The sequence below is a fragment of the Rhodococcus opacus B4 genome, assembly GCF_000010805.1.
In the GTDB taxonomy this organism is placed as follows: Bacteria; Actinomycetota; Actinomycetes; order Mycobacteriales; family Mycobacteriaceae; genus Rhodococcus_F; species Rhodococcus_F opacus_C.
The window spans coordinates 3,148,326-3,205,996 of the sequence record NC_012522.1 but is presented as its reverse complement, the minus strand read 5'-3'; the positions used below and the strand labels follow the sequence as shown (position 1 = coordinate 3,205,996).

General features: G+C 67.0%; 49 protein-coding genes and 3 pseudogenes (2 of these 52 cut by a window edge). 33 read left to right on the top strand and 19 right to left on the bottom strand.

All coding sequences use genetic code 11. From position 1 onward, the window contains the following. Together ROP_RS14755 and ROP_RS14750 are read left to right on the top strand one after the other, a co-directional pair. Window positions 1-347 carry the end of a PEP-utilizing enzyme gene (locus tag ROP_RS14755; protein WP_012690182.1) on the top strand. 1,276 nt of this gene lie to the left of the window's left edge, so 347 of the gene's 1,623 nt are visible here — the last part of the coding sequence; its start codon lies off the left edge, out of view; its stop codon occupies window positions 345-347. Between the two features lie 22 nt (window positions 348-369). Next, window positions 370-1,515 carry a hypothetical protein gene (locus ROP_RS14750; RefSeq protein WP_231868918.1) on the top strand — a complete coding sequence of 382 codons (1,146 nt, stop codon included), beginning with the start codon at window positions 370-372 and terminating at the stop codon, window positions 1,513-1,515. A 68-nt stretch (window positions 1,516-1,583) separates the two neighbouring features. Here the strand turns inward: ROP_RS14750 and ROP_RS14745 are convergent, their stop codons facing one another. Further along, window positions 1,584-2,417 (bottom strand): helix-turn-helix transcriptional regulator, encoded by an 834-nt coding sequence (locus tag ROP_RS14745; RefSeq protein WP_012690180.1) that lies wholly within the window; start codon window positions 2,415-2,417, stop codon window positions 1,584-1,586. Window positions 2,418-2,535: 118 nt separating this feature from the next. On the opposite strand from ROP_RS14745, the gene ROP_RS14740 reads away from it, so the two are divergent. Genes ROP_RS14740 through ROP_RS14690 form a run of 11 tightly spaced genes read left to right on the top strand, consistent with a single transcriptional unit; the run spans window position 2,536 to window position 14,379 of the window. After that, entirely contained in the window at window positions 2,536-3,252 is a 717-nt protein-coding gene (locus ROP_RS14740; protein WP_043824771.1) for a PEP-utilizing enzyme, read from the top strand. 4 nt (window positions 3,253-3,256) lie between these two features. Next, on the top strand, window positions 3,257-4,816 hold the full coding sequence (locus ROP_RS14735; RefSeq protein ID WP_012690178.1) for a hypothetical protein: 1,560 nt from the start codon (window positions 3,257-3,259) through the stop codon (window positions 4,814-4,816). Further along, window positions 4,813-6,288 carry an AMP-binding protein gene (locus ROP_RS14730; protein ID WP_012690177.1) on the top strand — a complete coding sequence of 492 codons (1,476 nt, stop codon included), beginning with the start codon at window positions 4,813-4,815 and terminating at the stop codon, window positions 6,286-6,288. Before ROP_RS14735 ends, ROP_RS14730 begins: the two co-directional genes overlap by 4 nt. Before the next feature lie 23 nt (window positions 6,289-6,311). Beyond that, window positions 6,312-6,920: a hypothetical protein gene (locus ROP_RS14725; RefSeq protein ID WP_012690176.1), complete on the top strand. Its 609-nt coding sequence runs from the start codon at window positions 6,312-6,314 to the stop codon at window positions 6,918-6,920. Next, window positions 6,917-8,656, top strand: coding sequence for a pyruvate, phosphate dikinase (locus ROP_RS14720; protein ID WP_012690175.1), 1,740 nt, complete (start codon window positions 6,917-6,919; stop codon window positions 8,654-8,656). Before ROP_RS14725 ends, ROP_RS14720 begins: the two co-directional genes overlap by 4 nt. Further along, on the top strand, window positions 8,653-9,186 hold the full coding sequence (locus ROP_RS14715) for an acetyl-CoA carboxylase biotin carboxyl carrier protein (RefSeq protein ID WP_012690174.1): 534 nt from the start codon (window positions 8,653-8,655) through the stop codon (window positions 9,184-9,186). The genes ROP_RS14720 and ROP_RS14715 overlap by 4 nt, the downstream gene beginning before the upstream one ends. Continuing rightward, window positions 9,179-10,588: an acetyl-CoA carboxylase biotin carboxylase subunit gene (locus tag ROP_RS14710; RefSeq protein ID WP_012690173.1), complete on the top strand. Its 1,410-nt coding sequence runs from the start codon at window positions 9,179-9,181 to the stop codon at window positions 10,586-10,588. Before ROP_RS14715 ends, ROP_RS14710 begins: the two co-directional genes overlap by 8 nt. Further along, on the top strand, window positions 10,585-12,084 hold the full coding sequence (locus ROP_RS14705) for a carboxyl transferase (RefSeq protein WP_012690172.1): 1,500 nt from the start codon (window positions 10,585-10,587) through the stop codon (window positions 12,082-12,084). Before ROP_RS14710 ends, ROP_RS14705 begins: the two co-directional genes overlap by 4 nt. After that, window positions 12,084-12,497, top strand: a complete 414-nt coding sequence (locus ROP_RS14700; protein WP_012690171.1) for a Zn-ribbon domain-containing OB-fold protein — start codon at window positions 12,084-12,086, stop codon at window positions 12,495-12,497. The genes ROP_RS14705 and ROP_RS14700 overlap by 1 nt, the downstream gene beginning before the upstream one ends. After that, entirely contained in the window at window positions 12,494-13,633 is a 1,140-nt protein-coding gene (locus ROP_RS14695; RefSeq protein ID WP_012690170.1) for a thiolase family protein, read from the top strand. The genes ROP_RS14700 and ROP_RS14695 overlap by 4 nt, the downstream gene beginning before the upstream one ends. Further along, a complete protein-coding gene (locus ROP_RS14690) occupies window positions 13,630-14,379 on the top strand; it encodes a tyrosine-protein phosphatase (protein ID WP_012690169.1) in 750 nt (249 codons plus the stop codon). Before ROP_RS14695 ends, ROP_RS14690 begins: the two co-directional genes overlap by 4 nt. Window positions 14,380-14,759: 380 nt before the next feature. On the opposite strand, the gene ROP_RS14685 is transcribed toward ROP_RS14690, so the two are convergent. From ROP_RS14685 to ROP_RS14665, 5 genes are read right to left on the bottom strand one after another with little or no spacing between them, the layout of a single operon-like run. After that, the gene (locus tag ROP_RS14685; protein WP_012690168.1) at window positions 14,760-15,797 is read right to left on the bottom strand and encodes an asparaginase; all 1,038 of its coding nucleotides are present in this window, start codon (window positions 15,795-15,797) and stop codon (window positions 14,760-14,762) included. Continuing rightward, entirely contained in the window at window positions 15,797-17,131 is a 1,335-nt protein-coding gene (locus tag ROP_RS14680) for a lyase family protein (RefSeq protein ID WP_231868917.1), read from the bottom strand. Before ROP_RS14680 ends, ROP_RS14685 begins: the two co-directional genes overlap by 1 nt. A gap of 13 nt (window positions 17,132-17,144) precedes the next feature. Further along, window positions 17,145-18,146: an ester cyclase gene (locus ROP_RS14675; protein WP_012690166.1), complete on the bottom strand. Its 1,002-nt coding sequence runs from the start codon at window positions 18,144-18,146 to the stop codon at window positions 17,145-17,147. Between the two features lie 53 nt (window positions 18,147-18,199). Further along, window positions 18,200-19,060 carry a class II fructose-bisphosphate aldolase gene (locus ROP_RS14670; RefSeq protein ID WP_012690165.1) on the bottom strand — a complete coding sequence of 287 codons (861 nt, stop codon included), beginning with the start codon at window positions 19,058-19,060 and terminating at the stop codon, window positions 18,200-18,202. A gap of 38 nt (window positions 19,061-19,098) precedes the next feature. Then, a complete protein-coding gene (locus ROP_RS14665) occupies window positions 19,099-20,457 on the bottom strand; it encodes a four-carbon acid sugar kinase family protein (RefSeq protein ID WP_231868916.1) in 1,359 nt (452 codons plus the stop codon). A gap of 184 nt (window positions 20,458-20,641) precedes the next feature. On the opposite strand from ROP_RS14665, the gene ROP_RS14660 reads away from it, so the two are divergent. The 8 genes from ROP_RS14660 to ROP_RS14625 all read left to right on the top strand — a co-directional run bounded on the left by ROP_RS14660 (window position 20,642) and on the right by ROP_RS14625 (window position 28,772). After that, window positions 20,642-21,664, top strand: coding sequence for an ester cyclase (locus tag ROP_RS14660; protein WP_043824769.1), 1,023 nt, complete (start codon window positions 20,642-20,644; stop codon window positions 21,662-21,664). A 117-nt stretch (window positions 21,665-21,781) separates the two neighbouring features. Beyond that, window positions 21,782-22,573 carry an HpcH/HpaI aldolase family protein gene (locus ROP_RS14655; RefSeq protein WP_012690162.1) on the top strand — a complete coding sequence of 264 codons (792 nt, stop codon included), beginning with the start codon at window positions 21,782-21,784 and terminating at the stop codon, window positions 22,571-22,573. 62 nt (window positions 22,574-22,635) lie between these two features. Continuing rightward, complete coding sequence (locus ROP_RS14650) at window positions 22,636-24,021, top strand: MFS transporter (protein WP_012690161.1); 1,386 nt, start codon at window positions 22,636-22,638, stop codon at window positions 24,019-24,021. Between the two features lie 123 nt (window positions 24,022-24,144). Next, the gene (locus tag ROP_RS14645) at window positions 24,145-24,864 is read left to right on the top strand and encodes a FadR/GntR family transcriptional regulator (protein WP_012690160.1); all 720 of its coding nucleotides are present in this window, start codon (window positions 24,145-24,147) and stop codon (window positions 24,862-24,864) included. Window positions 24,865-24,953: 89 nt separating this feature from the next. After that, the gene (locus ROP_RS14640; protein ID WP_012690159.1) at window positions 24,954-25,871 is read left to right on the top strand and encodes an NAD(P)-dependent oxidoreductase; all 918 of its coding nucleotides are present in this window, start codon (window positions 24,954-24,956) and stop codon (window positions 25,869-25,871) included. Then, entirely contained in the window at window positions 25,868-26,851 is a 984-nt protein-coding gene (locus ROP_RS14635) for an aldo/keto reductase (protein WP_012690158.1), read from the top strand. The genes ROP_RS14640 and ROP_RS14635 overlap by 4 nt, the downstream gene beginning before the upstream one ends. Before the next feature lie 27 nt (window positions 26,852-26,878). Further along, complete coding sequence (locus tag ROP_RS14630) at window positions 26,879-28,012, top strand: cupin domain-containing protein (RefSeq protein WP_012690157.1); 1,134 nt, start codon at window positions 26,879-26,881, stop codon at window positions 28,010-28,012. Continuing rightward, window positions 28,005-28,772 carry an alpha/beta fold hydrolase gene (locus ROP_RS14625; protein ID WP_012690156.1) on the top strand — a complete coding sequence of 256 codons (768 nt, stop codon included), beginning with the start codon at window positions 28,005-28,007 and terminating at the stop codon, window positions 28,770-28,772. The genes ROP_RS14630 and ROP_RS14625 overlap by 8 nt, the downstream gene beginning before the upstream one ends. Before the next feature lie 62 nt (window positions 28,773-28,834). Here the strand turns inward: ROP_RS14625 and ROP_RS14620 are convergent, their stop codons facing one another. The 3 genes from ROP_RS14620 to pruA form a co-directional block, all read right to left on the bottom strand. Beyond that, the gene (locus ROP_RS14620; RefSeq protein WP_012690155.1) at window positions 28,835-29,083 is read right to left on the bottom strand and encodes a DUF3263 domain-containing protein; all 249 of its coding nucleotides are present in this window, start codon (window positions 29,081-29,083) and stop codon (window positions 28,835-28,837) included. A gap of 88 nt (window positions 29,084-29,171) precedes the next feature. Continuing rightward, window positions 29,172-30,143, bottom strand: coding sequence for a proline dehydrogenase family protein (locus tag ROP_RS14615; RefSeq protein ID WP_012690154.1), 972 nt, complete (start codon window positions 30,141-30,143; stop codon window positions 29,172-29,174). After that, entirely contained in the window at window positions 30,143-31,798 is a 1,656-nt protein-coding gene (gene pruA, locus ROP_RS14610; RefSeq protein ID WP_012690153.1) for an L-glutamate gamma-semialdehyde dehydrogenase, read from the bottom strand. Before pruA ends, ROP_RS14615 begins: the two co-directional genes overlap by 1 nt. A 165-nt stretch (window positions 31,799-31,963) precedes the next feature. Between pruA and ROP_RS14605 the strand changes: the two genes are divergently transcribed. The 3 genes and pseudogenes from ROP_RS14605 to ROP_RS42555 all read left to right on the top strand — a co-directional run bounded on the left by ROP_RS14605 (window position 31,964) and on the right by ROP_RS42555 (window position 38,798). Then, window positions 31,964-33,673 (top strand): PucR family transcriptional regulator, encoded by a 1,710-nt coding sequence (locus ROP_RS14605; protein ID WP_012690152.1) that lies wholly within the window; start codon window positions 31,964-31,966, stop codon window positions 33,671-33,673. 152 nt (window positions 33,674-33,825) lie between these two features. Then, window positions 33,826-38,577: pseudogene (locus ROP_RS14600) on the top strand (NAD-glutamate dehydrogenase). Beyond that, the gene (locus ROP_RS42555) at window positions 38,574-38,798 is read left to right on the top strand and encodes a hypothetical protein (protein WP_148222470.1); all 225 of its coding nucleotides are present in this window, start codon (window positions 38,574-38,576) and stop codon (window positions 38,796-38,798) included. Before ROP_RS14600 ends, ROP_RS42555 begins: the two are co-directional and overlap by 4 nt. On the opposite strand, the pseudogene ROP_RS14595 reads toward ROP_RS42555, so the two are convergent. The 3 genes and pseudogenes from ROP_RS14595 to ROP_RS14585 all read right to left on the bottom strand — a co-directional run. Then, window positions 38,782-40,158: pseudogene (locus tag ROP_RS14595) on the bottom strand (amino acid permease); the annotation flags it as partial. The gene ROP_RS42555 and the pseudogene ROP_RS14595 sit on opposite strands and share 17 nt — an antisense overlap. 615 nt (window positions 40,159-40,773) lie before the next feature. Next, the gene (locus tag ROP_RS14590) at window positions 40,774-41,814 is read right to left on the bottom strand and encodes an NAD(P)-dependent alcohol dehydrogenase (RefSeq protein ID WP_012690148.1); all 1,041 of its coding nucleotides are present in this window, start codon (window positions 41,812-41,814) and stop codon (window positions 40,774-40,776) included. 110 nt (window positions 41,815-41,924) lie between these two features. Beyond that, a complete protein-coding gene (locus tag ROP_RS14585) occupies window positions 41,925-42,386 on the bottom strand; it encodes a MerR family transcriptional regulator (RefSeq protein WP_012690147.1) in 462 nt (153 codons plus the stop codon). Between the two features lie 190 nt (window positions 42,387-42,576). On the opposite strand from ROP_RS14585, the gene ROP_RS14580 reads away from it, so the two are divergent. Further along, window positions 42,577-42,870 (top strand): type II toxin-antitoxin system Phd/YefM family antitoxin, encoded by a 294-nt coding sequence (locus tag ROP_RS14580; RefSeq protein ID WP_197535754.1) that lies wholly within the window; start codon window positions 42,577-42,579, stop codon window positions 42,868-42,870. Further along, window positions 42,867-43,154 (top strand): type II toxin-antitoxin system RelE family toxin, encoded by a 288-nt coding sequence (locus tag ROP_RS14575; RefSeq protein WP_012690145.1) that lies wholly within the window; start codon window positions 42,867-42,869, stop codon window positions 43,152-43,154. The genes ROP_RS14580 and ROP_RS14575 overlap by 4 nt, the downstream gene beginning before the upstream one ends. Before the next feature lie 146 nt (window positions 43,155-43,300). On the opposite strand, the pseudogene ROP_RS14570 reads toward ROP_RS14575, so the two are convergent. After that, window positions 43,301-43,762, bottom strand: a pseudogene (locus ROP_RS14570) (acyl-CoA dehydrogenase family protein); the annotation flags it as partial. A gap of 990 nt (window positions 43,763-44,752) precedes the next feature. On the opposite strand from ROP_RS14570, the gene ROP_RS14565 reads away from it, so the two are divergent. Beyond that, window positions 44,753-46,240, top strand: a complete 1,488-nt coding sequence (locus ROP_RS14565) for an Lsr2 family DNA-binding protein (RefSeq protein ID WP_231868915.1) — start codon at window positions 44,753-44,755, stop codon at window positions 46,238-46,240. A gap of 215 nt (window positions 46,241-46,455) precedes the next feature. Here the strand turns inward: ROP_RS14565 and ROP_RS44100 are convergent, their stop codons facing one another. The 4 genes from ROP_RS44100 to ROP_RS14535 all read right to left on the bottom strand — a co-directional run bounded on the left by ROP_RS44100 (window position 46,456) and on the right by ROP_RS14535 (window position 50,661). Beyond that, on the bottom strand, window positions 46,456-46,848 hold the full coding sequence (locus ROP_RS44100; protein ID WP_012690142.1) for a hypothetical protein: 393 nt from the start codon (window positions 46,846-46,848) through the stop codon (window positions 46,456-46,458). Between the two features lie 1,536 nt (window positions 46,849-48,384). Continuing rightward, on the bottom strand, window positions 48,385-48,912 hold the full coding sequence (locus tag ROP_RS14545) for a pyridoxamine 5'-phosphate oxidase family protein (RefSeq protein WP_012690141.1): 528 nt from the start codon (window positions 48,910-48,912) through the stop codon (window positions 48,385-48,387). A 67-nt stretch (window positions 48,913-48,979) separates the two neighbouring features. Continuing rightward, the gene (locus ROP_RS14540) at window positions 48,980-49,981 is read right to left on the bottom strand and encodes a HEAT repeat domain-containing protein (RefSeq protein ID WP_012690140.1); all 1,002 of its coding nucleotides are present in this window, start codon (window positions 49,979-49,981) and stop codon (window positions 48,980-48,982) included. Window positions 49,982-49,995: 14 nt separating this feature from the next. Further along, on the bottom strand, window positions 49,996-50,661 hold the full coding sequence (locus tag ROP_RS14535; RefSeq protein ID WP_012690139.1) for a HEAT repeat domain-containing protein: 666 nt from the start codon (window positions 50,659-50,661) through the stop codon (window positions 49,996-49,998). Window positions 50,662-50,751: 90 nt separating this feature from the next. On the opposite strand from ROP_RS14535, the gene ROP_RS14530 reads away from it, so the two are divergent. Beyond that, window positions 50,752-51,267, top strand: coding sequence for a putative immunity protein (locus ROP_RS14530; protein WP_043826559.1), 516 nt, complete (start codon window positions 50,752-50,754; stop codon window positions 51,265-51,267). 16 nt (window positions 51,268-51,283) lie between these two features. Here ROP_RS14530 and ROP_RS14525 read toward each other — a convergent pair whose 3' ends face one another. Continuing rightward, window positions 51,284-52,195 (bottom strand): alpha/beta hydrolase, encoded by a 912-nt coding sequence (locus ROP_RS14525; protein ID WP_012690137.1) that lies wholly within the window; start codon window positions 52,193-52,195, stop codon window positions 51,284-51,286. A 50-nt stretch (window positions 52,196-52,245) separates the two neighbouring features. Here ROP_RS14525 and pip point away from each other — a divergent pair, with 50 nt between their 5' ends. The 3 genes from pip to ROP_RS14510 are packed head-to-tail and all read left to right on the top strand — an operon-like array spanning window position 52,246 to window position 54,866. Beyond that, window positions 52,246-53,205, top strand: coding sequence for a prolyl aminopeptidase (gene pip, locus ROP_RS14520; RefSeq protein ID WP_012690136.1), 960 nt, complete (start codon window positions 52,246-52,248; stop codon window positions 53,203-53,205). A 52-nt stretch (window positions 53,206-53,257) separates the two neighbouring features. Beyond that, window positions 53,258-54,169 carry an amidohydrolase family protein gene (locus ROP_RS14515; RefSeq protein ID WP_012690135.1) on the top strand — a complete coding sequence of 304 codons (912 nt, stop codon included), beginning with the start codon at window positions 53,258-53,260 and terminating at the stop codon, window positions 54,167-54,169. 34 nt (window positions 54,170-54,203) lie between these two features. Beyond that, on the top strand, window positions 54,204-54,866 hold the full coding sequence (locus tag ROP_RS14510; RefSeq protein WP_043824763.1) for a hypothetical protein: 663 nt from the start codon (window positions 54,204-54,206) through the stop codon (window positions 54,864-54,866). Between the two features lie 14 nt (window positions 54,867-54,880). Here the strand turns inward: ROP_RS14510 and ROP_RS14505 are convergent, their stop codons facing one another. After that, window positions 54,881-56,050 carry a serine hydrolase domain-containing protein gene (locus ROP_RS14505; RefSeq protein ID WP_012690133.1) on the bottom strand — a complete coding sequence of 390 codons (1,170 nt, stop codon included), beginning with the start codon at window positions 56,048-56,050 and terminating at the stop codon, window positions 54,881-54,883. Window positions 56,051-56,195: 145 nt separating this feature from the next. On the opposite strand from ROP_RS14505, the gene ROP_RS14500 reads away from it, so the two are divergent. Then, window positions 56,196-56,531, top strand: a complete 336-nt coding sequence (locus ROP_RS14500; protein ID WP_012690132.1) for a YciI family protein — start codon at window positions 56,196-56,198, stop codon at window positions 56,529-56,531. Next, a protein-coding gene (locus ROP_RS14495; RefSeq protein ID WP_012690131.1) for an RNA polymerase sigma factor crosses the window boundary here: on the top strand, window positions 56,528-57,671 show its 5' portion. Its footprint extends 77 nt past the window's final position; only the first 1,144 of its 1,221 coding nucleotides appear in the window; it begins with the start codon at window positions 56,528-56,530; its stop codon lies off the right edge, out of view. Before ROP_RS14500 ends, ROP_RS14495 begins: the two co-directional genes overlap by 4 nt.

Genomic DNA, 57,671 nt, shown 5'->3' with positions numbered 1-57,671 from the left:
AGGCCGCCGTGTACGGTCACCGTGCCGACGGCACCCGGGAGTTGCTCGCACCCGAATCCTGGGCGGAGGTGGCGACGGATCTCAGTAAGTGGCACATGATGCTCTATCAACGGTTCGCCGGGATGAGCCGCGAAGAGCGAATTCTTGCTGCCACCACCATGTACACCTCGGGCCTGCGCCCCTTCGCCGCAGTGGCGGGGGTGACCGGCGAGATCGACTGGACGATGTCGCCGGACACGCTGGCCCTGTATCCCGACCCACTGGACGACGACGACCGTGCCGCCGAGATCTTCGGGAGCGCGCTCGTGGCCAATGGACTGCCGGGATCGTTCTCACCCATCCGATAGACAACGAGAAAGGAGGCCCGACGTGCGCCAATCGATGCAGAAGATCGTCTCGGCAGACGAGATGCTGTGCCACCAGACGCCCGAGACGTTCGCCACGATCAGCCAGGCCGACAACACGTGGACCGAGAAGCTGTGGTCGTCGCTCTTCTCGCGCGACGGATCGATACAGGTAGATGTGGGAATCGGGAAGTACCACAACCGGAACGTCATGGATATGTTCGCGGGGATCTCCCGCGGCAAGGAGCAGCTCACCGTCCGTGCGAGCCGGCAACTCGACCTCGACGCGGAACGGGTGGGGGTCGGTCCCCTGGATTACGAGGTCCTCGAGCCGCTCCGCAAGGTTCGGTGGACGCTGCAGGAGAACGACGTCATTCCGGTTCGCTTCGACCTCACCGTCACCGGAGTGCTGCCACCGTTCCTGGAACAGAAGGACGCGCAGCGCGAGACCCAGGGCTTCCGTGTGCAGTCGGATCTCCTGCGCTACCACCAGGCGTCGACGATCAGTGGCGAAATCTGGATCGACGGTGAGCGCATCGAGGTCCGTGACGAGGAGTGGTTCGGATTCCGCGATCACTCCTGGGGCGTGCGGATGGACGTCGGGGAACCTGCCCCGGATATTTACAAGCCCCAGCGGCTGGACAGCGACTTCCTCCTCACCTGGAGCCCGATGTGGTTGCAGCGCCCGGACGGTTCCAGCTACGAGATCCATCACTATCTCCAGTGGGTCGACGGAGTGACGACCTACTTCTCCGGATTCGAGAACCGCCCCGACGGAACCCAGATTCCGTTGCACGGATTGCAGGACGACCTGAAGTACGACCCGGTCAACCGCCGGTTGCTCGGGGGGAAGCTGACTTTCGACGCCGGCTGGGGCGAGACCCGCACCATCGAGATCGAACCGGTCAGCGACACCGGCTTCCACCTCGGCACGGGACTGTATTTCGGATTCAAGGGCCACCGGCACGGTCAATGGCACGGTCCGTCGCATCTCGACGGCGAACGGTACGCCGATGTCTCCGAGGCCGACACGGCGCGGGAGGTACATCAGTTGCGGGACTGCGTGATCCGTTGCCGTGAGGGCGATGCCGTCGGGTACGGAATCTTCGAATCGATGGTGATCGGCGAACATCCCCGCTACGGGCTGACGAAGGAGAACTCCTTCCTCTGACCGGAGCGGAAGAAGGGGCCGCGGACGAATTGTCCGCGGCCCCTTCTGCCGTGTCCGCCGAGGCCGAACTATGTTCGCTGAGCGCGGGCGAGCAGCGCGAGCTCAATCCGTGACTGGCATCCGGTGGACGTGAGAATCCGGGTGACGTACTTCTTCACGCTGTCCTCGGCGAGGGAGAGGATTTCGGCGATCTGCGCATTCGACAACCCGTCCGCGACGAGCTGGACCACCTGCCGCTGTCGCTCGGACAGCTTCGCGAGCGCGCCCTGCGGTCGCGACGCCGGCAGCCCGCGCGCCATCGCCGACATCTGCTTGCTGAGCAGTCGCAGCGTGGCCGCCTCGGCGGCGCCGATCTTGCCCGGCTCCGGGTCGAACATCCCGAGGAGTGCGGTATGCCCCGAGCTCAGCTCCAGGCGCAGCGCCGCGGCGGTCTGCATCCGCCACGTGGACGACAGGAAATATCTGACGTACGCGTCCGCCGCGGCCGGCAACTGTCCCATCGATTGCAGCTCGTCCAGCGTGGACAGCCCGCTGTGGACGAGTTGGCGCATCGCCACGGGGGTGCCGAAGATGTCGTACCGGGCCCACCGGTCCTGGTATTCGGGCAGCATCTTGGCGGTCTTGCCGGCCGTCAGGGGTGCGGAGTCCTCGAACACGGTGTGGAAGGTCGGGCCGGCGAAGAAGGAGACGTGTCGGAGCGCGAAGTGCTCGCTGATCGCGTCGACGGCGCGCTCTTTGAAGTCGGGCAGGCAGGCTGCGTCGGCGCACTGTTCGAGGACGTCGAAGGCGCGTTCGTAGTCGGCCTTGTGCAGCTGGGCGCGGAGGGGGGAGTGGGTTCCGGACGTGGACCGTGTGGTTTTCGGAGATGTCTCGGAACTGTCCCCCAACGTGGACTGGGTCACACTGCCGATAGTAACTAGTTTTTCCTCACAAGGAAAAGATCCCGGAGAGAAAGGGCCAGGTAGAGGCCCCCTTTTCGGTCGGTGGCGCTATGGCTGCCGCTCAAATGAGTGAGGTGACATGTCCGACTCCGCGGTTACTGCCCCGAAATGGGGATCGACCGAAATGCTGCCGTTGCCCGGCCGCTTCAACACCGCAGTGCGGTCGTTGGTGGCGCAACGGCGGGCGGCCACCGATTGTCAGTGGAAGGACGTCGTATTCGAACGTCAATTCGATCTCTTCTCCGTGGACGACGCCCGGGCCGTCGAGCAGGAGGCCCTGGATTCCGGGTACCGGTTCGAGTACTCGGCGACGGTCTCGCTCGATTCCGAGCCGGACAAGTACAAGCGCGTCGACCGTGAGGCGCGGACGTTCGCGGAGGGTCTGGATTCGGACGGGCGCCGGCAGGTGGGCGTCGGCGACAACGTCATCAAGAAGTCTCGGACGGTCACCGGACCGGTCGCCCTGGTCTCCACAATCGAGCAGGTCATGGAATTCCTCACGGACGGCATCCCGCCGGGCACCATCGCCGTGATCGGCGATTCGGGCGGCACCCTGACCGCTCCGATCATCGAGGGGTTCGCCGGAGTCATCTGCCTCGGCGGCACCGTGCGCTCCCACCTGGGCATCCTCGCCCGGGAGTACGACGTTCCCACGCTGATGAACTGCAAGATCAACGACCTGAAGAACGGCGACGTGGTGGAACTCGAAGTGACCGCGGCACCTCCGGCGTCGGACGCATACGAGTTGGGTGACACCGGGCATGCCCGGATCTGGCTGATCGAGAACGAGGGCTGAGACCATGGCGAACCTGAACTACCGGACTCTGCTGGAAACCAACAACTACCTGCGGAGCCTGTCGGACACCACCTACTGGCTGTGCATCACGCGCACCGTGCAGGAGTCGAAGCTGTTCCCGATGAACCCGTACATGCTGGTGAGCTATCTCAACAGCTTCTACCGGTTGCCCACCCTGCTGCGTGAGATCGACTCGGCGACGCCGGCCGAGGAACTCGGCGACCGGGCCCGCGAGGTCAGCCTGAAGGTGGACACGGTCAACGCGGCGTGGGGTATGCCCGCGTTCTACCTCATCGGCCGCGAAATGCTGATGAACTGGGGACTGATCCGGCCCACCGACGCCGTCGACGACGTCGTCGACGTGCTCGACTTCTCCCGGCGCTTCAATCTGGCGTATCACCGCAACGACGGGCACCTGACGAACAAGGAGTTCGGCGACCGCAGCCAATTTCTGCCCGAACGCACCCTGCAGGTGTTCGAGTCGGACCTCCACGGCGTCGTTCCCGGCGACCGGCTGCACACCGCCGCCACCAAACTCGTTGCCCAGCTGTCCCAGTACGCGTTCCTCGCCCACTGCGAGTGCCGTATCGGTCTGCACAACAGCGGCCCCTACAACTTCGGCGACAACCGGCAGATGATCATGCGGGACTTCTTCGACCTCACCGAGGGCGACTACCCGTGGCTCGACGGCATCGCCTCTCAGCTGCCGTTCAACAATCTCACCATTCCGATCGTGTTCAAGGGCACCAACTTCCACCTCATGGACGACTGGGCGTCGTTCGAGGCCGAACCGGGATACAACGCCGCGAACATCGAGGCGGTCGGCATGTACACCTCGGACGCGTTGACCGACGGCTACATTCCGGTCGGCATGGACAACGCCGACACCCTGGCCGACACCATGGAGCAGTACCGCGAGATCCTCAACGAGGCGACCACCGACCTGTGGAAGCGGATCGCCAACTGGTCACGTGAGCAGATGATCGACGCCGGCGCCATGGTCTACTCCTCGGTCGGCAAGGACTTCGCGCATCTCGCCGGAACCTACCGGCAGGACTACTGGTTCCAGATCGACGAGCGGGTGCAGCGGTTCAAGCCGTTGCTCAACGACGAATACGGTCGCGACAACCTCGGGGAGATGGTCGGTCTGCTGGGGTTACCCCACCAGACGAGCAACGAGTACACCATGGCCCGCTACTCCGACCTGAACCGCAACATGCTCACCGGAATCCCCTTCTCGGTGCTCACCGACGACGACTATGCGCCGACCGCCGGCGATCAGTTCACCGGTTCGTCCAGCCTGCCCGAGAAGACCGGTCTGTGGACCACCAGCGCCGGACGGGTCGACATCGACGACTACAACCAGCGCGCACGGGGATTCACGCCCGCCGTACTGGACGGGCGCAACCGCTTCCTCGACGAGGAGTGGGTGAAGTGGAACCACGGGACCCCGCAGGCGGACGAGCTGTACCGCCTCACCCAGCGAGGCTCCCGGAACCTCGAGGGCCGCGGATCCGGATTGCGTCGCGCAGACCTCCCCGCCGCGAGGGAGGCGAAGGAATGACGATGCAGATCGGTGACCTGATCCGCCGCGCCGGGCGGCAATTCGGTTCCGCTCCCGCGCTGATCGACGGCGACCGGGTGGTGAGCTTCGCCGAATTCGACGAGCTCACCGACCGGCTCGGCCACGCGCTGCTGGCCCGCGGCCTCGAATCCGGCGACCGCGTCGCGGTCCTGATGCCCAACGGCATCGACGGCGTCGTCGTCTACTACGCCCTCGCGAAGGCCGGCCTGGTCCGGGTCCCGCTGAACGTCCGCGAGACCGCCCACGAGCACGCCTACAAGGTCGAGGACTCGCAGGCACGAGCGCTGGTCCACGCCGGGGAGCCGCCCGCGAAGGTCGAGGTGATGATCACCGCCGACGAGCTGCCCGGCCTCATCGCCGGCGCCGCCGACGGTCCCTGCGACGTGCGGCGCGACCAGGACGAACCACTGCGCCTGGCCTACACCGGCGGCACCACCGGCAAGCCGAAGGCGGTGGTGCTGACCACGCGCAGCGAGCTCGCCGAAGTGGCCAACTTCCTGGTCGACCTGCTGCCCAACCTGCGACCGGATTCGGTGATGCTGCACGCCGCACCCATCACCCACGGCAGCGGCGCGTTCTTCCTGCCGCACCTGGTCAAGGGTGCCCCGAACGTCATCGTGTCGAAGTTCTCGCCCGCCGCGTTCCTCGAGGCCGCGCAGAAGTACAGGGCCACTTCGACGTTCATGGTTCCGACGATGATCGCGATGTTGCTCGAGAACCCTGCCGCGGCAACGGCGGACCTCGCTCTCGAGCGGTTGTGCTACGGAGGTGCCCCGATCGCTACCAGCGTGCTCCAACGCGGAATCGTCATCCTCGGACCGGTTTTCGCGCAACTCTACGGCCAGGCGGAGGCGCCGCTGGCGATCACCTGCCTGCAGCCGTGGGAGCACACACCCGAACGACTCACCTCCGCCGGCAAGCCCTACACCTTCGTCGAGGTGCAGGTCCGTTCCACCGACGGCACCGTGCTCGGGCCCGGCGAGGTCGGGGAGGTCCTGACCCGGGGCCCGCACACGATGAGCCGGTACTGGCGGCGTCCCGACGCCACCGCCGAGACGATCGAACCGGACGGCTGGCTGCACACCGGCGACATCGGTCGCTGGGACGAAGACGGCTACCTGCACCTGCTCGACCGCAGGCACGACGTCATCATCTCGGGCGGTTTCAACGTCTACCCGCGTGAGGTCGAAGACGCCCTGCTGACGCACCCCGCCGTCGTCGAGGCCGCCGTCGTGGGCCTGCCCGACGAGAAGTGGGGCGAACGTGTCGCGGCCGCGGTCGTCACCCGATCCGCCGCCGCACCCGACGAGATCCTCGAGTTCTGCTCCGATCGGCTGGCGGGTTTCAAACGCCCTCGCTCCCTGGAGATCTGGCCGAACATCCCCACCAGCCCGGTCGGGAAGTCCCTGCGCCGCGAAGTCCGTGACCGCATGGTCGCCGCGCGGGCGTGACCCTGACACCGAAAGGACCCCTCATGCTCGACTTCTACGAACTCACCGTGCACACCCTGACGTTGCGTCAGCTCGGATCCGCCGAGCAACTCGCCGAGATCAACGCACTCCCCGTCGCCGACGTCGAGGCGGCGCTGGAGAAGGCCGTCGCCGACGGCGCGGTGATGGCCGCCCGCGGCAACTTCATGATCACCCCCGCCGGCCGCGAATTCCTCGACGGCGTGTACCCGCGGGCCTTCGCGGGGATTCGGTCCGACGACGCCGTGACAGCCGCGATGGACGACTTCGAGACCGGGGTGAACAAGCAGGTACTCGCCCTCACCACCGACTGGCAGACCGTCGAGGTCGACGGCGCCCGCGTGAGCAACGACCACGCCGACGCCGACTACGACGCCAAGATCATCGAGAAACTCGGCCGTGTGCAGGAGAAGACGCAGAAAATCCTTGCCCCGCTGATCGAGGCGGATCCCCTGGTGGAGCGTTTCCTCGACCGGATCGGTGCGGCCCTGACCCGCGCCGAGGGCGGCGAGACCGACTACGTCAGCGGTGTCCGCGTCGACTCCGCACACACCGTGTGGTTCCAGATGCATGAGCACATCCTCCGCCTGACCGGACGGGAGCGCCCCGAATGAGCACCGCAACGAGTTTCCGCTGGCTGGTCGTCCCCGACGAGACCGCCGCCGAGCCGAGCCGGGACCTGGTCGGTGGGAAGGCCTGGAGCCTGTGGCGCATGCAGTCGCTGGGACTGAAGGTGCCGCCGGCGTTCGTCGTCACCACCGACGCCTGCGCGGCCTACTTCGCCGACGGCGGCCTGCCCGACGGGCTGGCCGACGAACTGGTCACCGGAATCCGGTTGCTGGAGAGCCGACTCGGCCGCACCTTCGGCGGCAGCGAACGCCCGCTGCTGGTGTCGGTGCGATCGGGTGCCGCGATCAGCATGCCGGGCATGATGGACACCATCCTCGACCTCGGCTGCAACGACGAGGTGGAGGCCGCCCTGGCCGCCGAGAGCGGGGACCCCGACTTCGCGGCCGAGGTGCGCCGCCGTTTCACCGGTTTCTACGGCCGCCTCGTCCTCGGCTGCACCGAAGACCTCGAGGACCTGCCCGACACGGCGTCGGTGCGGGCCGCGATCTCCGCCGACGTCGACGACACGGTGCCGGCCGACCCGTGGGAACAACTGCGCGCCGCCGTCGCCTCGGTCTTCCAGTCGAGTCGGTCCCGGCGTGCCCTCGCCTACCGCAAGCACTACGGCATCCCGGACGACCTCGGAACCGCGGTCACCGTGCAGGCGATGGTGTTCGGGAACCTCGACGACGACTCCGGCACCGGGGTGCTGTTCACCCGCAACCCGGTCGACGGCACCCGCGAGCCCTACGGCGAGTATCTGCAGCGGGGGCAGGGGGAGGACGTCGTGTCCGGCCGGGTCACCCCGAAACCCCTGTCCGATCTGGAAGAGCGCTGGCCGACCGTGCACGGGGAACTCCTCGAGGCTGCCGAGCGCCTCGACCGTGAGGGCCGCGACGCCCAGGACATCGAATTCACCGTGCAGAGCGGAGAGTTGTTCCTGCTGCAGTCCCGGCCGGCGAAGCGCACCGCCCGCGCCGCGGTCCGGATCGCCGTCGAACTCGTCGACGAGGGCGTCCTCGACCCCGCGGAGGCGCTGACCCGCGTCACCGCGGACCAGATCCGCAGCCTCCTGCGGCCGGAAATCGCCGCCGGCGCCGCCGACAACGCGGAGGTGCTCGTGGCCGGAGTGGCCGCCAGCCCGGGTGTCGCCACCGGCGTGGTGGTGGATACTCCCGAAGCGGCACAGGCGAATCCGGGATGCATCCTGGTTCGCAAGTCGACCAGTCCGGACGACGTGCACGGCATGATCGCGGCCGCCGCGGTCGTCACCGAGCAGGGCGGCGCGACCTCACACGCGGCCGTCGTCAGCCGGGCCCTCGACACCCCCTGCGTCGTCGGCTGCGGCGCCGACACCGTCGAGAGTCTGGTCGGCCGGACCGTCACCGTCGACGCCACCACCGGCAGGGTCTACGCCGGCGAATTGCCGACCTCGGCGGTCGACGAGAGCGAGGACGAGGACCTGCGCCGGCTCACCGAGTGGGCCGAGAGTGCCACGCCGCTGCGGGTGGGCACCGACGTCGCCGTCGAACCGGTCTTCGATGCGGACACCCTCCCTGCCGAAGACCTCGGTGAGCAATTGCCCGCCATCCCGGCCGGGACCAAAACCCTACGCGGCGCGGTGTTCTGCGCCCCCGACGGCGTGCGCGCCGCACTCGACGCGGGTGTCGACGCGATCGTCACCAACCACCGGCTGCCGGTGCTGCTCGCCGCCATCGCACACCAGAGGAGGACGTCATGACCACGTCGGAACGCGTGACCCACCGCGAGGTGCAGGAGATCCTGCGCACCTTCCAGGAGTCCGGATGGGCCTCCATGACCCTCGAACTCGACGGTATCCGCATCACCGTCGGCAAGGACGGCCCCCCGGCGGCCGCGGGCACGGCCCCGGCACCGACGGCTGCCCCGGTGGCCGCTCCCGTCGCCGCGCCGCCGGCACCGCAGGCTTCCGTCGCGCCGGCCCCCGCCCCGGTTGCGAGCGCCCCCGCACCGTCGGCACCGGCCGCCGCGGTCGACACCGCCGGCTGCATCGAGGTCCGATCGCAGACGGTCGGCGCGTTCTGGACGGCGCCGAGCCCGGGTGATCCGCCGTTCGTGCAGGTCGGGCAGACCGTGGAGGCCGGGCAGCAGATCGCGATCGTCGAGGTCATGAAGTTGATGAACCCCGTGCTCACCCCGCAGGGCGGCGAGATCGTGCAGATCTGCGCCACCAACGCGGACCTGGTCGAGTTCGACCAGGTGCTGTTCCTGATCAGGCCGACCGATGGCTAGCCCGTCGACCCTGACCACCGAGCCGCCGCGCCGCACCCCACTGCGGCGGGTCCTGGTCGCCAACCGCGGCGAGATCGCGGTACGGGTGATCACGGCCTGCCGCACCCACGGCATCGAAACGGTCGCGGTGACCTCGACGGTGGACCGCGACGGGCTCGCCGCCCGGTTGGCCGATCGCGCCGTCTGCATCGGTCCCGCCCCGGCCGGGCAGAGCTATTTGTCGATCCCCGCGGTGCTCAGCGCCGCCCTCGGCGCCGGCTGCGATGCCGTGCACCCCGGCTACGGGTTCCTGTCCGAAAACCCGGAATTCGCCGCCGCCTGCGTCGCCGAGGGCCTCACGTTCGTCGGACCGCGGCCGGCGGCGGTCGCCGAGGCCGGGGACAAGGCCCGGGCCCGCGAACTCGCACGCTCGGCGAACATTCCCGTGTTGTCGGGATCTCCGGTACTCGACTCGGCCGAGGCCGCGGTCGCCGCCGCGGCCGAACTCGGTTACCCGGTTCTGGTCAAGGCCGCTGCCGGCGGCGGCGGCCGCGGCATGTCGGTGGTGGAGAACGAATCCGAGTTGCGGGCCCGCTGGTCGCCCGCCGGGGCCGAGGCGCAGTCGGCGTTCGGCGACGGACGGCTCTACGTCGAACGGTTCATCCGTAATGCCCGGCACATCGAGGTCCAGGTGCTCGGGGACAAGCACGGCTCCGTCATCCATCTCGGGGAACGCGACTGCACCCTGCAACGGCGCCACCAAAAGGTGGTGGAGGAGTCGCCGGCACCCAACCTGCCGGAGGAGATCCGGCAGCACATCCACCGCAGCGGCGTCGCGTTCGCCGAGGCGCTCGAACTCGACAGCGCCGGGACCGTCGAATTCATCTACGACGCAGACCGTTCCGAATTTGCCTTCCTCGAGTTCAACGCGCGAATCCAGGTGGAACACCCGGTCACGGAGATGGTCACGGGTGTCGATCTCGTCGCCGAGCAGTTGCGCTCGGCGGCCGGTGAGCCGCTGCGGTTCACCCAGGACGACATCGACCTGACCGGACACGCCATCGAGGTCCGCATCACCACCGAAGACCCGGCCCGGGGTTTCATCCCCAACCCCGGAACGGTGCAGACCTGGGATCCCCCGGAGGGCACGGGAATCCGCGTCGACAGCCACTGCGAACCCGGCTACGTCGTCACGCCGTACTACGACTCGCTGCTGGCGAAGATCGTGGCGCACGGACCCGACCGTGACGTCGCTGCGGATCGGATGGTTGCCGCCCTCGGGAGGCTCGGGGTGACCGGAGTTCCCACCACCGCCGATTTCGCCCGTGTGGCACTGGACCATCCGGACTTCCGGGCCGGCACCGTCACGACCGAGTGGATCGCCTCTCGCGGCCTCCCCGACTATCTGGAGAAGATCTCATGAGTTACCTCGACATCGCTCCGCGCAACGACGACGGCACCCGGCGCAAGATCGACATCGTCGACCAGACTCTGCGCGACGGCCCGCAGAGCTGGTGGGGCATGCGGCTGCGCAAGGACATGGGCCTGCCCATGGCCGCCGAGCTCGACCGCACCGGCTTCCACACCATTGACCTCGCCGGCAGTTCGATCTTCGAGGTGCTGGTGCGGCACTGCAAGGAAGATCCGTGGGAGCAGCTGATCTCGCTGTCGAAGTCCATGCCGGAGACGACGGTCCGAGCCGGCACCCGAAGCAACGGCATCGTCACCTTCGGACTCACCGCGGACAGCGTGATGGACCTGTGGGTGCAGCGGCTGATCGCGCACGGCATCGGCAGCTTCTGGATCTACGACGGCCTGTTCAACATCGACAAGATCGGCCGCCTGGTCAAGACCGTCCAGGCCGAGGGTGGTCAGGCGCTGCCCTGCATCCTCTACGCCGACACCCCGTACCACACCGACGAGTACTACGCCGCCCGCACGCGGGAGCTGGTCGCGACCGGCGCCGACGGTATCGAACTCGAGGACGCGGCCGGACTGCTCACCCCCGAGCGCACCCGCTCCCTCGTCGCGGCGATCAAGGGCGCGGCCGGCAACCTGCCGGTGGAGGTCCACTTCCACAGCAACAACGCGCTCGCGCCGCTGAACTACCTCGAGGCCGTCCTCGCCGGTGCCGACCGCGTGCACACCGCGAGCCGCCCGCTGGCCGCCGGAGTGTCGCTGCCCTCCACCGAGAACACGGTGGCGAATCTGCGCTACGCGGGTTTCGACGTCGACCTCGACGAGTCCCGCTTCGCCGCGGTCGAGCAGCACCTGCTGCGCGTCGCGGAGTACGAGGACCTGCCGGTCGGTCAGCCGGCCGAGTACTCCCTGTTCCAGTACCGTCACCAGCTTCCCGGCGGGATGGCGGGCACGTTCAAGGCGCAGCTGCGGGACCGTGGCATGGAGGACCGTTTCGAAGAGGTGCTCGACGAGATGTCCCGGGTGCGAGAAGAACTCGGCTATCCGGTCATGGCTACCCCGTTCTCACAGCTGGTCGGCACCCAGGCGGTGCTGAACGTGGTGACGGGATCGCGGTATTCGGTGGTGCCGGACGAGGTGATGATCTACGCGCACGGCTTCTACGGCACACCGGCCGCGCCGATGGACCCGAACGTGCTCGACACCATCATGAGCTCCCCCAAGGCGAAGAGCTACCAGAACTGGGAGCCTCCGCAGCCGAGCCTGGACGAACTGCGCAAGAAGTTCGGCGAGTCGATCAGCGACGACGAACTGCTCCTGCGACTGCTCGTTCCCGAGAACGACATCGACATCATGCGCGCGACCCCGCAACGCAACCGCGACTTCGCCCCCACCAGCACGCAGATGAAGTACATCAGGGACCTGGTCGAGACGTCCGTCGGCGCGTACCTGCACATCGAGGCCGAGGACTTCTCGCTGACGCTGGAAGGCGACCACTGATGAGCGAACTCGGGGTGGGACGCCCGACGAAGCGGCGGGCCGGCTCCGCCGTCGGGGGACTGCATGTCGCGGACTCGCGGCCGGTCCTCGCCGGGGACGCCGTGCTCGGCTCGCGGTGCACGGCGTGCCGGTACCCGACCGCGCAGCAGCATCTGCCGTGGTGCCCGGTGTGCTACAGCACAACCGAGCCGGCCCGCTTCGCCCGCACGGGCACGACCTGGTCGTCGACGGTGGTCGCCATCCCGGTCGGCACGCACCGGCCGCCGTTCGGGCTGGCGTACATCGACCTCGACGACGGCCCCCGGGTCCTCGTCCACCTCGCCGAACCGGCCGTGCTCGCACTCGGCACCCGGGTCGAGATCACCGGAACAGACGACGGCGACCTCTTCGCCACTGCGGAGGGACAGCGATGAACCAGGCCATGTTGTGGGGCGTCGGAACGTCGTCGTACGGCCGGTTCCCGGACCAGCGGGTCGAATCGCTGGCCTGGACCGCGGTCGCCGAGGCGGTGCAGGACGCCGGCATCCGGCCCGACGCGATCGACGCCATCATCGTCGGGTCGGTGTTCGGCCCGCCCGGGGTGGCGACGCGTATCCAACGCGGACTCGGCATTCCGTCCGTGCCGATGTGGACCGTCGAAAACGCGTGCGCCAGCGGCACCGCCGCCTACCACGAGGCGGTCGAAGCGGTACGGCACGGCCGATTCCGGTGCGTTCTGGTGCTCGGCGTCGATCAGATGTCGACGCTGTTCTCCGGGGCGATCGTTCCCGAGGCGACCGACCCGGAAGGTGCTGCGTCGCTGCCGTTGCCGGGGCTGTACGCCCTGCAGGCACAGCGGTATGTCGGTGAATTCGGGGTCACCCCGGAACAACTCGCCGCCATCGCGGTGAAGAACAAGAGCAACGGGATGGACAATCCGCGCGCCCAGTTGCGGGGGACGGTGCCGACCATTCAGGAGGTGCTCGACTCCCGGTTGATCGCCGAACCCCTCACGTTCCTGCAGTGCTGCCCGACCAGCGACGGAGCCGGCGCCGCGATCGTCGGCGGTGACCGCGGCAACCGCAACGATCTGCGGATCGAGGCGTCCGCGATGGTCTCCGGAGCCCTGTGGGACCAGCGCAGCGAGGACGTCTGGGGATACGCCAGCGTGGCCCGCGCCGCCGAAAAGGCCTTCGCGCAGGCCGATCGCACCCCACAGGAAATCGACGTGCTCGAGGTGCACGACGCCTTCACCATCGGGGAGATCATCACCCTCGAAGCGCTCGGTATCGCACCCCGCGGCAAGGGCGCCGAACTCGCCCCCTCCGGGCACACCACCCGCGACGGGGCGCAACCGGTCAATCCGAGCGGCGGGTTGCTCTCGCGCGGTCATCCGCTCGGCGCGACAGGAATGGCGCAGCTCGCGGAAATCGCCTGGCAGCTCCGGGGTAGGGCAGGCGCGCGGCAAGTCGACCGGCACCGTGTCGGGCTGGTGGAGACGATGGGCGGGGGAGCGGCGGGAATGGACGGCAACGCCTGCGTCGTCACCATCCTGTCCACGCAGTCGTGACCACCGCGTACGCCGGGCTGCTCGGGTTCCGGGACGTCGGTGGACTCCGGACCCGGGACGGCGGCCGCGTTCGGAGCGGAATCCTCTTCCGGAGCGGCACACCGCAGTTCCTCGACGAGGAGTCTGCGCGGGCGCTGATCGCCGACACCGGGATCCGGGCGACCATCGACCTGCGGCTGCCCCACGAGGTCGCCGTCGAAGGACGTGGGCCGCTCGACGAGTTGCGCATCGGCCACTTCTCGCACCCGTTCAGCATCGGCGACCGCGTGGCGGAGGATTCGGCGGTCGCACCGATGGACGGTGACGACCCACTGGTCACCCGCTACCTGAAATACCTCGCCGAGGACGCCAACGGGGTCGTGTCCCTGTGCGCCCGGCTTCTCGAACCGGATGTCCTCCCGGTTCTGGTGCACTGCACCGTCGGTAAGGACCGTACGGGGGTGGCGATCGCACTGCTCCTCGACGCCATCGGGGTGCTCCGTGCGGAGATCGCCGCCGACTACGGGGCCGCCCCCGACGACGTCGTCGCATCGATGCGCCGCCTGCGCCGGATGGGCTCCTACGGCGCAGCAGCCGACCTCTACCCGCCGGAGGCATGGACGGCGCCGGCGGACGTGGTGGAGCGTTTCCTCGACCACGTCGACCAGCGGTACGGCGGCGTCCACGCTCTGCTGCGGGACAACGGGATAGGCGCCGACGACGTCCGTCGACTGACTGAATTGCTCACAGGCGCTCCGCGCCCGTGAGCCTTTTTGGTTGTTGGCGCTACCAGAAAGGCGCACGGGCGCGAAGCGCCTACGCCGCTCCAGACATCGGGAGGCCCGAGGAACTCGGACGCCTTCTCGACGATTACTCCACCGATCCCCGAGAGCGACAGGGCACCGAAAGGCGAGAGCATCTTTGCGAATTGATTCTCGGTTGCGCGGATCTTTGCCACGTAGGGCTTGGTCTGATTTTCGTAGTCCGGATGGCCGGACGGCATGCCACGTGACTGCAACACCGCCCCGAGTCCGGCGTTGTATCCAGCGGGGCGTGGCCAAGATCAGGCAGTAGAACGCCGAGGGCCATCCAGTCACGGCTGCGCGGCGCTGTCCCCGTGACGACAGCGCGCATGGTGAACGACGGATCAGATGGCATCCAGGGCTTGCGCGGAGGCGTTGCACGTCGACGTCGTGTAGCCCTCCAACGCGTGCCGGATTTCCTTCTCGTCGGCGCCTGCGGCGAGGAGGACTGTCAGGAGGACTCGTGCTTTGAGGCCGTCGAGTGTTCCGGCGGGGATCAGGCCCCGGTTCTGTAGGTCGATCTCGGCGCCGGTTCCTCCATAGGTGGATCGCAGGGCGGGCCCGGCTCCGGTCCGTGTGGCATACAGGACCGGAATTTCCCGGGCCAGCTTTCCCAGCGGTGTCGCCCACGCCGGCGGGACTGATCCGCCGCCCGCTGCTTCGACGACCAGCCCCCGATAGCCGAGGGCGACCAGGGGTTCGAGGATGCGGCCGTCGTCCGCCAGAGCGGTCTTGAGCACTGCGACCGGGGGGAACTCCGCGTCGAATGGGACGGTGATCGAAGGCCTCCGGGCTGGTGGCGAATAGATGTGGACGAGATTCTCGCAGACCTCCCCGACGGGTCCGGAGTGTACGGACGTGAATGCGTCTGCGTTCGAGGTGTGCCGTTTCTGCAGCTGCCAGGGTGAGTGGATGCGATCGTTCATCACCACGAGGCACCCCAGTTCGGTCAACGAGGGTTCGGAGGCAATGCGCAGCGCGGCAGTGAGGTTCGCCGGTCCGTCCGCGCTCGGGAGCCCGGGATGGCGCATTGCTCCGGTCGCGACCAGCGGGATCGGCCTCGACCACTGAACGTCCAGTGCGAACGCGAATTCCTCGAGCATGTCCGTGCCGCAGGTGACGACGATCCCCGCCGCGCCTCGCTCGGCTTCCTGCTCTGCGTGGGTGAGAACTTCGCGAATGGTGCCGAAATCCACCGCAGCCGACGCGACTTGTCCGAATCGGCGTTCGGAGACTTCGACGCCGGCATCGGACAGGACGGTAGCGGTTCCCAGTGATGGGGAGATCTCTCCCGGCACCACCCCGGCACCCGAGGTCGGGTGTGGTTGGGCCGCGATCGTTCCCCCGAGAGTGCACAACGCAATTCGACGATGATGGTCCACTATTTCGACGCTTCCGGTGACTCGAGCGCACCGACCGATGATCGTTGTTCATCGTTCGTCGTGGAAATCGGCGACGCGTGAGCGGGACGGTTCCGATACTGGGCCGTGGTGGCCTCGTATCCGGCGGTCGCGGAGAGGGTGACCCAGGAGTCGAAGGCACCGGCGAGGTTTTCCTCGCGGCGTGGACCGTGCCAGGTGATTCCGTTGACGCAGCGCCGCGCGAATGAGATTGCCGCGGCCGTCAGGTCGTCGAAGATGGTGACGAGGGCGTCGACGATGACGGGCTCCATCACGTTGAGCTCGAGTTCTCCTGCACTGACGGCGAATTCGATCGTGTGGGCGGCCCCGCGGATACGGTAGCTCAACTGCATCACATACTCGGGGATGGCGGGGTTGACCTTCGCCGGCATGATCGAAGATCCCGCCTGGACGGCGGGGATGGTCAGGTCGCCGAATCCACCCGTCGGCCCGGAGGACAGGAGTCGGATGTCGGCGGCCACCTTGGCCATGGTCATGCCGGTGCGGGCGCCGGCAGCGGCGATGTCCGCGTACGGGTCGAGATGCGCGAGGGCGTCGAACAGATCCGGTGCCGGGCGGAGATCCAGGCCGGACGCGGCGGCCAACTCGGTGATCGCGAGCTCGCGGTAGCCGTCCGGGGCACCGAGTCCGGTGCCGACCGCTGTCGCACCCAGGGGCACCGACCGCATGGCGCCGACCGCGACGCGCAGCCCGTCGGCGGTCCGCCGGATCGCGGCGGCCTGGGCGCGATGCGACTGCCCCGCGCTGAGACTGACCGCGTCGCGAAGACACGTGCGCCCGAGATGCCGGGTGTCGTCGAATTCGGTGGCCTTGTTCTCGAGAGCGGTCACCAACTCGTCCAGCGCTTCCAGTGGGGGTTCGGCCAGCTCCAGCACCGTCAGCGCCATCGCGGTCGGGTAGCTGTCGTTCGTCGACTGTGACGCGTTGACGTGGTCGTTCGGGTGCACGGTCACACCGGCCAGCAGGGTGGCCCGTGCCGCGATGACTTCGTTGACATTCATGTTTGTCGTTGTGCCACCCCCGCCGAGGAGCAATGCCGATGGGAACTGTGTGGGGTGGTCACCGGATGCGATCTCCCGGCACGCGGTGACGATGGCGTCGCGGCGTATGGAATCGAGAACGCCGAGAGCGTGATTGGCCTGCGCGGCGGCGAGCTTGACCCGCGCATAATTTCGGACGAACGCGGGAACGTCACCGAAGGTGCGTCCCGGGCCGGGGAAGTTGTTCAACGACAGTGTGGTTTGTTCCCCGTAGAGGGGCTGAGTCGTCTCCGGGGTGAGCTGCGTATGGACCACGTGATCCGACCTTTCAGTGCGGTGTGGGAACGTCGCCACGGGCCTTGGCGATCTGCGCCATGACGGCGATCTCGTCGTAGACCCGCCATTCGCGGATGATCCGGCCACCACGCAGCAGGAATTGAGACGATCCCATGATTTCGACGGGTGAGTGGGTGACCGGGCCGTAGAGGGGCGCACCCGAGTAGGTTCCGGTCAGCCTCCACAGGACTCCGATTCGCGTGCCCTGTTCGGGGGCGGTGCTGACCGCGATGTCACGCGTCTCGATCACGGCGTCCGGGAACGGTGCGAGCATCTGGGTCAAGTCGATCTGATAGTTGACTGCCCGGGTGCGGATGCGAGCGCGAGTGGTCTCCAGGAACAGGTCGCGCTGGGTGAACTCGGGTGCTCGTTCGAGTCGGCGGTTGTTCCACACGTCGGCGACGAATTCGCGGATGAACTCCGCCTCGACGCGATGAGAGTCGGGGCGTGGGCCGGATTCGCCGGTCAGTACCACGTCGGTGGGGGCCGTGGTACCGAACAGGCCGGCAGTCTCGTCGGTGAATGCGACCTGACGGGCGACGGCCTCGGGATCCAGGCCCAGCGTGGTGACCACGCGGTATTCGTCGCGGACCACCCACTCCTCGACCACCAGACCGTCCCGAACCAGGCAGATTGCCATGTTCCGTGACTCCGAGTTGTTCAGTGTGGCAGGGCCGTACACGCCGAGGCCGGCCTGTGGTCCGGAATGGAACACCCGGTGGTGGCTGATGAAGGCCCGGTCGCCGCGGGGTTCGCAGATGACGTCCTCCGCGGTCCCGATGCGGGTAGGGAAGGCGCTCTTCTTGACGAGGGAGCCGGCGATCACGTCGTCGACTCCGCGGATCGGACCGTACGCACCGTGGACGACCACGTCCTTCGCGTAGTGCACGGGCAGGCGGCCGAGGCCGAAGTCGTCCCAGATCAGGTCGGTCCAGCTCAGGATATAGTCCTCGGGGCTCTCGAACGGGGCGTAGACATCCGTTGTGAGTGGCATTGCGGGGTGTGGCCTTTCATTCGGGTGCGCCCACCGGTGCTCCGGTGGGTTTCTCAGATCGCCGCTGCTGCCGGCTGAGGCAGGCAGCGGCGAAGGTGTGTGTCGGTGACAGCCCGGGTCGCCTCGATCAGCCGGTCGGCGGGGGTGAGCAGGTTCCAGCCACGGACCTCGTCGGGCGTGATGTCTCGGGCGGCGCGCAGATACGCCTGGCGCAGTTCGGTGTTGACGTTGACCTTCCGGATGCCGTGCGCGATGGCGCGGCGGACCTGGTCGTCGGGAACCCCCGAGGTGCCGTGGAGTGTCAGGGGCACCGGCACGGCGGCATGCAGTTTCGAGAGCAGACCCATGTCGAGGTCGGGTGGGCTCGCGTAGGTTCCGTGGACATTGCCGATCGCGACGGCCAGCAGATCGGTCCCGGTATCGCGGACGAACTGGACCGCCTGCACCACGTCTGTGACAGCGTGCACGTCGACGGCGCCGGCGGAGTCCTCGTCGCCGGGAACGTGCGCGAGTTCGGCCTCGATCGATGCCCCGCAGGGCTGGGCGAGGGCGCGGGCGCGGACGACGAGGTCGACATTCGCGGTGTAGGGGAGCGCGGAACCGTCCGCCATGATCGCGGTGACACCGAGGTCGAGTGCGCGCGCCATCATCTCCAGGTCCTGGGTGTGATCGAATTGCACGGCAACTGGAACCGAAGCGTCGTCCGCCGCGGCGACCAGCAGGCGAGCCAACAGTGGTCCGCTGTCGCGACGCAGGGCCCCCTCTGCCAGGAGCAGACACACCGACTGCCGGGCGCTTTCCGCGGCGAGCATCACGCCGGTGACCTGTTCGAGGTTGTAGCAGGTGAAGGCGCCGACACTTTCGCCGTTTCGGGATGCGTGGGTGACGAGGTCGGTCAGGGGAGCACGGGGCATTGCGGATTCCTCTTCGGGTCAGGTGGCGGGTGGAGCGATCAGTTCAGTTCTCGTAGAACCGTGACGACGTCACGCAAAGATTCCGGGCCGCCGACGTTTCCGGGGAACACCACGCACAAGGGGCCCGAGGCGGATTCGGCTACCCAGACGGGGACGATGCCGTCGAGGATCGGGCCGAGTACCTTGGCCCGCCGCAGGCGGAGGACCTTGGTAATCACGTCGGCGGAGGTGATGCCGCCCTTCGCGACGACCCACCGAGGCGGCGCCGCCGCGACAACGGCGGACGCGGCCGTGCTCAGTGCGTGCGCCACGGCCGCGGCGATGGACAGGCTGTCATCTTCGTCGACTCCGACGACCACGTCCCGGCTGGTGCGAAGCACCACATCCGACACGGCGAGCGCCGAAACGCATTCCGTCACGGCCCGGTCGATCGCGGCGTCGCGGGTGGCAGCATCGACGACGTCGGCTGTCGAGAGTTCGACGGTGGACACGCGGTCCAGGTCGCCCAGGTGCCTGAGCTGGGCGGTCGTGAGCTCGACATGGGACCCCGCGACGACGAGACCGTGCGGACCGGTGGTCGGATCGAGAGCGGCCCTCAGACGCTCCGGTGAGACCCGACTACTGTGGGGCAGTCCGCCCCGCGCGCGGGCAAGTGACGGACCGCATCGCACAACGGTCCGAATTCCCTCTTCCTCGCACCGCTCGAGGGCTGCGGCGACGACGTCGAGGTCGGCCTCGGTCTCGGCGTCCACACAAACCGGTCCGGGGTCGAACCCCGATGCGGTGGCGCCGATCAACCGACTGACGTGGTCGGGGCCGCGACGGATGTCGGTCACCGAGACGACGGTGACATCGGAGGCAGCCCACCGGCCGTGCGAGCGCTCCTGTACCCAGTCGGGCAGCGTCGAGGCAGAGAAGCCGAACGTCGCGTCGCGCGCGTAGGCGGTCTCCCCGACAGGCACCCACCCGGATCCGGATCGGACGAGATGCCGGCCGTGGCGGGTGATGCGACCGGCTGCGGGATAGGCGGGGCACAGAACGAGTACGCGTGGTGTGCCTGCGGCGCCGACCTCGGTGAGCACCTCCACATCGACGGGGAAGTGGCCGCGCAGCGTCGAGTCCGAGCGGCTGACGATGGACAGCTGCAGTCGGAGCCGGTCGGCCACGGTCGTTGCCGTCTGCGCGATCGACCGGGTGAGCTCGCGCGTGGTGTTCTCGTCCAGAGCCCGCGCATTGGTCAGCACGAATGCCGTCGGTGCGGCCTCCCTCAGGGCCCATTCCATCGATTCGGGCGAGAAGTCTGTGGCGATCGGGACCCCGGCCGCGGTCTGTGACCCGGTGGGGTCGTCGTCGAGAACCAGCACCCGTCGGTGGGACCGCATCAAGCGATCGGTCAACGAAAGATTTTCCGTCAGTTGATGTCCCATGTCAGCAAGCCTCCTGCACGCAGATCGGGAGTCGTGGTCTCGAACCACGGCGATGTAGAGCACCGTAACGCATTGGTCGAGCGGTTGACCAATTTGGGATCGGCGCGATACTGTGTCGGCAGTCACAAGAGCACCCTGGTTGGAACGGAGCATCATGATCGAGCTGAAACCGTCGGCGTACGCGCCCTACGACGATCCCGAGGACTACATCCTCTCGTGGACGGATCGCATCTGGGAGCCGCGCGGGATGGGCCAGATCCGCGAGCACTATCTACCCGACATCAAGGTGCACGGCGCCTACGGCACCATCGTCGGAAACGAGCCCATCATCCAGGCGTGCCTGCAGAAGAACGCCGCGTACCCGCACCGACTGTTCACCGGCGAGGACGTCATCTGGGAGGTGCGCGACGAGAACACCTGGCTGAGCTCGCACCGCATCGTCAATTGCGGTAAGCAAGAAGGCTTCTGGCAGTACGGACCGCCGACGTTCAAGCACACGTCCTCCCGCAACATCGCCGTCTGCCTGGTGCGGGATGCGATGATCGCCGAGGAATGGGTGGTCCGCGACGAGTGGGCCGTGGTCGAGCAATCCGGGCACGACGTCGATGCCATCGCCCGCCAGATCGCGTTCGCCCCGAGTGCCGGACTGCTCGGCGAGAAGGGCGGCAAGCTCCTCGGCGACGCACCCGCAAATCCCCTGGTCGAGGGCGTGTCCGGAAAGCGACCGCAGCACGGGCGCGAAGAGGATCAGCGCGTCGTCGCGATGATCGACGAGGTGTGGAATCAGCACCTGCGCAATCTGGTGCCCGCGTACTTCAGCCGCGACATCGTCGTCGAGACCACGCGGCACCGCACCCATGCCCGCGACGACGGCTACAAGACCGAACTCGATCACCTGTTCGGCCCTTTCCCGGATGCCCAGGTCGAGATCTACGACGTCGCCTTCAACGAAGACTCCTTCCACGGCACCCGGGTATCGATCCTGTGGGTGCTGGGCGGCACCTACTGCGGGGTTCCGCAGTACGGCCCGGTCACCGGAAGTCCCGTCGAGATCTTCGGGGTCTCGCACTTCCAATTCCGTGGCGACAAGATCTACAAGGAATGGCGGATCTACGACGAACTCTCCGTTCTCGCACAGATCAAGCGCGCCCGAGGCGACGAACCCACTTCCCACTGACAGCGGGGAGTCGATCCGCCGGTCGAGTGGTCCATCGAGCTCGGCCGGCATTTTGCCCTTCAGTGGTCGACCGGATGACCAATAGTATCTCTCAGGCGTCAACTACAGGAGGTCGCGATGCGCCCCAATCTACTGCGAGCCGCGATGGCAGACGGAAACGTTGCCGCCAACGCCTGGATCTCGAGCAGCGGCACCTACGCGGCCGAAGCGCTGTCCCACGCCGGATTCGACAGCGTCACCATCGACCTGCAGCACGGCATGTTCGGCATCGATACCGCCGTGGCACTGTTGCAGGCCGTGTCGTCGGGGCCCGCGGTTCCGATGGTGCGAAGTTCCGGCGCGGACCCCGCCGAGATCGGCAAGTTGCTCGACGCGGGTGCCTACGGAATCATCTGCCCGTCCATCGACGACGCGGTGACCTGCGCAGACTTCGTCTCCGCGTGCCGATATCCCGGTGTCGGTGTCCGCAGCTTCGGCCCCTCTCGCGGGCTGCTGTACGGCGGACCGGACTACGTCGCACACGCGGACACCACCGTCGTGGCATGGGCGATGATCGAATCCGCCACGGCTTTGTCCAACCTCGACGAGATCGTCGCCGTCGACGGGCTCGACGGCGTCTACATCGGACCCAACGATCTTGCGCTCTCGCTCGGTGAGCGGCCGGGCGGTTCGTTCTCCGAACCGGTGCTCGAGGCAATCGTCCGGGTGGTCGAGGCCGCCCGGCGCCGCGGAATCTACGTCGGCGCCTTCTGCGGCGGGGAGGAGACCGCCCGCCAACTCGTCGATCTCGGACTGGACCTCGTCACACCGGGAAACGACATTTCCCTGCTCCGCGACGCAGCGACGCGTCGGATCGCCGCGATTCGTGGACACCGCACACTCGCCACCGCAAACGCCGGCGGCTACTGAACTGCACTTTCCGACCCCACGACATTCTCGTTAGACTGCCCAGACCATTTTCGGAGGCCAGTATGTCCGTCCAGAGCGACGCCACCCAAGCACCAGCCACCGCCGGTTCGCAACCGCCAGGCGGGAAAAAGGTATCGCTGCGCAAGCCCATACTCGCGGGCACAGTCGGCAACTTCATCGAGCAATTCGACTACGGAATCTACGGGTTCCTGGCGCCCTACATGGCCGCGTCGTTCTTCTCCGGGGAGAACCAGACCGCGGCAATGCTCGGAGTGTATGCCGGGTTCGCGATCTCCTTCCTCGCCCGACCCTTCGGTGGAATGATCTTCGGTCGTTTCGGCGACAGGTTGGGGCGACGCAACGCCCTGGCGGTCGCAATCATCTCGATGGGTGTCCTCACCACCGTCATCGGAATCCTGCCGACCTATGCCGGTGTCGGCTTCGCTGCCACGATGTTCCTGCTGGTGATCCGGCTCCTGCAGGGACTCGTCCAGGGCGGCGAGTATGCCGGAGCTGTGGCCTTCATCGTCGAGTACGCGGACCAGAAACGGCGTGGTTTCTACACCAGCTTCCTGTCGGTCAGCGTGTTCTTCGGCCTGCTCTGCGGCGCCGGCCTGTCGGCGCTGGTGGCCAGCTTCGTCAGCGACGGGCAGATGGAGACGTGGGGATGGCGGATCCCGTTCCTGGTCGCCATGCCGCTGACCCTGTTCGGATTGTTCCTCCGCCTGCGTATCCCCGAGACACCCGAGTTCCGCCGACTCCAGGAGGAGCAGCAGCGTGCGATCGAAGAGGGGCGCCACGAGGACGTCATCACCAAGAGTCCCGTGCTCGACGCGCTCCGCACCCAGTGGAAGCCGATCCTCGTCTTCGCCGGCTTCGCCATCACCAACGCAGTCCTCTCCTACACCTGGGTGACGTTCCTGCCCGGCTACCTGCAGGGCGACCCGGTGAACATGCCCAAGGAGCAGGCCTTGGCGTCGAACTTCATCGCCCTCGGCGTGCTGATTCCCCTGCTGGTCCTGTCCGGACTGCTGGTCGACAAGATCGGGCGCAAACCGATGCTGATCGCCGCCTGTGTCTCCACCTTCGTCTGCATCCCGCTGGCGTTCAAGGTCGTGCTGGCCCACACCTTCACCGCGGCATTGATCGCCCAGTTGATCTACCTCGTCCCGATCATGCTGATCTCGGTCGCCCTGACCGTGAGCATGGCCGAGATGTTTCCGACCAAGGTGCGCTACAGCGCCAGCGCCATGGCCTACAACCTCGGCTTCGGCATCTTCGGTGGCACCGCCCCACTCGTCGCCACCTTCCTCACCTCGGCGACCGGAACCATCTGGTCCGTACCGATCTACGTCTGCGCGATCGCGCTCATCTCGCTGCTGTGCGTGACCTTGGGCTTCCGCGAGACCAAGGGCACCCGATTGGTGGACAGCAAGTACGACAGCTGAATGTGACGGCAACGCCGGTGGGCATCGAGGCATAACACCTCGATGCCCACTTTCATAGTATGGTCGACCGGTCGGACACGTGCGCAAGGGTTCGATCATTGAGGGTGAAAGGGTGGGCTGGTTATGTCCCCGCAAGTTGAATCGCTTCTGACCAAGGTGGAGCGCCGGCAGCCGGCGAGTGTGGAGCTGGCGCATCGACTGATCGAATACCTGTTGTCCGGCGAGATTCCCCCGGGCGGCAAGATCCCGTCCGAGCGTGCCCTGTCGGAGTCCCTGGACGTCGGGCGCTCTGCGGTCCGGGAGGCACTCAAGTCGCTCACCCTGCTCGGCCTGCTCGACGTGCGTCAGGGAGACGGAACCTACCTCGCCGGGTCGAGTTCGGATCTGCTGCCGCGCATCATCGAATGGGGACTCCTGCTGGGCGAGCGCCGCGTGCAGGACTTGACCGAAGCCCGCGCGGAGGTGGAGGTGATTCTCGCGGGCATGGCCGCCAAACGGCGCTCCCCCGCAGGCCTCGAGGAACTCCGCGCGATCGTCGACGAGATGAAGGCGGCCGACGCCGACCTCCCCCGCTACATCGCCGCCGACGTCCGCTTCCACCTCAAGATCGCCGAACTCAGCGGTAACACCGTGCTGGCGGGCGTGCTCTCGAGCATTCGCTCACTCCTGCAGGTCTGGACCAACCGGGTGATCACCGCGATGGGGGAGACCCGGTCCTCACTCGCGGTGCACCTGCCGATCTTCGAGGCGATCGAAGAAGGTGACGCCGAGGCCGCGCGGGCGGCCATGTTCGCCCACATGAGAAGCGCAAACCGCAACCTGGCCAACACAATCGGCGAATAGACCGCTGAGCGTCGAGCGGCGGCGCCACGCAGTAGCGAAATTGGTCGACCGGTTGACCTTGAGCCGATTTGACAGTACGGTCTCCAGATATGGACAGATCACCAGTAATCGGTTTCATCGGACTGGGGCGCATGGGCGGTCCGATGGCCGGAAACCTCGCAGCCGCCGGACACACTGTCGTCGTGTACGACATCGATCGGTCCAGGTGCGAACCGCTTGCCGCGCGAGGGGCGCAGATTGCCGACTCGCCCGCCGCGGTGGCCGCGGCCTCGGATATCAGCTTCTCCATCATCATGAACGATGCAGTGCTGCGGCAGGTCGCGCTCGGGGAGGCCGGAATCGTGCAGGGCGCCCGGCCCGGCCACCTGTACTGCGACTTGAGCACCGTGTCGCCCACCGTGTCCGCCGAGGTCGGATCGGCGCTGTCGACGGCGAACATCGCCTACCTCCGCGGGCGAGTGGCCGGGAGCATCGGGCTTGCCGAGGCGGGCGAGCTCACCATCTTCGCCTCCGGAGCCTCCGCCGATTTCGGTCGCGCCGAACCCGTCCTGGCGGCACTGGGTAAACGCATCCTCCACGTCGGCCGCGACGAGGAGGCCGCGTACCTGAAACTCGTGCACAGCACCATCGTCGGTGTGTATGCGGCACTGATGGGGGAGGCTCTGACGCTGGGCGAAAAGGGCGGTGTCGATTTTGACCAGATGCTCGACATTCTGAACGACGGTCCCCTCGGATCCGTCCAACTCGCCCTCAAGACACCGATGCTCAAGCAACGGGACTTCGACGATCCACCGTCCGACATCGATACCGCCGCCAAAGACCTCGACATCGTCCTGTCCGCCGCCCGCGAACAACGAATTCCGATGCCGCTGACATCGGCGGTGCGCCAGCTGATGACCCAACGCCAGGCACACGGTTCCGGCAAGCAGGACATCTGGTCGATGCTGGAAACCTTCGAAGACATGGCGGCGCTCACTGGGGCACCGACCGGCGGTGCGCAGCGATGACCGCCGCGGCGAGCACCCTACTGCTGCTGCCCGGCACGGATCTGCACGTGTCGCGACTGTGCCTGGGCGGCAACCGGTTCGGGTCCGCGCTCGACGAGAGCGAGTCCTTCGCCCTGCTCGATACGTTCGCCGAGCTCGGAGGAAATTTCGTCGACACCGCGTTGGTCTATGCCGACTGGGTCCCCGGAGTCGAACGCAGTTGCAGCGAGCACACGCTGGGGCGTTGGTTGACGACGCGGGACTGCCGCAAGGCGATGGTGGTGGCTACCAAGGGTGGTCACCCCGACCTGGCACACCCCGCAGGGCCGCGGCTGGACCGCGCCTCGCTGCGAGCCGACGCACACGCCAGCGCCGAGAACCTCGGCGGCGCGCCGATCGATCTGTACTACCTCCACCGCGACGACCCCTCCCGCCCGATCGGGGACATCCTCGACACCATGGAGACCCTCGTGGACGAAAGCGTCATCCGGTACTACGCGGCGAGCAACTTCTCCGCCGACCGCCTGGCAGCGGCGGCGCAGTATGCGAGCGCATCCGGAATCGGCGGATTCGTCGCCAACCAACTCGAATGGAGCCTGGCCGCACCCAAGGCGGACCGGGTGGCACCCGACCTGACCTATATGGACGCGGGTCTGCTCGAATTTCACCGCACCCACCGCCTGCCGGTCGTGCCCTACTCGGCTCAAGCCAAGGGCTACTTCGAAAAGAGCCGGAGCGCAGGTCCGATACCCCAATCGGTGGAGCGCTACGACACCGCGCGCAACGCCCGCACCGCCCAATTACTGCACCGTCTCGCCGACGAGTACGAGACCGACGCGACGGCCCTGGCGCTACGTGCGCTGATCGACTGTGAGATCGACATCGTGCCCGTGGTCGGATGCCGCACCGGCGAACAACTTCGCCGGAGCTGGTCCTGCCTCGACGTGTCGCTCAGCCCATCGGATTCCGAACTGCTTACCTCCCTGACCCTTTCGCACTGAATCGAACCCTCGAGGAGTGGACTTCCCTTGAACACCATCGTTACCCAGGACGAGTTGGACCGCAGAACCATCCGCCGGGCCGACCTCGTCAGCTGCAACCAAGCCTTCATCGACTGCAAAACCCCCGGGTCGGACAAGAAGGAGAATTACGCCCTCATCGGATCCGGGGTCTCGCAAAACTCCGACCAGGTGATCAACCTCCGCGAACCTCACGGTTTCAACGTCGGCGCCGCGGCCATGCCGCACGGCATCACCAACAACCTGCACATGCACTTCACCGCCGAAGTCTTCCTCAACTTCAGCGGCGAATGGCTGTTCCGCTGGGGCGTCGACGGCAAGGCCGGCGAATACCAGTCCACCACCGGGGACGTCGTGACCGTGCCGACCTGGATCTACCGCGGTTTCACCAACACCGGTCCCGACGACGGCTGGCTCTTCACAGTGCTGGGAATGGACAGTACCGGTGGGATCATCTGGGGCCCATCGGTACTGCGTCAAGCCGCAGACTACGGGCTCTACCTGACCCGGGACAACGAACTCGTGGAAGCTACCGACGGAGAGCCCGCCGATGTCGACCTGATCAGGCCGATGCCGCAGCAGGAGATCGACGCGCTGCGTCACTACACCCCGGCGCAGATGCGTGGCCGGGTCACCACCGAAGCGGACCGAGTGTGGTCGGACCGCGCCTTCCTCTGCAGCACCCTGCCCGGCGGTCACGCCGAACTCGCCCTCGTCATCGGCTTCGGCATGACCGAAGATCGCAACCAGGAACCGCGTGTCTACAACCCGCACGGTTTCAACCTGGCATGGCTGCGCGCTCACACCGGTGAAGGACTGCTGCAGCATCGGCACGACGCACCGCAGGCACTCATCGTCCGCAGCGGCCGATGGAAGATCACCCTCAACAGCGGCGCCGACGAACGGACCGTCGTCCTCGACCCCCGCGACACCCTCTCCATCCCGGCGGGCGCGTGGCGCCGATTCGAACAACTCGACGACGGCGACGGCGAAATGGTTGTCGTCAACGGCGGCGACGGACGAGTCCGGATCCATTGGGATCCGGAAGTGATCGAACGCGCCCGCGACAAGGACGTGGCCTTCGACGCCAACGGGTACGTCGCACCCTGGTCGGTGGTGTCCCGGAGCACCGACGATGACTGACCATGTCGTCCTCATCCCGGGGATGATGTGCAGCGAGCAACTGTGGGCCGACGTCGAGGACCCGATACGCCGCCACGCGCGTATCCATCACGCCGTCCTGGAACGGAATTCGATTGCCTCGATCGCACACAATATCCTGGCCAGCGCCCCGCCGAACTTCACCGCCATAGGCCTGTCCCTGGGCGGAATCGTCGCGATGCACCTGGCCGTCATCGCCCCCCACCGCATCACCGGCGTGGCTCTGCTCTCGACGAACGCCCGCGCCCCACGCCCGGGTCAGCTCCACGATTGGCGTGAGGCCGCGGCTCGACTCGATCGCGGGGGATCGGCAGTCTCCGAACAACGGCGACTGCTACCGGACCTGGTCTCGAAGAATTCCCGGACAGCCGACCCGACCTTGAACGCACGGGTACTCGCGATGGCCGAACACATCGGCAGGGAGGGACTTCGCGCCCAGCTGGCGGCGCAGGCATCGCGTATCGACTACCTCGACGCCCTCCGCGAGATCACGTGCCCGAGCCTGGTGCTGGCCGGCGAGGACGACACACTGTGCGCGGCCCCGGCAATGCGCGAAATCGCCGCGCATCTTCCCGACTCGACGTTTCAAATCATCCCCGGCGGCGGGCACCTGACACCGATGGAACGGCCGACCGACGTCGGACGAACCCTCTCGGCGTGGCTCGCCAGTATCGACCGGCCGGGAAATGCCGAACCGGCAGGAACACCGCTTCCGCGTGCGCTGGCGCCGGCCACGCCGTGAACCGTCCCGGAACCGCTGGTGAGTCCGATCAGGACACTGGTGCACCCCGCATGAGGTATGAATCACTGCGAATATTGTTGCGGCGTCTGACGCAGTAGGCGAGCACTACAGATCGACCGCAATTCGTGACGGAGGTCGGGAGGAAGATCCGATGCTGCGCCGACACGTTCGTCGAGGATCATCTGCAATTGACGAAAGTACTCGGCCTGCGAGAGCCCAAATTCGACGAGGATGTCCTCACCGGATCCTCCGCCCCGGTGCCGCCACTTCTTCGCGAAGGTGATCATGTAATTGAAGTTGGTCTCGTTCATCCCTGTGCGCTTCGTTGTGAGCTGGGGCGGTGCGGGTCTGGCTCGCCTCGGAGGCGAGCCAGACCCGTTGTCCTGCAGAACGGAATGCTTAGTTGTGTGACATCAACGACCGGAGGAAGAAGGTCAGGTTGGCGGGGCGTTCGGCGAGTCGGCGCATGAAGTAGCCGTACCACTGCTCGCCGTAGGGGAGGTACACCCGCAGATGCTTGTCCTCACCGATGAGGCGGAGTTGTTCGGCGTCGCGGATGCCGTAGAGCATCTGGATTTCGAACTCGTCGGCGGTGCGGCCCTTGGCCTTCGCCTGCTGCAGGGCGGCCTCGATCATGGCCGGGTCGTGGGAGGCGACCATCGGGTAGCCCTGACCGTTCATCAGGATGCGCAGGCAGCGCAGGTAGGCCTCGTCGACCGCCTCCTTGCCCTGGAATGCCACCGAGGCGGGTTCCTTGTAGGCGCCCTTGCACAGCCGGATGCGCGATCCCGGGCCGGACAGGTCCCGGCAGTCGGCCTCGGTGCGCTTCAGGTACGCCTGCAGCACGGTGCCGAGGGACGGGAAGTCCTTGCGGAGTTCGCGGACGATCGACAGTGTCGAGTCGGTGGTGGTGTGGTCCTCGGCGTCCACGGTCACCCACGCGCCGGCCTCCTCGGCGGCGGTGCAGATCTTGTGCGCGTTCTCGAGGGCCACCTTGTGGCCGTCCCGGGGCAGGAACTGGCCCAGGGCGGACAGCTTCAACGAGACCTCGACATTGCGCACCGAGGCCGGTGACGTCGACGCCGTCTTCTGGCTGAGGGCCGCAAGATCGGACAGCAGGGCCAGGTAGTGCGACACGGTGGCGTCGGCCTGCGCCGAATCGGTGGTGTCCTCGCCGAGATGATCGATGCTGATGTAGCGGCCGGAGTCGAGAATCGACGTGGTCGCGGCGATCGCCTGGTCCTCGGTCTCGCCGGCGACGAACCGGTCGACGAGGCTGCGGGTCACCGGGATCCTGGTGACGGTGCGCTCCATCCGGGGCGAACGTGCGGCGGCCAGCAGGGCGGGGCGGAGCAGGGCGGAGAATGCCATCAGATGTCCTCGGAGGTGTCGGCCGCCTGGTGCGGGTAGCGGTGGTCGGTGGCGGGGACGAACGTTTCCTTGATGGTGCGTGCGGACGCCCAGCGCAGCAGGTTCTGCGGGGAGCCGGCCTTGTCGTTGGTGCCCGACGCGCGGGCGCCCCCGAACGGCTGCTGTCCCACGACGGCGCCGGTGGGCTTGTCGTTGATGTAGAAGTTGCCGGCCGCGAACCGCAGGTCGTCGGTGGCCTGGGCGATCGCGGTGCGGTCGTCGGCGATGATCGACCCGGTCAGCGCGTACGCGGACCCCTTGTCGACGAGGTCGAGGACCTTCTCGAACGATCCGGCGGCGGAGTCGTCGTAGACGTGTACGGACAGGATCGGTCCGAAGTACTCGGTGCGGAATGCCTCGTCGGTGGGGTCGTCCCCGAGGAGCACGGTGGGGTCGACGAAGTAACCGACGCTGTCGTCGACGTGGCCGCCGGCGGCGATGGTCAGGCTGGGGGTGGCCTTGGCGCGGGCGATGGCGTCGGCGTTGCGGTCGAACGCGCGCTTGTCGATGACGGCGCCGCCGAAATTCGAGAAGTCGGTGACGTCACCGTATTTCAGCGTCGATGCCTTCTCGATGAAGTCGTCGCCCATCTTCGCCCACACCGACTTCGGGACGAACGCGCGGGAGGCGGCGGAGCACTTCTGACCCTGGAAGTCGAAGGCGCCGCGGATCAGGGCGGTGGTGAGGGTGTCGGGGTTGGCGGAGCTGTGGGCGAGGACGAAGTCCTTGCCGCCGGTCTCGCCGACCAGTCGGGGGTAGGAGTGGTAGTTCGAGATGTTGTTGCCGACCTGCTGCCACAGGTGCTGGAAGGTGGCGGTGGAACCGGTGAAGTGGATTCCGGCGAGGCGCGGGTCGGCGAGGACGACGTCGGAGACCGCGGCGCCGGAGCCGTTGACGAGGTTGATCACGCCGGGCGGCAGGCCGGCGGCCTCGAGCAGTTTCATCGTCCAGTACGCGGCGACGGCCTGCGTCTGCGACGGCTTCCACACCACCGTGTTGCCCATCAGTGCGGGTGCGGTGGGCAGGTTGCCGGCGATGGCGGTGAAGTTGAACGGGGTGATCGCGTAGACGAAGCCCTCGAGGGAGCGGTACTCGAGCTTGTTCCACACCCCCGGGGAGGAGATCGGCTGGTCGGCGAGGATCTGGCGGGCGAAGTGGACGTTGAATCGCCAGAAGTCGATGAGTTCGCAGGGGGTGTCGATCTCGGCCTGGTACGCGGTCTTGGACTGTCCGAGCATGGTTGCGGCGGCGAGGGTTTCGCGCCAGGGGCCGGACAGGAGATCGGCTGCGCGCAGGAACACCGCGGCGCGGTCCTCGAAGGAGAGTGCCCGCCACGCCGGGGCAGCGGCGGTGGCCGCGGCGACCGCGTCCTGGATGTCCTGGGTGCCCGCGTTGGTGAAGGTACCGAGCACCGCGGCATGCCGGTGCGGCTGGACGACGTCGATCACCGGGCCGGCGCCGCGGCGGTGCGCCCCGCCGATCACGTGGTGGATCTCCGTCGGGTTCGACCCGAGTTCGGACAGCTTCGCCTGCAGCCGCGCCCGCTCCGGGCTCCCGGGTGTGAAGGACCCCACCGGCTCGTTGACGGGCTGCGGGGTGGTGGTGATGGCGTCCATGAAAACCTCCTACGGGATGTGGCGGCGAAGACGGCCGCCGCAACGAACTAGCCGTAGTCAACACCAGCACGTCGCCGAATGTATGAGCCAGCTGAACAAATCTCTATCATTGAAGTTGTACTGTCAGCCAAACCGTTCCTGCGATCCCGAAGTGGAGATCGACCCGTGAATTCTGAAGGCGGAACCCGCACGGGTTCAACCGAGCCGTCCGGCCGTGCCACCGGAAGCATCACGCTGCGTGAGCTTCTCAGCGCCCTCGACACGTCGGTCGTCGAACTGATCGACGCGCCGGCAGGCACCGAGATCGCGCTGTCGTCGGTCGCGCTGGTCGACAGTTCCGACCTGGCCACCGAGACCGATTCGCAATCTCCGCTGCCGGATCTGTACCTGCACGTCGGGATCGGCAAAGCGGAGGCCGTGCGCTGGTTCGACGACATTGCCCTCCGACCACCAGACCATCGGGCACAGGCGGTGATGTCCAAGAATGCGGCCACCTCGACGGCACTGCAGGCGGCGGCACGCCGCGCCGGGGTCGCGTTGGTGGCCGTGCACCCGAAGGCCCGCTGGGACCATGTGTTCCCGCTGGTGCAGCGCATGCTGGACCGCTCCCGCCGCAGCACGGGACTGGGCGATCCGGATCTGCTCGCCACCGACACCGACCTGTTCGGGCTGGCCCAGATCGTCGCCCAGAACGCCGGCGGCATGGTGTCGATCGAGGACGCGCAATCGCACGTGCTGGCCTACTCCGCCTCCGACGAGGCCGCCGACGAGTTGCGGACGCTGTCGATCCTCGGCCGCGAAGGACCCCGCGACTACCTGCGGGCACTGCAGCGGTGGGGGGTTTTCGACCGTCTCCGCAACAGCGACGAGGTGATCGACGTGCCGGCCCACCGCAAGCTCGGCACGAAGCGGCGGCTGGTGGTCAGCATCCGGCAGGCCTCCGAGGATGCCACGACCTCGGCGCGCACACTCGGGTCCATCTGGCTGCAACAGGGGGTGGCGCCGTTCTCCGACGACGCCGAAGACGTGCTGCGCGGCGCGTCCGCGATCGCCGCGCGGATCATCTCCCGCAGTCTCAACGCGCCGTCCACCGAGGGCCTGCTGATCCAGCGGCTGTTCGGGGCCCGCGGGGGTGGTGTGGACGTCCCGTCCGTGGTCAGTGCCCTGAACCTGTCGGCGACCGGACCGGCGGCGGTGGTCGGTTTCGCTGTCAGTGCCACCGAGACCGCCGGCGGCGGCCGCCTCACGGAACTGGGCAGCATGCTGCGCCTGCAGGCCAGTTCCTTTCGCCGCGATTCTGTCGCGACGATCATCGGTGAGCGCGCCTACGTGCTGCTCCCGCGCTACACGAGCCCGAAGTCGGTGACCACCTGGACCCGGCAACTCGTCGAGCAGTTCGAGACGAAGCGGTCGATCGCCCTGCGTGCCGCGATCGCGATCCCGGTGCCTGATCTGGGGCAGGTCGCCGGAGCGCGGGTGGAGGTCGACCGTGTTCTCGACGGCACCGCCGCGACTTTCCCCGAGGGCCGGGTGACCACGCTCGCCGAATCGCGCACCGCGGTGCTGTTCGGGGAGATCCTCGACCTCCTCGCCGAGCACCGGGACCTGCACGACCCGCGGCTCGACGCCCTCGTCGACTACGACGACAAGCACGCGTCGAACCTGCAGGACAGCGCTGAGGCCTATCTCGCGGAACACGGCGACGTCCGCGCGGCCGCCGCTGTCCTGCAAATACATCCGAATACCCTGCGCTACCGGATTCGCCGCGTCGAGGAGATCGTCGGTATCGACCTGCACGACGCCTCCGACCGGATGCTGTTCGAACTGCAGCTCGCTTTGCGGCGCCGCGGCGATGCGAATCCCACCGCCCCCTGAGAGTTGGCCGAGAGAACAAAATCCGGGAGTCCTTTTCTCACCTCGTGCCCAATACTTCGAGGGGCGCGGTCGGTTTACTGACTGGCACCAGTTCGCGGCAACGGCGCCGCGTGCGTGGACCTCGACGAAGGAACGGTGAACTCCCGGTGAGTATGTCGGTGCATTCCGGAAAACGTGAGGGTCCGGCCGCGGCGATTCCCGCGACCCTCGAAAGCCTTCGAACGGCCTTCTTCCCCCACACGGCACCCGGTGATCACGCCGCCGCGGACACCGTCGTGCGCGAACATCTCGACCTCGCAGCGAGGCGTCTCCCCGGCACCGACATCGTGCACTACCACTCCGCAGGCCGTCTTCCGGTCGTGCTCATCGTCACCGACGACATGCCGCTGCTGGTCGATGCGCTCAGCGGCGTCGTGGAATCCGGCGAAGGGATGATCACTCGACTGCTTCATCCCGTCGTCCCGGTGATCCGAGACGAGACGGGCACGCTACTCGACGTCGCCGCAGACCTACAGGAGGCGACGACCGAATCCTGGATGCGGTTCGAACTGGCTGCCCCGATGGAGGATTCGCGGGCCGAGCAGCTGCAGGCCGATCTCGCGCAGGCACTGACCGCCCTCCGGAACATCGCCGCGGACCTGCCCGCCACGCTCGAACGTGTTCAGCGGGTGGCCGCGTCACTGGCCGCGGCGTCCTCGGTGCCCGCGCCGTGGACTCGGCAGGAACTGACCGACAGCGTCGACCTGCTCGGCTGGCTCCGCGACGGAAACTTCACCTTCCTCGGCTACCACTTCCAGGGCCGCGGCGCCGACACCGCCGACGAACTCGGGGCGTTCCGCACCACCCCGGTGACGATCACTCTGGAGGCTTCGACGCAATCCCTGCTCACGGTCGCCCAGGCGCCCGAATTCCCCACCAGTTCCCCTGGGCTGCACCCACACCTGATCACGGTCCCCGAGATCGGCGACACCGGGGCGGTGCTGGGCGAACACCGCTTCCTCGGACTGTTCACCGTCACCGCGCTGCACGAAAACGTCCTCGACATCCCGGCTCTCTCGGACCGCGTTCGTGAGGTCATCACAAGGGCGGGTTACCGGCTCGACTCCCACACCGGACGGACACTGCTGGAAATCGTCCAGGCGTACCCGCGGCCGGAGTTGTTCGCCCTCGACGTAGACACCCTGCACCGCACCGCGGTGGCCGTTCTCGGTGCCGCCGAACGCAAGGACCTGCTGCTGTTCCTGCGACCAGCAGACGACAATCGGTCGCTCTCCGCCCTGGTCTACCTGCCCCGCGACCGCTACACCACGGCGGTGCGCACCGGCATGCAGCGCGCCCTGCTCGAACAGTTCCCCGGCACCGCCGTCGATCACACGGTGCGGGTCACCGAGAACCCGCTCGCCCTGGTGCATTTCACCCTTCGTACTCGCACCGACGCGGCGCTGGACGTCCATTCTGACTGGAGCGTCGTCGAAGAACAGGTGCGGTCCCGGCTGGCGGTGGTCTGCCGCAGCTGGGACGACGCGCTCCACGACCACTTGCGCGAGTGCGCCGGAGTGCCCGCGTCGGTCGGTGTGAGTTACACACACCGGCTGCCCGCGACCTACAAACACGACTTCACCGCTCCACGGGCGGCCGCCGACATCGCCCGCCTCGAGGCCCTAGCGGCGGGTGCCGTCGACGTGGCGCTCTCCACCCGGCCGGCCGGCGACCACACCGAACTGCGCTTCACCCTGTATGTCGCGGGGGAACGGGTCTCGCTCAGCGACATCCTGCCGATTCTGCACAGCCTCGGCGTCGAGGTACTCGACGAACGCCCGTACCCGGTGACCCGCCCCGACGGGTTGTCGACCTGGATCTACGAGTTCACCCTCCGTTCCGCCGGGCCGGGCGACATCTCCGCGACCGTCGCCGGAGAACAGCACTCGGCGGAGCCGGGCACCCTGGCCCGCCGCTTCTGCGACGCGTTCGTCGCCGCCTGGTCCGGCACGGCCGAAGTCGACTCGTTCAACGCCCTCGTCGCGTCGGTCGGCCTGACCTGGACCGAGGTGGCGCTGCTGCGGGCCTACGCCAAGTACCTGCGGCAGATCGGATTCCCGTACAGCACCAAGCGCATCGCCGCCGTGCTCGCCGACAACCCCCGCACCTGCGCGGCACTGATCGACCTGTTCACCGCCCTGTTCGACCCCGCCGCCGATCCGAGCCTCGACAGCACCGCCATTGCCGAGCAGATCGGCGGAGCCGTCGAGGAGGTCGTCAGCCTGGAGGCAGACCGGATCCTGCGCGCCTACCTCGACCTGATGCGGGCCACCGTGCGCACGAACTACTACCGCACCGGCGACGGAGTCCGGCGCTCGCCCGCCCTGGCCCTCAAACTCGAACCCGTTGTGCTGTCCCAACTCCCGCAGCCGCGACCGCGGTTCGAGGTGTTCGTCTATTCCCCGCGCGTCGAGGGGGTGCACCTGCGCTTCGGCGCCGTCGCCCGCGGCGGGCTGCGCTGGTCCGATCGGCGCGAGGACTTCCGCACCGAAATCCTCGGCCTGGTCAAGGCGCAGGCGGTCAAGAACGCCGTCATCGTCCCGGTCGGCGCCAAGGGCGGCTTCGTCGTCACACGGCCACCGGCCCCCACCGGGGATCCCGTCGTCGACCGGGAAGCGTTCCGAGCGGCCGCGGTCGAGTGCTACCGCGCCTTCATCGGTGCGCTGCTCGACGTCACCGACAACGTCCATCCGGAAACGGGTGCGACCGTGCCCCCGACCGGGGTGCTGCGCCGCGACGGTGACGACCCGTACCTGGTGGTCGCCGCGGACAAGGGCACCGCCACGTTCTCCGACGAGGCCAACGCCGTCGCCGCCGAGTACGGGTTCTGGCTCGGTGACGCGTTCGCGTCGGGCGGGTCGGTGGGCTACGACCACAAAGCCATGGGCATCACCGCCAAGGGCGCGTGGGAGAGCGTCAAGCGGCACTTCCGGGAGATGGGTCTCGACACCCAGAACCAGGACTTCACGGTCGCCGGAGTCGGGGACATGAGCGGCGACGTCTTCGGCAACGGCATGCTCCTCAGCGAGCACATCCGGCTCGTCGCCGCGTTCGATCACCGGCACATCTTCGTCGATCCGAACCCGGATCCGGTCACCTCGTACCGGGAGCGGACCCGGCTGTTCGCGCTGCCCCGCTCGTCCTGGGACGACTACGACACCGACCGGATCAGCACCGGCGGAGGAGTGTTCGACCGCGCCGCCAAATCGGTTCCCGTCTCCGCGGAGATGCGTGAGGCACTGGGCCTGGACTCGACCGTGACCCGGCTGTCGCCGCAGGACCTGATCCGGGCCATCCTCTGCGCCCCCGTGGACCTGCTGTGGAACGGCGGGATCGGCACCTACGTCAAGGCCGCCCGCGAAACGCATCTCGAGGTCGGGGACAAGGCCAACGACGGCGTCCGCGTCGATGCCGGGCAGGTGCGGGCGAAGGTGATCGGCGAGGGCGGCAACCTCGGCGCCACCGCCCTCGGCCGCATCGAATTCGCGCTCGCCGGCGGCCGGATCAACACCGACGCCCTCGACAACTCCGCCGGCGTCGACTGCTCCGACCACGAGGTCAACCTCAAGATCCTCCTCGACGGACTCGTCTCCATCGGGCGCATCGACCCGGACGCCCGGAACCGATTGCTGCAGAGCATGACCGACGACGTCGAGAAACTCGTTCTGGCCGACAACGTCGACCAGAACGCTCTCCTCGGCACCAGCCGCGCCACCGCGGCCGCCAAGCTGCGGGTGCACGCCCGCCAGATCCGGGCGCTCGAGGCGCAGCGCGGCCTCGACCGCACCCTCGAGGCCCTTCCCGGCGAGGACGAGCTGGAACGGCGCGGCACGCAGGGGCGAGGGCTGACCTCGCCCGAATTGGCGACCCTCACCGCGCACGTCAAACTCGCGCTGAAGGCGGACCTGCTGGCCGGCGACCTCGTCGACGGGGATGCCTTCACCGACCGCCTGCTCGGGTATTTCCCCGCCCGGTTGCGGGAGGACTATCCGGACGCGATCCGCACCCACCGGCTGCGCCGCGAGATCATCGCGACCGTGATCACCAACGAGGTGGTCGACACCGGAGGCATCACCTACGTGTTCCGGCTCTGCGAAGACACCGGCGCCTCCGCCGTCGACGCCGTCCGCGCCTACACGGCTGCCAGCGCGATCGCCGATCTCCCCGCACTGATTTCCCGGATCCGCACGGGCACACCGAATGCCGCGGTGTCCGATGCCATGACGGCGGAGGTGCGGCGGCTGCTCGACCGGCTGTCGCGGTGGTTGCTCCACCACCGGCCGCAGCCGCTCGCCATCGGAGCCGAGATCATTTGATACGGCAAGGCTTTCGAGCACCTGCTGCCGAAGGTTCCGGGTTGGTTGCAGGGCCCGGACGCGGAGGTCGTGCAGACCCGGACAGCGCAACTGGTAGCCCGCGGCGCCGACGAACGCCACGCCACCGCGGTGCTCAGTCTGCTGCACGGGTTCTGCGCGATGGACATCATCGACGTCGCCGACCTAGAAGGCCGGGAACTCGAGGAGGTCGCCGAGCTGTACTACACCCTCAACGCGCACCTCGGTCTCGATCACCTGCTCACCGCCATCTCCGGCCTCGACGACACCGGCCGCTGGAACGCCCTGGCACGGCTGGCCCTGCGCGACGACGTGTACGGCTCGATGCGGCTGCTGTGCCTGGACGTGCTCTCCGGCTCGGCATCCGCCGAAACCGCCGCCGAGAAGATCACCGACTGGGAGGCCACCAACACCTCCCGGCTGGCCCGCGCCCGCTCGATCCTCACCGAGATCTTCGCAGCCCACCCGGCCGACCTGTCGACGCTGTCCGTCGCGGCCCGGCAGGTGCGGACGATGGTCGGCCGCGGATGACGCGAGGGTTCGCCATCCAATCCGACACCCGGATCGACGAGTACGGCCCGGACCATGTCGTCGATCTCCGCGCGGACGGCACGTTGCATGTTCTCGACGCCGACCGCGCCGTCGCATGTTCCTATGCGACGGCGCGTTGGACAGTGCTGGTGGCCTATGGCGGGTGGGAGCGTCCGTCTGATTCGCGAGCAGGAGTACCCGTCACACTTTCGCCGCTGTGAGGGGCGATTCGACGGGCTGGCGACGACTCAGGAACCACTTGTTGGCGAGGAACAGCACCACGACCACAGCCCAGGACAGCAGGCTCAGCACCAGTTGCGACCGGGCGCTGTCTTCCAGGTACATCTGCAGCAGCACGCCGAGGATCGCCGCAGTGGTCAGCAGCGACAACACCGGGAACAACCACATCTTCACGCGCAACTCGGAATCCGGGGTGCGGAAACGAAGCACGATCTGCGAGATCGCGATCAGCAGGTAGACGAACAGGATGATCGCGCCGCTCGAGTTCAGCAGGAACGTGAACACGGTGTCCGGGGAGACCGCGGCGGCGATGACACAGAGGAATCCGACCACCGAGGACACCAGGATCGCGGCGGCCGGCACGCCGCGCCGGGTGACCCGGGTGAGTCGAGGCGGCGCCTCGCGGCGCGCCGCCAGGACGAACAGCATGCGCGAGGAGGTGTACATCCCGGAGTTGAGACAGCTCAGCACCGCCGTCAACACGACGGCATTCATGATGTTGTCGGCGTAGGGGATGCCCATCTCGGTCATCGCGGCGACGAAGGGGGAGGCCGCCAGTTCCGTGTCATTCCAGGGGAGGATCGTCACCAGCAGGAATACCGCGCCGACGAAGAACACCGCGATGCGCATGATCACCGAGTTGGCGGCCTTGGCGACCGCCTTCTCCGGGTTCTCCGACTCGGCAGCCGCGATCGTCGCGACCTCGGCGCCGACCATCGAGAAGATCACCGTCACCACGCCGACAGTGATCGCGGCGGGACCGTGCGGCAGGAAGCCGCCATGGGACCACAGGTTGGAGAAGTCCATCGTCTTGTTCGGCCAGATGCCGAACACAAAGAGCGAGCCGAGCCCGATGAACAGACAGATCGCGAACACCTTCACGCCCGCGAACCAGTATTCGAACTCGCCGAAGGACGAGACGGAGAACAGGTTGGTTGCGGTCATCAGGACCATCAGCACCAGGGCACACAACCATAACGGGACGTCGATCCAGAACTGGATGATCTTGGCGCCCGCGATCGCTTCGAAGCCGACGACGATTACCCAGAAATACCAATACAGCCAGCCGACCGAGAAGCCGGCCCAGTTACCGAGTGCGGTGCGCGCATAGTCCGCGAAGGAACCGGTCGACGGGTTCGCCACGGCCATCTCGGCCAGCATGCGCATCACCATGATGATCAAGATGCCGCTGGCGGCGTAGGTGATGAAGGACGCGGGGCCGGTGTCGGAGATGACGACGCCGGATCCGACGAACAGGCCTGCACCGATCACACCGCCGATGGCGATCATCGTCAGCTGTCGCTGGCTGAGCGCCTTTTTCAGGCCCGGTGCGCTGCTCATGACCGGCCGGTCCGGGTCGAATCGGTGTGCCGCGAGAGTTGGTCGGGTAATTCGGCGATGGACATGGGGGCTCCCTTTCGTCGTTCTCCGCAGGACCGGGACTTCGGAAGGCACGTGACGTGCCTCATACGAAGCTCCTGCAACTAAAGACGATCACCACACCCGTGTGATCAGCAGATCGGACGAAAATCCTCGCAATTACTTGGCCGATCGAACGTATCGCTCAGGGGCACTCGGTTTCGGTATGGGACGATCCGTCGACGTTGCTCATTAGACCGGACGGGTTGTGGTGGCCGCATCGCGGCGGAGATGGCCAGCGGAAATTCGAGGACGGTGCCGAGCCCCACAGCACGACCGGGATACCGGCAGACGGTGGCGCCACCCTCGGCGAGTGCCGTTGCCGGCACGGTCAGACAGAGCGCGACGATGCGCCCCTCACGCCGCAGATTCGCCTCGGTGGACGTTGAGCCAATTCAATCGATCGGGCACTCCGTCTGAATACTGCTATTTTGCAACATTTTTCGGCAGGCTGATCTGTGCGCTCCTCGCGTGCACGATGGGTTGTGGTCGTGAACGCCCGCCGCACAATGTGTGTGGCGGGCGCTCACGTCGGGGTTAGTTCAGTGTGGCGGTGTCGATGACGAACCGGTATCGGACGTCCGAGGCGAGGACCCGCTCGTATGCCTGGTTGATCCGGTTGGCGGGGATCACCTCGACTTCGGATCCGATGCCGTGTTCGGCGCAGAAGTCGAGCATCTCCTGGGTCAGTGCGATGCCGCCGATCATCGACCCGGCGAAGTTGCGGCGGCCGCCGATCAGCGTCATCACGTTCAGGCTGAGCGGCTCGGCGGGGGCGCCGACGTTGACCAGGGTGCCGTCGACGGCGAGCAGGCCCAGGTAGGCGTTGAGGTCGATGGCGGCGCTGACCGTGTTGACGATGAGGTCGAAACGTCCGGCGAGCTGGTCGAACGTGGCGGGGTCGGAGGTGGCGAAGTAGGCGTCGGCGCCGAGGCGCAGGCCGTCCTCCTGCTTCTTCAGGGTCTGGGACAGCACGGTGACGTCGGCGCCCAGGGCGTGGGCGATCTTGACGGCCATGTGTCCGAGCCCCCCGAGGCCGACGACGGCGACCTTCTTGCCGGGGCCGGCACTCCAGCGGCGGAGCGGGGCGTAGGTGGTGATCCCGGCGCAGAGCAGCGGGGCTGCGGCGGCCGGATCCAGACTCTGCGGGACGGACAAAACGTAGTCGGCGTCGACGACCACGTGGGTGGAGTAGCCGCCCTGGGTGGTGGTGCCGTCCCGGTCGGTGCCGGCGTAGGTGGGGACCATGCCGTGGACGCAGTACTGCTCGTCGCCGTTCCGGCAGTTGATGCAGTCGCCGCACGAGTTGACCATGCAGCCGACGCCGACGCGGTCACCGACCCGGTGGCGGGTGACGTCGGCGCCGGTCTCGGCGACGATGCCGACGATCTCGTGGCCGGGCACGACCGGGAAGGGTTGCGGGCCCCAGTCGCCGTTGACCGTGTGGATGTCGGAGTGGCAGATGCCGGCGTACTGGATCTCGATGAGGACATCGTGAGGGCCGACGTCGCGGCGCTCGATGGTGGTGGGGGCGAGCGGCCGGCCGGCGGCGGGAGCGGCGTACGCGTGAACACGCATGGCAAATCTTCCTAACTTCTGTGGTGGTCACAGTGGTGGTGAGCGGGCAGGGTCGAGTGACCGGTGGCGCATCAGTGGATGGCCGATCGGGCGTGGGGTTGGAGGCGGGGTTACCGCTTCTTGGTGTTGTGCAGTTCGTCTGCGAGTGCGCTCGCCTCGGCTGCGAGGAGCGCAGCGCGGGGCTCGTCGCCGGCGTCGATCGCCTGCCAGTAGTCGATCTTGATGTCGACGTAGCGGTGACGCAGTGCGATCTGCCGGGCCTCGATCTCGAGTTGCTGCCGGCGCTCGGTCAGCAACTCGATCTGCGCGGCCGCGGCCGCGGCCCCGAGTTGCCCGTTGGCGACGTACGCCTTCATATCATTGACCGACATCCCGGTCGCCGCCAGGCAGGCGATCGCCAACAGGTGGCCCAGGTCGTCCTCGTCGTAGACCCGGTGCCTACTGCTCTCCCCACGGCTGATCGGCGCGATCACCCCAACCGACTCGTAGTACCGCAGCGTGCTGGCCGGAAGTCCGGTCAGAGCGGCCGCGTCCTTGATCGTGTAGACGCGTGGGGTGGTTCGTGCACTCACGTCATAAACGCTAAGAACTTCAAGTACTTGAAGTCAAAGGTTGGGTTGCGATGGCGCGGTTGTGAAAGTCGCGGTCGAACACACGAGGTTGACCCACCGATGCGCAATTGCGGTTCACAGGTTTGATGCAAGGGGGATGGGGGCCCAGTGAAACCTGTCCTCGACACCTGCCACCGATATGGTCATACTTATGACTATGGAAACGGTGATGTCACTTGCCGCGGTGAAGGCGCACCTGTCCGAGCTGGTCGGGCGTGTCAACGCCCAGCATGAGCGCGTCACGGTCACGGTGCACGGTCAGCCCTCGGCTGTGCTCATCGCCACCGAGGACCTGGAGTCACTAGAGGAAACAATCGCGATCCTGTCCGACCCCGACACCCTCCAGCGGCTCGCGGCTTCCGACGCGGAGCTTGCCCGCGGTGAAGGCGAGTCCGAGGCCGAGCTTACGAAGGTAATGAGCGAGCGACGCAGGCACCCTGCGTGAATCAGGAGCAAGACCGCTACACGCTCGTGATCGCTCCAACGGCTCGACGTCAGCTCGCTCAGCACCTGCCTGAGGCCGTGGCCTTCGCGGCGCACAAATTCATCGTCGGCCCTCTTCTCGACAATCCGAAACGCGTGGGAAAACGGCTTCAGCCCCCGCTCGATGACCGCCACAGCGCACGGCGGGGCACCTACCGTGTCATCTACCGCATCAACGACGAACAGCGGATTGTCACGGTCGTCGACATCGCCCACCGCCGAGATGCCTACCGCACCAGCCGCTGATCCCCAGGCGCCCCGCCGGGTCAATCGCCTGCCGTCGCCGCAAGCCGATCCGCTAGCGGACGAAGACAGGCGCCGACGTGTGCCGGTCAAGGTTCCACAATCGGTGTCGTTGTACGTGTCCGGGGAACTGCCTCCGGCGGCGATTTCTACAGCGATTTCGCGATGATGCTTTCTATCACCTCGTTGGCGCCGGCGTAGATTTTCTGGACGCGGGAGTGTTCGTACATCCGGGCGATGAGGTATTCGCGCAAGTATCCGTAGCCGCCGTGCAGTTGCACGCAGCGGTCGATGACGGCGCACTGTTGTTCGGTGGGCCAGTATTTGACCATGGCGGGGTCGAGCTGGCCGGCCAGGTGTTCGGTGATGCAGCGGTCGAGGAACACCTCGCAGGTGCGCTGGCATTCGGCGAGTTCGAACGCGGTGTTCTGGAATTCGAAGAGGCTGTGCTCGAATGCCTGCCGTGGCTTGGTGTAGTCGACGGTGTCCTCGACCGCGCGGCGCGTGGCGCCGGATGCCTGGGCGCCGATGATCAGTCGTTCTTGCACGAGCTGCGCGCTCATCTGTCCGAAGCCCTGCCCTTCCTGCCCGAGCAGGTTCGACACGGGGCAGTCCCGCAGGTCGACTTCAGCAGCGACACTTCCATGATTTCTGTCCAGGGGGCCATCTTCGCGCTCACGGACGTAGTGGTCGCCTCTCGGGCGACGACTACCTCGTGGACCGCGGCGCCGGTCATCCGGTCGTATCATGCCGAGAGAAATTGCCGAGAAACACAGCGTCGACGGTGCTGTACCACGCGCACGGTGGAAGTCGAGGATGACACTGTTGTCGGCGCGAACCAGCATATTGAGCCTCGACAAGCGAAGGTCGAATCCCGAGATCGATCCCGGGGCAGGTGTTGCTCGATGCCACGTCGTCAGAACTTGAAGTACCTGCTCCGCGTAGTCGGAGTTTCCAAGAAAGCGGTCGATGATGCCATCCGTTCGGGTGTTCAGTGCAGGACAAAAGAAGATTGAGGCAATCGGCCCGATCAGGGAAGTGGTCGACGCAGTCCTTCCTCGAGCCGCACCGCGCAGATTGGACTCAGGAGAGCTGACTCTGACACGTCGGCGCGGAGGCAAGTGATTTCGTGGTGGTGAGGACGCATGGGGCGTCCCGAAAGGGCAGAAGCGATGCGGTCCCGCCAGGTTGTCGATGGTGCGGGAAAGTGTCCAATGTCGTAGCGAAATATGAGAATCAAATGCGGAGAACGGAATTCAGAAGAAATGCACTCCCGCGTCGAGCGCGCAGCTGCCGCACAGGCGGGCGCCCCGGTGATCGCCGACTGCGCTGCCGAAGTTCCCGAGCGCTGCTGTCCGAGTACCCGGGTGAGGGAAATGCTGCGCCGCCCGTACTTTGCGGCACCACCTATGTGAAGTAGCCGTGGGCGTTCGCCTCATCGCACCGAATGTGTTGATGGTGACGATTGATGCCGCAGCCGCCGATGTATTGTATGGGTGCGGCGGGGAAATCATCGGGGTGAAGCGCACTCGTCCTACCTGAAGCGTGGTAAAACGAGTGTGGAGTAGAAACGGCCAAGAAGATCGGGCGGTCCTGCGCGGATGAGCGTCGGGCTGAGATGTTGCAATCTTAGTTCGGGTGAGTCTCTTGATTACCGGGAAATGCCGCCTGCAGTTAGTGTGTGCGTTCGACGATTGCCCGGCGAAAAAGGAGACAGCATGGCGGTATCCCCGAGGATTTCTGACGGTTCGACAAAGACGACAACCAAGGAGATTCGCGAGTGGGCGATCGCGGAGGGTCGCGAAGTATCCTCCCGCGGAAGGATTCCGGCCGAGATCGTGCAAGCATTCCATGACGCTCAGGCAAAGCCGGTTCAGGCAAAAGCGGCGCCGGCGAAGAAGTCGGCCGTGACGAAGACGGCCGCGACGAAGACGGCCGGAAAGAAGGCAGTCGTGAAGAAGCCGGCTGCGGAGAAGGCAGTCGTGAAGAAGTCGGTCGCGGAGAAGACGCCGGTGAAGACGGCCGTGGTGAGCAAGGTTCCGGCGAAGAATTCGTCGAGGGAGATTCGTGAGTGGGCGCTCGGGGCGGGTCATGAGGTGTCACCTCGCGGCCGGATTCCGGCGGAGATCGTGCAGGCCTTCCACGACGCTCAGGCGACGAAGGTCGAGGTGAAATCGGCGCCGGTAAAGAAGGCGGCTACGAAGAAGGCGGCTGCGACAAAGACAGTCGCAACGAAGAAGGCTGCGACAAAGACGGCCGCGAAGACGACGGCCGCGAAGACGACGGCCGGAAAGAAAGCAGTCGCGAAGAAAGCTGCTGCGGAGAGCACGGCCGTGAAGAAGCCGGTCGCGAAGAAGGCGCCGGTGAAGACGGCAGTCGTGAGCAAGGCTCCGGCGAAGAAGTCGTCCACGGAGATTCGTGAGTGGGCGCTCGGGGCGGGGCACAAGGTGTCACCTCGCGGCCGGATTCCGGCGGAGATCGTGCAGGCCTTCCACGACGCTCAGGCGACGAAGGTCCAGGTCAAACCGGCGCCGGTAAAGAAGGCTGCCACGAAGGCAGCCGCGACGAAGACGGCCGCGACGAAGACGGCCGCGACGAAGACGGCCGCGACAAAGAAGGCTGCGACAAAGAAGGCTGCGACAAAGAAGGCTCCGACGAAGACGGCCGGAAAGAAAGCAGTCGCGAAGAAGCCGGCTGCGGAGAAGGCAGTCGTGAAGAAGCCAGTCGCGGAGAAGACTCCGGCGAAGACGGCCGTGGTGAGCAAGGTTCCGGCGAAGAATTCGTCGAGGGAGATTCGTGAGTGGGCCCTTGGGGCGGGTCACGAGGTGTCACCCCGCGGCCGGATTCCGGCCGAGATCGTGCAAGCTTTCCACAACGCTCAGGCTGAGCCTGTTCAGACAAAAGCGGCGTCGGCGAAGACGTCGGCCGTGAAGAAGACGACCGCGAAGAAGACGACCGTGAAGAAGTCGTCGAGGGAGATTCGTGAGTGGGCGCTCGGGGCGGGTCACGAGGTGTCACCTCGCGGCCGGATTCCGGCCGAGATCGAGCAAGCATTCCACGACGCTCAGGCACAAATGTCGGTTGCGTGAGGTGTGACATTGCCCTGTCGGATTCCGACAGGGCAGTGGACGCCGCCGGGGTCGGCTGCGAGTTTTGTCGGGATTGCGCGGTAAGGGTTGGGGGCGTGCGGGACGCGGCGGCTGCTGTGTGCCCGCCGCACCCCGGCGATGTCCCGCAACAGCCCGTCCAAAACAGGCATCGCTGCTGGACATCTCGACGAGCATGACCGCGTCTGGGTCGTGGGTCAGCTGTTGGTGACGACGAAACCCTTGCCGACGGGGTTGGGCTGGGCGTTGATGCCGTCGAGGACGGCAGTGAACTTGATGTACTCGAACGCCAACAGCGCAGTGTCGAATCCGCGAACCATGCCCACGATCTCGTTGTTCTGAAGTACGGGACCGCCGGAGTCGCCACCGCCGGATTGGGCATTGCTGTAGAAGCGTGTCGTGTTCTGCGAGGTGATCGACCCGCAATGGACGCCGGTACCTGCCCCATCCTTGCAAAGGGGACCGACCGGGTTGGAGGCTCCGATCCCGTCGACCCGGGCGCTGGGACCGTTCGACGTGAGTACCGCGTCAGCATTGAGGCGCATGACCACCCAGTCGACGCCGATCCCACCGCCGGGACTGCGGTACACGATGTCCCGATGTGCTCCCGTGGGCCGGTCGGCGCATAGCGGTAGACGGGCGCACCGTCGGGTGTGCCGTCGACGCAGTGGGCGGCGGAGATACCGATCTTGTTGCCGAGCAAGTCGGTACCCACAACGCCCATCGTGCAGAAGTCGATGATGCCGGGCGGGTGCGGCACGGGGTTCAGATCGTCGGTCCATGCGATGCCGTTGGAGACGACACCGGTGGCTGATGCGGTCGGTGCCGCGACGAGGAATGCGCCGAGGGCGAGTGCGAGACACGCAAGAATCCCGTAAAACTTTCTCACTTGAGTTCTCTCTACTTTCGCAAATCGAAGGGCTATCTGTAAGCCCGCTCTTGTCCACACGTCGGCGAAGACTGAAACCGCACGAACAGTGGATACGGCTTGTCTGCAATCACCCGTTCAACGCGAACGCGGATTGCAACCGTGAAGGAGTGAAGTGGTGCCCGTCCGGCTCAGTTCGGCGCTGCGGCACGACGAGCACGTGGAGGCGTCGGCGTGCATGGTGTGGCGCTGCTCGCAGCGGCGGCAGGTGAGGAAAGGTGAGAGTGGTAGAGCTGATCGTGCATTGGGGGCCTCGGCTTGCAGGGTGCGTGGGTTGTCGGACTCCCACACCCTCCTTCGCGAGGTACCTATCCGACGACGGTAGAACGACCGGTAGACATACCCGTTTTCGTGCTGGGGGCTGCGCGACCCACGCGTGGAAGGCACGGGACAATGCCCTGGACGTCCGGGAGTGAATTGCGTTGTGTCCGGATGCTGTGGAGCAGCCAAGCGCAGCCCCCGCCAACGATGTACATCAGCTGGCAGGGGCGCTACACGGACAACCTGCACGTGGTAACGAGCAGCGCATCAATGATCTTCGTGAGCCGGAGCGCGGAAGTCCAGGGAGTGTGATCCACGCCATTGCTCTATTTTTCGCGGCCACAATACCGACCAGTCAGTGCAATTTCGACGGCGCCTGCGTGCGTGCACGATCCGGCTGGGGCTGAGCCCCGGTCGAGACGAGCCGGCGGCAGGTGGCCGGTCCTGGATCTTCGGTCAATTGTTCTGTGCTGCAGTGCATCCGTTAGTGCTCGTAGTCTTGCGTGCCGTTGCGCGGCACGGCTCGGACCCCGTCCGTGTGACGTAGGCCACAGTCAAATTTGTGGGAGAAGCCTGGTGCTCGGGACATTCGGTTGCGACCCTGAGCGGAGACCCAAGCCTCCAGACCCAATTTCGGGTATGGGTGTAGGTATTTCGGCCAATGTGCAGGTGTCGAAGTCGGTCCAAGGTAGATGGTGCCCGTCATCGACGTGGCAATCGAAAATATCTGCATGTGAGAGAAGAGTTGTCATGGCACGGATCGCCGAGAACCTGGGATCGAGTCTGCTGAATACGTTGCGGGTCGGAGTAGTTGGCACTGTTCTATACGCCGGGCTCATCATGGGCGTGGTTGTGGTGGCAGTGTGGAAGTTCCCGATGCCCGGCGTGTAGGCCCGCGGACAGGTCACGGAGTGCGGTCAGCGAGGACCCGCTGCCATTAGTCCGACTGCGCAGCAAGCTTTGCGACATCCGCGGCGTAGACAGTCATCCAATGGGGATGCAGCCGGTAGTAGACCACGTCGTTGTCCCAGTCGAAGAAGTCTTCGCCGTAGAAGTCTTGGAAGTATGCGAGCAGGTCCGGCCAGTCCGGGGCCGGCTCCCCGTCCTGTGGGTTGAGAATCTCGACCGTACCGTGCGTGAATACGCCCAGGTCCTCACCGCGCATGTGCGCGGCGCTGACGGCGGGCCGGGCCGCGAGGTGGCGGGCCTTGGCCGCGCCGCGCGCCGTGCCGAAATGCCACTTCCCGTGCAGGAAGTGCCCGTCCACACCGCTGATCCGTGGTTCGCCTGTGGCCGTGACGGTGGACAGCGCCAGCGTGCACATGCCGGTGACGACCTGGGTGAGCTGCACCGCGGTCAGTGTTCGGTCGGTGTCGATGATCGAACGCAGATGTGGCGTGGAGCGGGACAGTGAGGCGTCGAGGAGCCGCTGGAGTGCGTCGAGCTCTTCCGGTGTTTCGCGCATGGAGGTCCTTGTCTGTCGATTGTTGGAACCATGCTCGCACCGAGACCCTGACATCCTGTGTCAGGAATTACTCGCGATCCTGAGCCGTCATGATCGCAGCCGCGGTGGACGCGATCGTCCGGTCGCCGTCGTCGGTCAGCCGGGTGAGGGCCTTCCGGGCCGCGGTGCCGGGAATCTCGGCGAGGGCCTGCGTGATCCGCAACCGCGTGGGCGCGTCGTCGACGGTGTCGAGCGTGTCCTGCAGGGCCCCGACGATGCCGTCGGCTGACGGAGAGAGGGTCGTCAGCAGACCCAGCACCTCGGCGGCCTCGACGTCGAGCCGACCGGTCACGACCATCTCGAGGAGGACGGGAATCGAGTCGCTGTTCCCGCGAGAGCCGAGCGCCAGGGCCGCGTACCCGCGGACCGTGGCGTCCGAGTCGACGAGAGCCCGGCGCAGATGTTCGACGGCCTCCTCGGTGTGGATTGCCGCTATCGCGGTAGTGGCGCGGCGCCGAACGTCGACACTTTCCGCGTCCAGGCCGTGGGCGAGTTCGGCGAGTCCCTGGCCGGCCATCCTCGCCAACGACCACTGCAGCGCCCCGGCAACACTGGGGTCGTCCTCCGACAGGACGGCCTCGACCAACGCCTCGACGGGCAGCGACGTCTTTCCGTTCGCAGACAGAATCGCCTGCTGACGCCGGGCCCCGGACTCCGATTCGAGCGCCCGCAACAGGGTGACGAGGCGCAGGACGTCCTCCCACTCCGCCGGGGAGACAGCGTCGACGCGTTCGAGCCTCCCGAGCAATTCCTCCTCGGCCGCGATCCGCTGCCGGGTGTGCCGGATGAGGTCTCCCACCAGATCGGCGGGCCGGAAATCGGGCTCGTCCAGTGCGCGCTTGGCGTCGTTCAACGACAGCCCCAACGTCCTCAGGCTCTCGACGTGGAAGAGTCGCCGGATGTCGTCGGCGGAGTACTCGCGGTAGCCGCCCGACGTGCGGCCGGTGGGTTCGACCAGCCCCAACCTGTCGTAGTGGCGCAACATCCGTGTGCTGACACCGCACCGCCGCGAGACCTCGCCGATCAACATCCCATCTCCTCCTGTTACGTGTCGGGACCGGCGACTGCGACGCGTTTCGCCATCTCGAGTGAGAGGGCGAATCCGCTGTCGGGGTCGTCGCAGAGCCGCCTCGTCGCATCCGCGTGCGCACGAATGTGTGGATCGGGACTCGTCCCGGCAGCGTCGAGGACCGGAAGAACAGCTTCCCCGAGTTCGACGAATGCACGGCTCAGACTGAGCTTCAGGTGATGGTCGCCGCGTCCGAGTTCGGTCACCAGTTCGGCCGCGAGCGCAGCCACGTCGCCCGGCGGCACCAGGACCACGGCCGCCCGCCATGCGCTGCGCGCGACCTCGTCGTGCCCGTCGTGCAGCAGCGCCGACACGGCGGGCCAGGCGAGCCGATCCCCGATCTTGGACAGGGTGTGCAGCGACTGACTGCGGGCCTGCGCGGAACCGGACCCGAGTTCGTGCACCAGTCTCGGCACCGTCACCTCGGCCGGCAGGCGGCACAGTGCCCAAGTCAGCATGTCGCGGACGAAGAAGTCCGGCTCGACGGCACACCGCTCGACGAGAGCGTCCGTGAATCGGGGGTCGGGGTGAGTACCCGCTGCGAGCGCCGCCCGCAGCCGAGCCGACGGGTCGGCCGCAGTCAGAGCGTCGACGAGGTGAGCATTCGGCCCACCGTGGTTGGTTGTGTTCACGACAACCACCTCCTTCGTCGACCATTCGAGTCCTTGTCACTGTGTCAGGGTCAAGCACCGGTGTCCGGTAGCGGCATGCAGGTGATGGAAGATCGAGCCATGATCCTCCCGAAGGTCCGAGACCCTCGCTTCGTGACGATCCGCCGCGGTGGAACCCTCACCGACGCGGACCACCAGCTCCTCGCCCTGTGGGCGGCAACGTGCGCGGAGCACGTTCTGACCCTGTTCGAGTCGGTTCGGCCCGAGGACCCACGACCGCGTGAGGCGATCGAGCATGCCCGCGCGTGGGTGCGCGGGGAAGTCAAGATGATGGAGGCGCGCGCGGCGGGCGGTCATGCCATGGGCGCGGCCCGGGACCTGCGTGGAGCGGCGCGGCACGCCGCCTACGCCGCGGGGCAGGCAGGGGCGGTCGCGCACGTCGCGGCCCACGAACTCGGTGCCGCCGCCTACGCGATCAAGGCCGCACGTGCCGCCGCGCCCGCGGGTGAGGGTGACGCAGCCGGACGACGTGAGTGCCGGTGGCAGCGTGACCAACTCCCGCAAGCGATTCGCGAGCTCGTACTCGACGACCAGCGATTGCGGAACGACATCTGCTGGTCGGTGTTCGACGGCTGAGCGCAGGTACCGGACGTCATCGGCAGGGGTGGCCGTTCAGCCACGTCTCGACGTCGTCGCAAGCCGCCCGTGCCATCGGCGTCGGGTGGGCGGTGAATCCGTGGGGCGAGTCCGGGTAGATGCGGAGATCGACGTCGACGCCGGAAGCGGACAGTCGGGCGGCCATGGCCAAGTTGTCCTGAAGCAGGATGTCGGCGTCCCCGACCACCATCAGGACCGGAGGCAGTTTGGTGAGGTCGGCGAAGATCGGGGAGAGGTCGGGATGAGTGCGGTCCGGCGCCGTGCCCGCGTAGGCGTCGAGGAAGTACTCGTCGGCGATCAGGCGTCCCGCCGGGGTCTGTGCGCTGAGGTCGTAGGTTCCGAATTGCAGCACGGCGGAGTGGACGGCGGATATCCCCCGATCGCGCAGCCGGAGAAGCGTGGTCATCGCGAGCGTCGCGCCGGCCGAGAACCCGCCGATGGAGAGTCTCGTCGTTCCGAAGCGCTCCTCGGCGTGCTCGGCGAGCCACAGCGCCGCGGTTTCACAGTCGTCGGGTGCGGCCGGCCACGGGTGTTCGGGAGCGAGCCGGTAGTCCACGCTGACGACCGCGACGCCGAGCACGTCCGCGAGCCGCCGGTTCCGGACGTCGCTGCCGGCGGCCGACCCCAGGTAGAAGCCGCCGCCGTGTATCTCCAGGTAGACACCCGTCGCCGCCCGGCTCACCGGGGCGTGAATCCGCAGCGGGATCCGGCGACCATCGGCGGCGACCACCTCCCGCACAGCCGGCGGTTGCGACGGCGCGGGGGCGGGCGCATCGGCGCGGACGGCATGAAGTTCCTCCCGGCTGCGCGGACCCCGGCCTGCCACGCGCGTCGCGTAGAAGGCGCGCGACTCGTCGACGAGCGACAGTAGGCGCGGATCGATCAGATGTGTCAGTCCGAATTGCATCGAGACTCACAGTACGGCCAAGACCCCCGGCGGCGTGGCAGGGTGAGCCGGTGGGCGATGCACTGTATCCGGAGGTAGAGCCGTACGAGTCCGGACTGCTCGACGTCTCGGGCGGTCACCGCGTGTATTGGGAGACCGTCGGGACCCCGGCCGGTGTTCCCGTGGTGTACCTGCACGGCGGTCCGGGCTCGGGGAGTACCGCGGGGGCACGAAGGTATTTCGACCCCAGCGCATTCCGTGCGGTGCTGTTCGACCAGCGCGGGTGTGGTCGCAGCACGCCGTTGGCAGACGGTCCCGGCTACGACCTGCGTGCGAACACGACCGGGAACCTGATCGACGACATCGAGCGTCTGCGTGAACATCTCGGGATCGAACGGTGGATCGTCACCGGCGTCTCGTGGGGCGTCACCCTGGGGTTGACCTACGCACAAAAGCACCCGGAGCGGGTGATCGCGGCGGTGTTCGGTGCGATCACCACGGGATCTCGCAGGGAGGTCGACTGGATCACCCGTGCCATGGGGCGCGTGTTCCCGCAGCAGTGGGAACAGTTCGTTGCGGCGGTGCCGCAGACCGAACGGGCGGGAAATCTCGCGGCCGCCTACGCACGGCTGCTGGCCGACCCGGACCCGGAGGTGCGCCGGACGGCGGCGGTGAGGTGGTGCGCGTGGGAGGACACGCACGTTTCGCTGATGCCGGGGTGGCGTCCGAATACGCGCTACGACGATCCCGCATTCCGCCGCGTGTTCGCGAGGTTGGTGACGCACTATTGGTCGCACGACTGCTTCCTCGCCCCGAACGAGATCCTCGACGGGATGGCCGCCCTCGACGGCATCCCGGCGATCCTGGTACACGGACGGTACGACGTGTCCGGCCCGTTGGACACCGCGTGGGAGATCGCGCAGGCCTGGCCCGGGAGCCGGCTGGTCGTGCTCGACGACGCCGGGCACGGGGGAGAAGGATTCGCCGGCGCGGTGACGGCCGCCGTGGACAGTTTCAACGGCCGGACGTGACGACGTCTCACACAGCCGTGCAATTGCTCGGCCGCGCGTGGAGAACTGAAATATGCTGCGTGAGGTGGATATTGTCGATACGCATCAGCATTTTATCAATCTGCCCGACCTCGAGTACCCGTGGATTGACAGTCACCAACCTGCTCTGACCGCCTTGCTGCCGAACTACTATGACGCGGCGCGCCGATACCTGCCGCACGACTACCGGGCACAGGTCAACGCGATACCAGTCACAGCCTCGGTCGCGTGTGAGTTCGGAGCAACGGACGGTGTCGCGGAGGCCATCTGGGTTCAGCAGTGCGCCGATCGAGTTGGGGTTCCGAACGCCTTCATCGCGGCCGTGCAACTCGATTCGCCCGATCTGGCAAGCGTTCTCGCGCGATATCGGGATCTCCCGGTGGTCCGGGCTGTGCGTCAGCCGCTGTACTGGGCGGCCGACCCCGTCAGGCGCCTGGCTGCGCGCGGCAACTACCTGTCGGACCCGGCCTGGTTGCGCGGGTTCGAGAAGGTCGCCGATGCGGGTCTGGTGTGGGATCTGCTCGTATACGACGAGCAGCTACCCGATGCGCACGAACTCATTGCTGCGTTTCCCGACACCACCTTCGTGTTGGAGGCGGTCGGGTGGCCCGTCGACCTCACGGCCGAGGGCTTCTCCCGTTGGGAAGAACGACTCGATGCGGTAAGTCGGTTTCCGAACGTCGTCCTCAAGTTTCAGGGAATCGCCCTCATTTTCGGAACCTCCCTGGACGCGATCGGCAGGTGGGTGCGGGCCGCGCTCAGGATCTTTGGTGCCGGGCGATGCATGTTCGCCTCCCACTACCCGATCGACCATCTGCTGTGGGACAGCGGAACCATGGTGTCCACCGTGCATGCAGCGCTCGACGACTTGCCGCCGGCCGAACAAGCGCTCTTCTTCGGTGACACCGCGCGGCGGGTGTATCGCCTTCCGGCGGCGGGGAGTTGATGTTCAGATGCCAGAACGGATTTTTGTCACAGCGGTGCCCTTCGAATTCGCATCCGACATGTGGTCGGATCACGGTGAGTGGGGCGCCCGCGCGCTGGCGATTCTGGGCGAGCCCGTCCCCGATCCGGCCCTTGCCGAGCGAATCGCCCGTGAGACGCAGCTGCCATTGGAGGACCGTCGCGCCTTGCTGATCCGGAGTCGCGACTTGCCGGACTGGCGCCGCCCGCCCCCGCAGGACGAGAGTTCCTTCGACACCGACGACCCTGAGGTGCGTATCTACCAGCGCGCCGGGCTCGACCTTGGTGTCGGGAACTTCCGCCGGTACGTGCACGGGATCCGATTCCGCATCGAGGCGCTCGCGCCGGACTCCGGCGGAATCGTCACCGGCGCCGACGTAATGAACCTCAGCTTCCGGATCCGCCCAGACCTGCCGCACCGAATCCGCCTTCTCGCCTTCACGGAGCCGGGCGGGACGCTGCTGACCAACACCGCGCATTTCGGCTCGTACCCGGACGACGCCGACACACTGTGGCTCGCCGGCGGCGGTAGCGGCGTCAGGCACCGGAGGGGTGGGATATCGGCGTGGGGCGAATACTTCATCACCCCGCACCCGCCGGCTGCGACAATGACCCTGATCGCCTCCTACCCGGAGTTCGGCATCCCACCCAGCGGGGTAGTGATCACCGACCTCGAGTGAGCAGCCACGACGGATCAGACGTTCGGCGGTCGGTCGGGAACGAGGAGGGCGCCGATGTCTTTGCCGATGGGGACGGCGTTGTTGGTGTCGGAGTTGGCTTTCGGTCCGAGGGTGCAGTAGACGACGATTGTCGTATCGGTCTTCGTGTCATAGAAGGCGACGCCGTTGTAGCCGCCGAATGCCGGGTTCATGTAGAGCCAGTCGTCGATGTGGACGACCCCGAACGCGAAGTACTTCTGCGCCGTCATGGGGCCGAGGCCCGCGGTGCTGGGCGCCATCATTTCCTTGAACTGCTCCTCGGAGAGGAGCTTGCCTGCGGCGAGCGCACGCACCCACACGGAGACGTCTGCGAGGGTGGAGTTCATGTTGCCGCTGTTGAGGAATGCGGTGGGGTTCCAGAACGTGGAATCCTCGAAGACGCCGCGTTCATTCGTGTAGCCGTGCAGGGTCGGCTCCGACATCTGGGGTGTGAGCACGACGTCGCTGTCGTTCATTCCCAGCGGGTCCAGGATGCGCTGTTGGATGAGGTCGTGGAGCGTCGTGCCGGTGGCCTTCTCGAGGACCACGCCGAGCAGGCACAGGTCGCTGTGGGCGTATGCCCAATTGGTGCCGGGCTCGAACAGCGGAGGCCTCGCGTTGGCGAGGTCGAAGATCTGCTGTGCGGTGAAGCCCGCCATCGGGTTGGCATAGAACTGCTTCAGGAATTCGGGGTCGGTGACGTAGTCCGCGATGCCGGTGGTGCTGTTGGCGAGCATGCGCGGGGTGATCTTGTCGGCGCGCGGGAAGTCGGGGACCCATTCGGCGATGGGCTTGTCGAGGGGGACGACGCCGTCCTTGTCGAGTTGCAGTAGCACCGTCGACAGCATCGGCTCCATCGGCTGGCCCACCCGCAGCTGCATGTCGGGCGTCGCGGTGACGCCGATCGGGGATCCGCCCAGCGCGCCGACGGTGACCTGCTCGTCGCCGCGCCACACCCCGAACACGGCGGCCGAGAGGTCGAGTTCGGTCATCTTGTCCTGGACGATCGCTTCGATCTTCGCGACCTCGGGGGGTTCCGGGGCTTTCGACTCCGTTCCACCGCCGCTGGTGTCGTCCGATCCGCAGGAGAGGGTGGCGAATCCGATGGCGACGGCGAGGGCGGCAGATGCCCCGCGGCGCATCCACCGGTGAGTCGGCGTACTCATAACGGACGATCCCTTCGACGAGCGGGAATCTTGCGGGAGCAGCGATACGTGAATCTACCGTCGCCGACGCCGCGCGGGGAGCAAACGGCGGGTACCCCGCCCGATCCGGTGACCGTGGTGCCACCGGTCGGGCAAGATCGGAGGGATGAAGTACGTGCTGCTGATCTGCGACGACGAGTCGGTATCGCCGTCGAACGAGGAGCTCGAGGCAGACCCCGTGCATCAGGCGTGGTGGGCCGATGTACAGCGACGTGGGGGTCTGCTCGTCGGCCAGCGGTTGCGGCCGGTGGTGGATGCGACGACGGTCCGGGTCCGCGACGGCGAGACTCTGGTGTCGGATGGGCCGTTCGCCGAGACGAAGGACTTCGTCGGTGGATTCGTGGTGGTCGACTGCGCGAACCTGGACGAGGCGATCGCGATCGCTGCGGGTCATCCCTACGCGCGCTGGGGCGGCGTCGAGATCCGCCCTGTGTGGGAATGACGTCGTCCGGGAACCGAGTCCGTGCGGCGGTCGATGCGGCGTTCCGGGACGAGTGGGGGCAGGTCGTTGCGACCCTCATCGGGTTGACGGGGGATTGGGACCTGGCCGAGGACTGCGCGCAGGACGCGTTCGCCTACGCGTTGACGAGCTGGGCGCGCGACGGCGTTCCGCGACGCCCCGGTGCGTGGCTGACCACGACGGCCCGCAACCGCGCGATCGACCGGCTGCGCCGCGACGCCGCGGGTAAGGGCAAGGTCCGCCAGCTCGCCGTGCTGGCCCGCGACCCGGATGAGCTGCCGCACGACGAGATCCCCGACGAGCGGCTGCGACTGATCTTCACTTGCTGCCATCCGGCGCTGCCGTTCCCGGCGCGGGTCGCGCTCACCCTGCGGACGTTGGCCGGTTTGAGCACCGCCGAGATCGCGCGGGCCTTCCTGACCGCCGAATCTACGTTGGCGCAGCGTCTCGTCCGCGCGAAACGGAAGATCCGGGAGGCGGGGATCCCGTACCGGGTACCGCCCGTCGAATTGCTCCCACAGCGACTGACCGCCGTCCTGGCGGTGCTCTACCTGATCTTCAATCAGGGCTACGACGAGGACAACGGAGAAAGAGCCCTGACCGCCGAGGCTATCCGCCTCGCCCGGCTCCTGGTCCGGCTGATGCCCCGGGAATCCGAGCCGAAAGGTCTGCTCGCGCTGATGCTGCTGCACGAGGCACGGCGCGCGACGCGCACCGACGAGGGTGTGCTGGTCACCCTGGAGAACCAGGACCGGTCTCGATGGGACCGGACGCTGATCGCCGAGGGAGTGGCAGCCCTCGACCGGGCGCTGGCGACGGGACGAGCCGGCGCCTACCAGGTGCAGGCCGCCATCGCCGCCTGCCACGTCACTGCGCCCGACGCGGCAAGCACGGACTGGCCGCAGATCGCGGCCCTCTACACCGAGTTGGCGCGATTGTCGCCGTCCCCGGTCGTGGATCTCAACCACGCCGTTGCGGTCGCGATGGCCGACGGCATCCCGGCCGGCCTGGCCCTGGTCGACGAGATCGCGGCCTCCGGCCGGCTCGACCACTACCACCTGCTGCCGGCGACCCGCGCCGACCTGCTCCGCCGGGCCGGCCGTGCCGACGAGGCCAGGGCGG

Excerpts from the sequence above, each read along its gene's own strand:
- ROP_RS14740 (WP_043824771.1), top strand. The coding sequence starts at position 2,536 with ATGTCCGACTCCGCGGTTACTGCCCCGAAATGGGGATCGACCGAAATG.
- ROP_RS14735 (WP_012690178.1), top strand. The coding sequence starts at position 3,257 with ATGGCGAACCTGAACTACCGGACTCTGCTGGAAACCAACAACTACCTG.
- ROP_RS14730 (WP_012690177.1), top strand. The coding sequence starts at position 4,813 with ATGACGATGCAGATCGGTGACCTGATCCGCCGCGCCGGGCGGCAATTC.
- ROP_RS14725 (WP_012690176.1), top strand. The coding sequence starts at position 6,312 with ATGCTCGACTTCTACGAACTCACCGTGCACACCCTGACGTTGCGTCAG.
- ROP_RS14720 (WP_012690175.1), top strand. The coding sequence starts at position 6,917 with ATGAGCACCGCAACGAGTTTCCGCTGGCTGGTCGTCCCCGACGAGACC.
- ROP_RS14715 (WP_012690174.1), top strand. The coding sequence starts at position 8,653 with ATGACCACGTCGGAACGCGTGACCCACCGCGAGGTGCAGGAGATCCTG.
- ROP_RS14710 (WP_012690173.1), top strand. The coding sequence starts at position 9,179 with ATGGCTAGCCCGTCGACCCTGACCACCGAGCCGCCGCGCCGCACCCCA.
- ROP_RS14705 (WP_012690172.1), top strand. The coding sequence starts at position 10,585 with ATGAGTTACCTCGACATCGCTCCGCGCAACGACGACGGCACCCGGCGC.
- ROP_RS14700 (WP_012690171.1), top strand. The coding sequence starts at position 12,084 with ATGAGCGAACTCGGGGTGGGACGCCCGACGAAGCGGCGGGCCGGCTCC.
- ROP_RS14695 (WP_012690170.1), top strand. The coding sequence starts at position 12,494 with ATGAACCAGGCCATGTTGTGGGGCGTCGGAACGTCGTCGTACGGCCGG.
- ROP_RS14675 (WP_012690166.1), bottom strand. The coding sequence starts at position 18,146 with ATGCCACTCACAACGGATGTCTACGCCCCGTTCGAGAGCCCCGAGGAC.
- ROP_RS14670 (WP_012690165.1), bottom strand. The coding sequence starts at position 19,060 with ATGCCCCGTGCTCCCCTGACCGACCTCGTCACCCACGCATCCCGAAAC.
- ROP_RS14660 (WP_043824769.1), top strand. The coding sequence starts at position 20,642 with ATGATCGAGCTGAAACCGTCGGCGTACGCGCCCTACGACGATCCCGAG.
- ROP_RS14655 (WP_012690162.1), top strand. The coding sequence starts at position 21,782 with ATGCGCCCCAATCTACTGCGAGCCGCGATGGCAGACGGAAACGTTGCC.
- ROP_RS14650 (WP_012690161.1), top strand. The coding sequence starts at position 22,636 with ATGTCCGTCCAGAGCGACGCCACCCAAGCACCAGCCACCGCCGGTTCG.
- ROP_RS14645 (WP_012690160.1), top strand. The coding sequence starts at position 24,145 with ATGTCCCCGCAAGTTGAATCGCTTCTGACCAAGGTGGAGCGCCGGCAG.
- ROP_RS14640 (WP_012690159.1), top strand. The coding sequence starts at position 24,954 with ATGGACAGATCACCAGTAATCGGTTTCATCGGACTGGGGCGCATGGGC.
- ROP_RS14635 (WP_012690158.1), top strand. The coding sequence starts at position 25,868 with ATGACCGCCGCGGCGAGCACCCTACTGCTGCTGCCCGGCACGGATCTG.
- ROP_RS14625 (WP_012690156.1), top strand. The coding sequence starts at position 28,005 with ATGACTGACCATGTCGTCCTCATCCCGGGGATGATGTGCAGCGAGCAA.
- ROP_RS14620 (WP_012690155.1), bottom strand. The coding sequence starts at position 29,083 with ATGAACGAGACCAACTTCAATTACATGATCACCTTCGCGAAGAAGTGG.
- ROP_RS14615 (WP_012690154.1), bottom strand. The coding sequence starts at position 30,143 with ATGGCATTCTCCGCCCTGCTCCGCCCCGCCCTGCTGGCCGCCGCACGT.
- pruA (WP_012690153.1), bottom strand. The coding sequence starts at position 31,798 with ATGGACGCCATCACCACCACCCCGCAGCCCGTCAACGAGCCGGTGGGG.
- ROP_RS42555 (WP_148222470.1), top strand. The coding sequence starts at position 38,574 with ATGACGCGAGGGTTCGCCATCCAATCCGACACCCGGATCGACGAGTAC.
- ROP_RS14590 (WP_012690148.1), bottom strand. The coding sequence starts at position 41,814 with ATGCGTGTTCACGCGTACGCCGCTCCCGCCGCCGGCCGGCCGCTCGCC.
- ROP_RS14580 (WP_197535754.1), top strand. The coding sequence starts at position 42,577 with ATGACTATGGAAACGGTGATGTCACTTGCCGCGGTGAAGGCGCACCTG.
- ROP_RS14565 (WP_231868915.1), top strand. The coding sequence starts at position 44,753 with ATGAGCGTCGGGCTGAGATGTTGCAATCTTAGTTCGGGTGAGTCTCTT.
- ROP_RS14545 (WP_012690141.1), bottom strand. The coding sequence starts at position 48,912 with ATGCGCGAAACACCGGAAGAGCTCGACGCACTCCAGCGGCTCCTCGAC.
- ROP_RS14540 (WP_012690140.1), bottom strand. The coding sequence starts at position 49,981 with ATGTTGATCGGCGAGGTCTCGCGGCGGTGCGGTGTCAGCACACGGATG.
- ROP_RS14530 (WP_043826559.1), top strand. The coding sequence starts at position 50,752 with ATGATCCTCCCGAAGGTCCGAGACCCTCGCTTCGTGACGATCCGCCGC.
- ROP_RS14525 (WP_012690137.1), bottom strand. The coding sequence starts at position 52,195 with ATGCAATTCGGACTGACACATCTGATCGATCCGCGCCTACTGTCGCTC.
- ROP_RS14515 (WP_012690135.1), top strand. The coding sequence starts at position 53,258 with ATGCTGCGTGAGGTGGATATTGTCGATACGCATCAGCATTTTATCAAT.
- ROP_RS14505 (WP_012690133.1), bottom strand. The coding sequence starts at position 56,050 with ATGAGTACGCCGACTCACCGGTGGATGCGCCGCGGGGCATCTGCCGCC.
- ROP_RS14500 (WP_012690132.1), top strand. The coding sequence starts at position 56,196 with ATGAAGTACGTGCTGCTGATCTGCGACGACGAGTCGGTATCGCCGTCG.